Origin of the sequence: Streptomyces luteoverticillatus (assembly GCF_003970715.1) — a bacterium.
Lineage (GTDB): Bacteria > Actinomycetota > Actinomycetes > Streptomycetales > Streptomycetaceae > Streptomyces > Streptomyces abikoensis.
Genome location: NZ_CP034587.1, coordinates 626,767 through 683,155 on the forward strand (window position 1 = coordinate 626,767; position 56,389 = coordinate 683,155).

Annotated in this window: 53 protein-coding genes and 2 pseudogenes (1 of these 55 cut by a window edge); 30 read left to right on the forward strand and 25 right to left on the reverse strand. The window is 70.4% G+C overall.

What is annotated here, in order from left to right:
* Window positions 1–173: 173 nt before the first annotated feature.
* Window positions 174–818 (reverse strand): dihydrofolate reductase family protein, encoded by a 645-nt coding sequence (locus EKH77_RS02395; protein ID WP_126912781.1) that lies wholly within the window; start codon window positions 816–818, stop codon window positions 174–176.
* 666 nt (window positions 819–1,484) lie between these two features.
* On the opposite strand from EKH77_RS02395, the gene EKH77_RS02400 reads away from it, so the two are divergent.
* Window positions 1,485–2,984, forward strand: coding sequence for a peptidoglycan-binding domain-containing protein (locus tag EKH77_RS02400; protein WP_164737703.1), 1,500 nt, complete (start codon window positions 1,485–1,487; stop codon window positions 2,982–2,984).
* Between the two features lie 171 nt (window positions 2,985–3,155).
* A complete protein-coding gene (locus tag EKH77_RS02405) occupies window positions 3,156–3,593 on the forward strand; it encodes a hypothetical protein (RefSeq protein ID WP_126912783.1) in 438 nt (145 codons plus the stop codon).
* Between the two features lie 267 nt (window positions 3,594–3,860).
* Here EKH77_RS02405 and EKH77_RS02410 read toward each other — a convergent pair whose 3' ends face one another.
* Window positions 3,861–4,505, reverse strand: coding sequence for an MBL fold metallo-hydrolase (locus EKH77_RS02410; RefSeq protein ID WP_126912784.1), 645 nt, complete (start codon window positions 4,503–4,505; stop codon window positions 3,861–3,863).
* Window positions 4,506–4,609: 104 nt separating this feature from the next.
* On the opposite strand from EKH77_RS02410, the gene EKH77_RS02415 reads away from it, so the two are divergent.
* On the forward strand, window positions 4,610–5,035 hold the full coding sequence (locus EKH77_RS02415) for a MarR family winged helix-turn-helix transcriptional regulator (protein WP_126912785.1): 426 nt from the start codon (window positions 4,610–4,612) through the stop codon (window positions 5,033–5,035).
* Window positions 5,036–5,071: 36 nt separating this feature from the next.
* Here EKH77_RS02415 and EKH77_RS02420 read toward each other — a convergent pair whose 3' ends face one another.
* A complete protein-coding gene (locus tag EKH77_RS02420; RefSeq protein WP_126912786.1) occupies window positions 5,072–5,713 on the reverse strand; it encodes a hypothetical protein in 642 nt (213 codons plus the stop codon).
* A gap of 182 nt (window positions 5,714–5,895) precedes the next feature.
* On the opposite strand from EKH77_RS02420, the gene EKH77_RS34255 reads away from it, so the two are divergent.
* Window positions 5,896–6,030 carry a hypothetical protein gene (locus EKH77_RS34255; protein WP_276319214.1) on the forward strand — a complete coding sequence of 45 codons (135 nt, stop codon included), beginning with the start codon at window positions 5,896–5,898 and terminating at the stop codon, window positions 6,028–6,030.
* Here the strand turns inward: EKH77_RS34255 and EKH77_RS02425 are convergent.
* Window positions 6,027–6,776 (reverse strand): TetR/AcrR family transcriptional regulator, encoded by a 750-nt coding sequence (locus EKH77_RS02425; protein ID WP_126912787.1) that lies wholly within the window; start codon window positions 6,774–6,776, stop codon window positions 6,027–6,029. The two genes, EKH77_RS34255 and EKH77_RS02425, sit on opposite strands and share 4 nt — an antisense overlap.
* A gap of 48 nt (window positions 6,777–6,824) precedes the next feature.
* Here EKH77_RS02425 and EKH77_RS02430 point away from each other — a divergent pair.
* A pseudogene (locus EKH77_RS02430) lies at window positions 6,825–7,473 on the forward strand (DUF2867 domain-containing protein).
* Between the two features lie 311 nt (window positions 7,474–7,784).
* Here the strand turns inward: EKH77_RS02430 and EKH77_RS33590 are convergent.
* A pseudogene (locus EKH77_RS33590) lies at window positions 7,785–7,949 on the reverse strand (GNAT family N-acetyltransferase); the annotation flags it as partial.
* A 293-nt stretch (window positions 7,950–8,242) separates the two neighbouring features.
* On the opposite strand from EKH77_RS33590, the gene EKH77_RS02440 reads away from it, so the two are divergent.
* The 4 genes from EKH77_RS02440 to EKH77_RS02455 all read left to right on the forward strand — a co-directional run bounded on the left by EKH77_RS02440 (window position 8,243) and on the right by EKH77_RS02455 (window position 13,693).
* Complete coding sequence (locus EKH77_RS02440; protein ID WP_126912788.1) at window positions 8,243–9,388, forward strand: hypothetical protein; 1,146 nt, start codon at window positions 8,243–8,245, stop codon at window positions 9,386–9,388.
* Window positions 9,389–9,558: 170 nt separating this feature from the next.
* Window positions 9,559–10,728: a hypothetical protein gene (locus tag EKH77_RS02445; protein ID WP_126912789.1), complete on the forward strand. Its 1,170-nt coding sequence runs from the start codon at window positions 9,559–9,561 to the stop codon at window positions 10,726–10,728.
* Window positions 10,729–11,195: 467 nt separating this feature from the next.
* The gene (locus EKH77_RS34545) at window positions 11,196–11,675 is read left to right on the forward strand and encodes an ANTAR domain-containing protein (RefSeq protein WP_346429043.1); all 480 of its coding nucleotides are present in this window, start codon (window positions 11,196–11,198) and stop codon (window positions 11,673–11,675) included.
* 65 nt (window positions 11,676–11,740) lie between these two features.
* On the forward strand, window positions 11,741–13,693 hold the full coding sequence (locus tag EKH77_RS02455) for a GAF domain-containing SpoIIE family protein phosphatase (RefSeq protein WP_346429044.1): 1,953 nt from the start codon (window positions 11,741–11,743) through the stop codon (window positions 13,691–13,693).
* A 111-nt stretch (window positions 13,694–13,804) separates the two neighbouring features.
* Here the strand turns inward: EKH77_RS02455 and EKH77_RS02460 are convergent, their stop codons facing one another.
* The 3 genes from EKH77_RS02460 to EKH77_RS02470 all read right to left on the reverse strand — a co-directional run bounded on the left by EKH77_RS02460 (window position 13,805) and on the right by EKH77_RS02470 (window position 18,138).
* Window positions 13,805–14,182, reverse strand: a complete 378-nt coding sequence (locus tag EKH77_RS02460; protein WP_240667185.1) for a hypothetical protein — start codon at window positions 14,180–14,182, stop codon at window positions 13,805–13,807.
* A gap of 201 nt (window positions 14,183–14,383) precedes the next feature.
* Window positions 14,384–16,783 carry a phosphotransferase gene (locus EKH77_RS02465; RefSeq protein WP_126912791.1) on the reverse strand — a complete coding sequence of 800 codons (2,400 nt, stop codon included), beginning with the start codon at window positions 16,781–16,783 and terminating at the stop codon, window positions 14,384–14,386.
* A complete protein-coding gene (locus tag EKH77_RS02470; protein ID WP_346429097.1) occupies window positions 16,780–18,138 on the reverse strand; it encodes an MFS transporter in 1,359 nt (452 codons plus the stop codon). Before EKH77_RS02470 ends, EKH77_RS02465 begins: the two co-directional genes overlap by 4 nt.
* Window positions 18,139–18,276: 138 nt before the next feature.
* Between EKH77_RS02470 and EKH77_RS02475 the strand changes: the two genes are divergently transcribed.
* The gene (locus tag EKH77_RS02475) at window positions 18,277–19,266 is read left to right on the forward strand and encodes a GlxA family transcriptional regulator (RefSeq protein ID WP_126912793.1); all 990 of its coding nucleotides are present in this window, start codon (window positions 18,277–18,279) and stop codon (window positions 19,264–19,266) included.
* An 89-nt stretch (window positions 19,267–19,355) separates the two neighbouring features.
* Complete coding sequence (locus tag EKH77_RS02480; RefSeq protein WP_206279796.1) at window positions 19,356–19,970, forward strand: cysteine hydrolase family protein; 615 nt, start codon at window positions 19,356–19,358, stop codon at window positions 19,968–19,970.
* Here EKH77_RS02480 and EKH77_RS02485 read toward each other — a convergent pair.
* Both EKH77_RS02485 and EKH77_RS02490 read right to left on the reverse strand, forming a co-directional pair.
* Complete coding sequence (locus EKH77_RS02485) at window positions 19,851–21,017, reverse strand: UbiA family prenyltransferase (protein ID WP_126912794.1); 1,167 nt, start codon at window positions 21,015–21,017, stop codon at window positions 19,851–19,853. The two genes, EKH77_RS02480 and EKH77_RS02485, sit on opposite strands and share 120 nt — an antisense overlap.
* 14 nt (window positions 21,018–21,031) lie before the next feature.
* Window positions 21,032–21,238, reverse strand: a complete 207-nt coding sequence (locus tag EKH77_RS02490) for a hypothetical protein (protein WP_126912795.1) — start codon at window positions 21,236–21,238, stop codon at window positions 21,032–21,034.
* A gap of 247 nt (window positions 21,239–21,485) precedes the next feature.
* Here EKH77_RS02490 and EKH77_RS02495 point away from each other — a divergent pair, with 247 nt between their 5' ends.
* On the forward strand, window positions 21,486–23,126 hold the full coding sequence (locus EKH77_RS02495; protein WP_126912796.1) for an alpha/beta hydrolase: 1,641 nt from the start codon (window positions 21,486–21,488) through the stop codon (window positions 23,124–23,126).
* A 114-nt stretch (window positions 23,127–23,240) separates the two neighbouring features.
* On the opposite strand, the gene EKH77_RS02500 is transcribed toward EKH77_RS02495, so the two are convergent.
* The gene (locus tag EKH77_RS02500) at window positions 23,241–23,708 is read right to left on the reverse strand and encodes a hypothetical protein (RefSeq protein WP_397614191.1); all 468 of its coding nucleotides are present in this window, start codon (window positions 23,706–23,708) and stop codon (window positions 23,241–23,243) included.
* A gap of 216 nt (window positions 23,709–23,924) precedes the next feature.
* Here EKH77_RS02500 and EKH77_RS02505 point away from each other — a divergent pair, with 216 nt between their 5' ends.
* From EKH77_RS02505 to EKH77_RS02535, 7 genes are all read left to right on the forward strand, one after another.
* Window positions 23,925–28,121 carry a Pls/PosA family non-ribosomal peptide synthetase gene (locus EKH77_RS02505; protein ID WP_126912797.1) on the forward strand — a complete coding sequence of 1,399 codons (4,197 nt, stop codon included), beginning with the start codon at window positions 23,925–23,927 and terminating at the stop codon, window positions 28,119–28,121.
* A gap of 39 nt (window positions 28,122–28,160) precedes the next feature.
* On the forward strand, window positions 28,161–29,378 hold the full coding sequence (locus EKH77_RS02510) for a PP2C family protein-serine/threonine phosphatase (RefSeq protein WP_126917842.1): 1,218 nt from the start codon (window positions 28,161–28,163) through the stop codon (window positions 29,376–29,378).
* 206 nt (window positions 29,379–29,584) lie between these two features.
* Window positions 29,585–29,926, forward strand: coding sequence for an ArsR/SmtB family transcription factor (locus EKH77_RS02515; RefSeq protein WP_126912798.1), 342 nt, complete (start codon window positions 29,585–29,587; stop codon window positions 29,924–29,926).
* A complete protein-coding gene (locus EKH77_RS02520) occupies window positions 29,923–31,692 on the forward strand; it encodes a SulP family inorganic anion transporter (protein ID WP_126912799.1) in 1,770 nt (589 codons plus the stop codon). Before EKH77_RS02515 ends, EKH77_RS02520 begins: the two co-directional genes overlap by 4 nt.
* Complete coding sequence (locus EKH77_RS02525; RefSeq protein WP_126912800.1) at window positions 31,689–32,135, forward strand: pyridoxamine 5'-phosphate oxidase family protein; 447 nt, start codon at window positions 31,689–31,691, stop codon at window positions 32,133–32,135. The genes EKH77_RS02520 and EKH77_RS02525 overlap by 4 nt, the downstream gene beginning before the upstream one ends.
* Before the next feature lie 76 nt (window positions 32,136–32,211).
* Window positions 32,212–32,613: an STAS domain-containing protein gene (locus EKH77_RS02530; protein WP_126912801.1), complete on the forward strand. Its 402-nt coding sequence runs from the start codon at window positions 32,212–32,214 to the stop codon at window positions 32,611–32,613.
* On the forward strand, window positions 32,610–32,966 hold the full coding sequence (locus EKH77_RS02535) for a zinc ribbon domain-containing protein YjdM (RefSeq protein WP_276319215.1): 357 nt from the start codon (window positions 32,610–32,612) through the stop codon (window positions 32,964–32,966). Before EKH77_RS02530 ends, EKH77_RS02535 begins: the two co-directional genes overlap by 4 nt.
* A gap of 155 nt (window positions 32,967–33,121) precedes the next feature.
* On the opposite strand, the gene EKH77_RS02540 is transcribed toward EKH77_RS02535, so the two are convergent.
* Both EKH77_RS02540 and EKH77_RS02545 read right to left on the reverse strand, forming a co-directional pair.
* A complete protein-coding gene (locus EKH77_RS02540) occupies window positions 33,122–33,505 on the reverse strand; it encodes an ATP-binding protein (RefSeq protein ID WP_126912802.1) in 384 nt (127 codons plus the stop codon).
* A 139-nt stretch (window positions 33,506–33,644) separates the two neighbouring features.
* Entirely contained in the window at window positions 33,645–33,782 is a 138-nt protein-coding gene (locus EKH77_RS02545) for a hypothetical protein (RefSeq protein ID WP_164737705.1), read from the reverse strand.
* A gap of 44 nt (window positions 33,783–33,826) precedes the next feature.
* Here EKH77_RS02545 and EKH77_RS02550 point away from each other — a divergent pair, with 44 nt between their 5' ends.
* Complete coding sequence (locus EKH77_RS02550) at window positions 33,827–34,030, forward strand: hypothetical protein (RefSeq protein ID WP_126912804.1); 204 nt, start codon at window positions 33,827–33,829, stop codon at window positions 34,028–34,030.
* Window positions 34,031–34,093: 63 nt separating this feature from the next.
* Here the strand turns inward: EKH77_RS02550 and EKH77_RS02555 are convergent, their stop codons facing one another.
* The 3 genes from EKH77_RS02555 to EKH77_RS02565 form a co-directional block, all read right to left on the reverse strand.
* Window positions 34,094–34,954, reverse strand: coding sequence for a ribosome-inactivating family protein (locus tag EKH77_RS02555; protein ID WP_126912805.1), 861 nt, complete (start codon window positions 34,952–34,954; stop codon window positions 34,094–34,096).
* Between the two features lie 52 nt (window positions 34,955–35,006).
* Window positions 35,007–35,636 (reverse strand): RICIN domain-containing protein, encoded by a 630-nt coding sequence (locus tag EKH77_RS02560; RefSeq protein ID WP_164737706.1) that lies wholly within the window; start codon window positions 35,634–35,636, stop codon window positions 35,007–35,009.
* A gap of 190 nt (window positions 35,637–35,826) precedes the next feature.
* Window positions 35,827–38,754 (reverse strand): helix-turn-helix domain-containing protein, encoded by a 2,928-nt coding sequence (locus EKH77_RS02565; protein WP_164737707.1) that lies wholly within the window; start codon window positions 38,752–38,754, stop codon window positions 35,827–35,829.
* A 204-nt stretch (window positions 38,755–38,958) separates the two neighbouring features.
* On the opposite strand from EKH77_RS02565, the gene EKH77_RS02570 reads away from it, so the two are divergent.
* The 3 genes from EKH77_RS02570 to EKH77_RS02580 are packed head-to-tail and all read left to right on the forward strand — an operon-like array spanning window position 38,959 to window position 40,199.
* Entirely contained in the window at window positions 38,959–39,633 is a 675-nt protein-coding gene (locus EKH77_RS02570; protein WP_126912808.1) for a class I SAM-dependent methyltransferase, read from the forward strand.
* 57 nt (window positions 39,634–39,690) lie between these two features.
* Window positions 39,691–39,954 (forward strand): hypothetical protein, encoded by a 264-nt coding sequence (locus tag EKH77_RS02575; RefSeq protein ID WP_126912809.1) that lies wholly within the window; start codon window positions 39,691–39,693, stop codon window positions 39,952–39,954.
* The gene (locus EKH77_RS02580) at window positions 39,951–40,199 is read left to right on the forward strand and encodes a hypothetical protein (protein ID WP_126912810.1); all 249 of its coding nucleotides are present in this window, start codon (window positions 39,951–39,953) and stop codon (window positions 40,197–40,199) included. Before EKH77_RS02575 ends, EKH77_RS02580 begins: the two co-directional genes overlap by 4 nt.
* Here the strand turns inward: EKH77_RS02580 and EKH77_RS02585 are convergent.
* Window positions 40,175–41,410 carry a hypothetical protein gene (locus EKH77_RS02585; protein ID WP_126912811.1) on the reverse strand — a complete coding sequence of 412 codons (1,236 nt, stop codon included), beginning with the start codon at window positions 41,408–41,410 and terminating at the stop codon, window positions 40,175–40,177. The genes EKH77_RS02580 and EKH77_RS02585 overlap by 25 nt on opposite strands.
* Before the next feature lie 89 nt (window positions 41,411–41,499).
* On the opposite strand from EKH77_RS02585, the gene EKH77_RS02590 reads away from it, so the two are divergent.
* Window positions 41,500–42,036, forward strand: a complete 537-nt coding sequence (locus tag EKH77_RS02590) for a GNAT family N-acetyltransferase (protein ID WP_126912812.1) — start codon at window positions 41,500–41,502, stop codon at window positions 42,034–42,036.
* A gap of 52 nt (window positions 42,037–42,088) precedes the next feature.
* Here EKH77_RS02590 and EKH77_RS02595 read toward each other — a convergent pair whose 3' ends face one another.
* Window positions 42,089–42,970 (reverse strand): NAD(P)-dependent oxidoreductase, encoded by an 882-nt coding sequence (locus EKH77_RS02595; RefSeq protein WP_126912813.1) that lies wholly within the window; start codon window positions 42,968–42,970, stop codon window positions 42,089–42,091.
* Between the two features lie 133 nt (window positions 42,971–43,103).
* On the opposite strand from EKH77_RS02595, the gene EKH77_RS02600 reads away from it, so the two are divergent.
* Window positions 43,104–43,520 carry a winged helix-turn-helix transcriptional regulator gene (locus EKH77_RS02600; RefSeq protein WP_126912814.1) on the forward strand — a complete coding sequence of 139 codons (417 nt, stop codon included), beginning with the start codon at window positions 43,104–43,106 and terminating at the stop codon, window positions 43,518–43,520.
* 61 nt (window positions 43,521–43,581) lie between these two features.
* The gene (locus EKH77_RS02605) at window positions 43,582–44,559 is read left to right on the forward strand and encodes an asparaginase (protein ID WP_126912815.1); all 978 of its coding nucleotides are present in this window, start codon (window positions 43,582–43,584) and stop codon (window positions 44,557–44,559) included.
* A gap of 49 nt (window positions 44,560–44,608) precedes the next feature.
* On the opposite strand, the gene EKH77_RS02610 is transcribed toward EKH77_RS02605, so the two are convergent.
* Complete coding sequence (locus EKH77_RS02610) at window positions 44,609–45,283, reverse strand: macro domain-containing protein (protein ID WP_240667188.1); 675 nt, start codon at window positions 45,281–45,283, stop codon at window positions 44,609–44,611.
* Between the two features lie 201 nt (window positions 45,284–45,484).
* On the opposite strand from EKH77_RS02610, the gene EKH77_RS02615 reads away from it, so the two are divergent.
* The gene (locus tag EKH77_RS02615) at window positions 45,485–47,125 is read left to right on the forward strand and encodes an ADP-ribosyltransferase domain-containing protein (protein WP_126912817.1); all 1,641 of its coding nucleotides are present in this window, start codon (window positions 45,485–45,487) and stop codon (window positions 47,123–47,125) included.
* 56 nt (window positions 47,126–47,181) lie between these two features.
* On the opposite strand, the gene EKH77_RS02620 is transcribed toward EKH77_RS02615, so the two are convergent.
* The gene (locus tag EKH77_RS02620; protein ID WP_126912818.1) at window positions 47,182–47,889 is read right to left on the reverse strand and encodes a ribonuclease H family protein; all 708 of its coding nucleotides are present in this window, start codon (window positions 47,887–47,889) and stop codon (window positions 47,182–47,184) included.
* A 164-nt stretch (window positions 47,890–48,053) separates the two neighbouring features.
* Here EKH77_RS02620 and EKH77_RS02625 point away from each other — a divergent pair, with 164 nt between their 5' ends.
* Complete coding sequence (locus EKH77_RS02625) at window positions 48,054–49,643, forward strand: FAD-binding oxidoreductase (RefSeq protein WP_126912819.1); 1,590 nt, start codon at window positions 48,054–48,056, stop codon at window positions 49,641–49,643.
* A gap of 64 nt (window positions 49,644–49,707) precedes the next feature.
* Here the strand turns inward: EKH77_RS02625 and EKH77_RS02630 are convergent, their stop codons facing one another.
* Window positions 49,708–50,778, reverse strand: coding sequence for a methyltransferase (locus EKH77_RS02630; protein WP_126912820.1), 1,071 nt, complete (start codon window positions 50,776–50,778; stop codon window positions 49,708–49,710).
* A gap of 176 nt (window positions 50,779–50,954) precedes the next feature.
* Window positions 50,955–51,938 (reverse strand): hypothetical protein, encoded by a 984-nt coding sequence (locus EKH77_RS02635; protein WP_126912821.1) that lies wholly within the window; start codon window positions 51,936–51,938, stop codon window positions 50,955–50,957.
* 196 nt (window positions 51,939–52,134) lie between these two features.
* Between EKH77_RS02635 and EKH77_RS02640 the strand changes: the two genes are divergently transcribed.
* Window positions 52,135–53,004, forward strand: coding sequence for an LLM class flavin-dependent oxidoreductase (locus tag EKH77_RS02640; RefSeq protein ID WP_126912822.1), 870 nt, complete (start codon window positions 52,135–52,137; stop codon window positions 53,002–53,004).
* Window positions 53,005–53,036: 32 nt separating this feature from the next.
* Here EKH77_RS02640 and EKH77_RS02645 read toward each other — a convergent pair whose 3' ends face one another.
* The 3 genes from EKH77_RS02645 to EKH77_RS02655 are packed head-to-tail and all read right to left on the reverse strand — an operon-like array spanning window position 53,037 to window position 56,086.
* Window positions 53,037–53,900 (reverse strand): AurF N-oxygenase family protein, encoded by an 864-nt coding sequence (locus EKH77_RS02645; RefSeq protein WP_164737708.1) that lies wholly within the window; start codon window positions 53,898–53,900, stop codon window positions 53,037–53,039.
* A 42-nt stretch (window positions 53,901–53,942) separates the two neighbouring features.
* Window positions 53,943–54,779, reverse strand: a complete 837-nt coding sequence (locus tag EKH77_RS32870) for an SDR family oxidoreductase (protein WP_164737709.1) — start codon at window positions 54,777–54,779, stop codon at window positions 53,943–53,945.
* Window positions 54,776–56,086 carry a wax ester/triacylglycerol synthase domain-containing protein gene (locus tag EKH77_RS02655; protein ID WP_164737710.1) on the reverse strand — a complete coding sequence of 437 codons (1,311 nt, stop codon included), beginning with the start codon at window positions 56,084–56,086 and terminating at the stop codon, window positions 54,776–54,778. The genes EKH77_RS32870 and EKH77_RS02655 overlap by 4 nt, the downstream gene beginning before the upstream one ends.
* A 91-nt stretch (window positions 56,087–56,177) precedes the next feature.
* Between EKH77_RS02655 and EKH77_RS02660 the strand changes: the two genes are divergently transcribed.
* Window positions 56,178–56,389 carry the 5' end (the start) of an MMPL family transporter gene (locus EKH77_RS02660; protein ID WP_164737711.1) on the forward strand. The gene runs 1,927 nt beyond the window's last position, so 212 of the gene's 2,139 nt are visible here — the first part of the coding sequence; it begins with the start codon at window positions 56,178–56,180; its stop codon lies beyond the right edge, outside the window.

Here is a 56,389-nt window from a genome sequence, read left to right on the forward strand (position 1 = left end):
CCATCACACGGTTGCTCCCGGCCGGAAGCCGTACAGCGAGCCCGCCCACGTCATCCTCGCCGCGGCCAGAGAGCCGCGTCGCTCATGGCCGCGAGACGCCGCAGTCGCCGTGTCGTCACCTCCCACCGGCGCGAGGACGATCAACACCCGGACACACCGGGCGCGGGGTGACCTCAGCGGTCGCGCCCGACACCGCGATCGGGTGCGCTCATGTCCCCCGTCCCGGGAGTGCCGTCGGCCAGCCCGTAGCGCAGATACACGATGCCCTTCGGGCCGGCTACCGGGGGCGCGAGAAGCGTGACGTTGGTGGGCACCGCGCCACCGTCGAACACCTTCTTCCCGACGCCGAGCACGATCGGGTGCAGCCACAGATCGAGACGGTCGAAGAGCTTCTCGCGCAAGAGGGACTGCACGAGGTTCAGGCTCCCGACGACCTTCACGTGCTCGTGCCGGTCACGGATCTCGCGCACCGCGTCGGCGAGGTCCGGGCCGAGTCGCGTGGACCCGGCCCACGAGAGGTCGGGCCTGCCGCGAGAGGCCACGTACTTCGGGACGCGGTTGAAGAGCGTGGCGATCTCGTTGTCCACGCCGCCCTCCTGGTGAGGCCAGTAGGCGGCGAAGATGTCGTACGTCCGCCGGCCGAGCAGGAGGGCGTCCGTGCCCTCGTACGCGGCACCGGCCTGCGCCTCGGTGACCTCGTCCAGCAGAGGCGCCTGCCAGCCGCCGAACGGGAACCCCACCGGGTCTTCGTCAGGGCCGCCGGGCGCCTGCCCGACGAGGTCGAGGGTCGCGAACAACTCGATGTGGATGAGGCCCATGGCTTACTCCTGATGAGTCGGTTACCTCCGTCAAGAGGTAGACCCACCGGTACTCGCGGACTCATCGCCACGCCGGAACCCGACTGCATCCGGTCTTGCTCAAGACAGCGGCGCGCCTTGACCGCTACGGGCGCGTCCCCCGCTCTGGACGTCAGCGGCCGTGAGTGTCCCTCTCCGTCTACTCCGACGCCCAGCTTCGGCACCTACGCACGCGGGACCCCCGGTTTGGAGACTTTCCAGGATTCACACTGCGGGTACGGAGTGACACGAACCGTTACGATTCACCCAGATGGCGCAACTGGGCAGTGTGCCGGGTTCCGCCTCGCCGCACCGTGAGAGGCGAGTGCGGTAAGTGCGGCCAATTCGGATCACACTCCACCCCCGGTCGACCAGGTCAACCACGAGACGAGCTTCCTCGGGGTCCGGCAGGCCCAGGCCGAAGGGCCGGTGGCCGCCTGAGCCGGCCAGGACACAGAGCTGCCGGCCGGTCGGCTCGTTCAGAACCGGGGCGCCGACGGGTTCGTTTCGCTGCTCCGTGAGGAGCTACGACTGTTCATGCAAGTCGGGGCCGCGGATAGACGCTTCACTCGATCGTTTGGGGACCTGACGATTCCTCGGAGATTCCAGGAGTCGACCTCCCCGATTCCCCGATTCCCGGAGGCGGACATGCCACTCAACAGCGCCCGGTTCGCCGGGGTCGACAGGTTGGAACGGTGTCTGGCAGGAGAATTCGCGGCCCGTCTGCACCAGGGCACAACGGGAGACTTCGTCGCTCTTGTGCAGCAGGCACTGATGGACCTCGGCGAATCACTGCCGGCCTTCGGCGCGGACGGGGTGTACGGGCAGGAGACCGTCGCGGCTGTGCTGAGTTACAAGACCGCCCGCGACCTGCGGAGTCCGGACGGGTCGATCGACGGGGTCGTCGGGCCGCTGACGATGGCCGCGCTCGACCAAGAGTGCACGGCACTCGACGAGACCTTCGGTGGGTGTCCGCCGGACTCGGACGGGCCGGTCGTCGATCTCGGCGGCGCCGACGAACAGCTCGTCAACGTGGTACTCGCCCACACAGCGGCCGCTGTCGCTGTGGGCGTCGACGGCGATGGCGCGACCCGCCTGGTGAACTCGGGGGCCGAAGTCCCCACGGACCTGGCGGCCGACCTGGTCGGCGCGGCGGCCCGGATGCTCGGCGACGACGGTGCGGCGGCGTCCGTGGATCTCGTCGATGCGCTCGGCGAGCTGGCGACCCTGTTCACCAATGCCGGGGAGATGGAGAACGCCAAGGCGGTGACCGACGGGGCGCAATGGCCGCCGACGGTGGATCCGGGGCCGGCGCTTGCAGCGCTGATCGTGGAGGAGCTGGCGCAGCACATCATCGGCGGGGCAACGCTGGTACGCGACCACAGCAAGGAATCGGCTCTGATCGAGGCGGTTCAGCACGCCAATCTGGGACGGATATCCCTCGCGCCGGCTCCTACCACGGCACCGGACGGTTCCATCCACATGCCGAACGCGCACGCGAAGTTCACCATTCCGTCCACGGTCGCCGGGGTCGAATTCAAGTTCACGCACGGCGGCGACAAGCGACTGCCGAGTTACCATCCGGTCTCGGCGGCGTTGGCCGGGCTCGACATCCGGCACGTGGTCGGCCTGGTCCGCCTTGCGCTGCACCTGTCGTCGACGTGGGGTGTGACCGAGGTACATCATGCCGGGATCAGCGGGGACGCGTCCCGGAACGACTGCCATGGCAACGGCAGAGCGATCGACTTCGTCGGCGTCGTGGGTTCCCGGCTCGGGACGCCATTCCATCTGACAGTCTTCAACGACTGGAAGAACCACAGCGTGCCGGATCTGGACGACCCGACCAAGCCCCGCCGACCGGACTGGCCGCCGGTGACACGCCGGCTGGCGTTCCGCCTGCTCAGTCTCCCAGGTGTGGACCCGCTCGCTCGCGACTTCTTCGCCGACCTCTACGCCTGGGTGGCCGGCGAGTACCAGGACAAGACCGAGGGCCCACTTGAGATCGGTCCTCCGTCGGCGATCGGCGGGGCCAGCAGGATCATGACACCCGACCATCCGACCTCCGCGCCCGGCACCCCGAACGGCCGGGAGGCCCACCACTCCCACATGCACTGGCAGGTCGGGCCGACCGGAACGCAGACGCCGTGAAAGCGGTCTGACGCCGAGCTGCGCAACCCGTAGTGGGCGAGAGCCCGCAGCTGAATGAGCTCGGGAAAGGTTTTGGTCACATACGCGCCATGGAAGTGGCGTAACCAGGACTTTACAGGTGAGCGGAGTGGCCGCTGAATCGTCCTTGAAGGGCGGTCCACCGTGGGCGCCATGAGCCACGTGGCAGGCACCGTCCTCGCGACTCGCCTGGAGGCCGCAATGGACTGGCAGCGCCACCGTCGCCTCAACCGTCCCGACCGCCGCAGACGGCCTGCCGCGGTGGCCCTTGCCGCGGCGGCCGCCCTCGCCGCTTCCCTCGTGGGCGTCTGCTCGGGCCCGGCCACCGCGGCAGTCGTTCCCGCCTCGTCTCTGTGCCCCACCGGGAACCTCTGCCTCACGGGGGCCGGAATCGGCATTCCCGAGCCGCTGCCGATACGCGAGTGCAAGGTGGCGGACTTCACCCCGTACTTCGAGGTGAGCGTGGTCGAGAACAACACCGACCACTCCGCACGGATCGTGTACAGGGGCGGATCGCTCATCCTGATGCCCCGAACGGGCATCGACTCCCGACCGCCCCTGGAGATCACCTCTGCCGGGACGCTCTGCTAAGGGGCGGCGAACCAGCCGTACATCAGTGTCCGGTCCGTATCCATCACGCCGCCACCCAGGCCCCGAGCAGAGGGGAACAATATGCGAACGTCACGACGGTTGGTGTCGCTGTGTGCGGCCACGGGGCTGGTAGCCGGCGGATTGTTCGCCACCACGACCGCGTCGGCCGCGGCCAGACGCGATGACGTCTGCCTGCTGGACGTATACCTGCCCCTGGAAGGCGGGGGACGTTCCTGACACTCCTGCCGCAGTCCGCGGCGCGATGCGCTACAGCCGGACGGTGGTGCCGGGCTCGACCCGGCTGATCGGGACACCGGTCAGGCCGTTCTCGCCCAGGAGGTTGGCGGTGAAGGTCTGGCCGAGGTCACTGAGCATGAGTTCGTGGATCTGAATGACGCGCTCGGGCTTGACCGCGCGGACGTAGTCGGCGGCTTCGCCGAGCTTCGTCCACGGCCCGCTGGTCGGCAGCAGCAGGGTACGCACACGGGCGTCGGGCGCGAAGTAGGCGTCGCCGGGGTGGTAGAGGGCTCCGTCGTCGAGGAGGTAGCCGACGTTGTCGGGGCACGGGATGTCGGCGTGGATCGGCGCGTGGCGGTGGCCATGCACGGCGACAGTGACGGAGCCGACGGTGAAGGTGTCGCCCGCGGCGACGGCACGCACACGGCCGTCATGGCCGCCCAGGGCGGCCGCGACGGCGGCCGTGCCGTAGACCCGCAGCTCGGGCCGGGCTTCCAGGGAAGCAGCGACGAGCTCCTCGTCGAAGTGGTCGAAGTGTTCGTGAGTGATCAGGACGGCATGGGCCCGGCCGACGGCCTCCGCCGCGTCCGGTGTGAGAGTGCCGGGGTCGATGAGCAGGCGGGTGCCGTCCTTCTCGATCGTGACGCAGGCATGGGCGTGCTTGGTGAGCTCCACGGTGATTCCTTTTCCCGACCGAACGATTCTCTACAACAAAACTGTACACCTAGGTTCCACAACCTAGGTGTACAGTTCTGCTGGGGTATGAGTAGGCTGATGTCATGGACGACAACCAGCTGGCCGAAGAGCTCCGCCTGGTCATCGGGCGGCTGGTTCGCACGGTGCGCGCCGTCGACACGATGCCTTCGGGCGAGGCCACCGTCCTGGGCTACGTGGACCGCGATGGCCCGCTGACCACCGCCGACGTCGCACACCAGTGGGGTGTCAGCCACCAGTCGGCCGCCAGAGCGGTCAAAGACCTACTCGGTCAGGGCCTTCTGCACGCCGAGGCCCACCCCAGCGACGGGCGCAAGCTCCTGCTCCGCCTCACGCCGGAGGGAAGCGACCGGCTGGCCGAGGAGCGCCGAAGGCGTGCGGACCGGCTCGGCACCGCGATCACCGAGGCCCTCGCCCCCGACGAACGGGAAGCACTTGCGAAGGCACTGTCCCTGCTGTCACGCCTGGACGCACACGTGAAGGTCAAGTAACCCGACCCCGCCTGCGCCACGGTCCACCGATGGGCATCACTCGGTCACTTGCCGACGAGGTCGCAGTTCGCCGGACGGCACCCCGGTGGGGTCGTCGCGCCGGTCCGGGAGCTGCGATATCGCCTCGGCCAGGCCTGCGATCACCGCCTCGCCGACTCCCGTGTCGCCGAAGGCATCCCGCAGGGCGTCCAGGCGCGGCCGAAGCCTGACCGGCTCCAGCGCGAGTCGCTGCCGCGGCACGTCGAATACGGGAACGCACGAAGTCACTGTTCCCGTGGATTCCTCGGCAGCCTCGGCTCCCTCGGATCCCTCGGGCTGGGAACGCGGCGGGGCAGGCGTCGAGGCAGAGGCATGGTACCGGGCCTCCGCCTCGGCCAGGCGCCAGAGACTGTCGAAATGATGGGCCACCGCGTCGACTTGTCCCGAGGAAACATTCCGCACCCGTCCGGCCAGGTAGACGGCCAGCGCGTCCACGACGTCGGGCATCGGCAGTCGCCGGCTCGAGAACGCGTTGTAGATCGTGGTCCGGGAGGCCCCCGGCACATCCTTGAGGCCCTTCACCATCGTCGTCAGCGACGGGCTCTTGGCCACCAGATGGAGCTCGTGCAGCGCGTCGTTCAACGCGCGGTGCATCCAGTGCGGAATATCAGGCTTGCGCAGGCGTCCGGCCCGTCCCATCCGTCCCCCTCCATCCACGCCCGTTCAGCAGCGTTCAACGATGTTCTCACGTGACGCAACCCGCCCTATGGCGTAACGACTTCCTGCCGGCCTCAGCCCCGATCGGACCGATTCCTCAGCCCTGGCCGCTCCCACGCCAGGTCACGAGCACCACGCAGCCGTCGATTCGTGAGGAGCACACCATGAGCAAGAGGCCGACACGGACCCTGCGACGCCTGACCCGAACCGCCGTGTTCAACGTGGTACGCGGAGCCGCGTACGCCTGCGGGGCCGCAGCGGTCACCGGCCTCGGCTGGTGGATCGAAAGGATCTTCTAGCCGTCGGCCCGGCCCTCACTTCCCGGAACGGCCGGTCGGTACCGCACCGCCCTGGCGACTTCAGCCCGCACGTCGCCGGACAGCTTCCGATCGCTGCGCGCCGTGGCCGTGCCGGATTTGCCGGCGGGGATATCCGGTGCGATCACGACCGCGGTGTCCAGGAGACTGTCTCCCGAATCCCGACTGCGGTCGCCGTCGCGGCACAAGTTCGCCGAGTTGGTCAGGCGACGGCTTTGCTTGCCGTTGTCGGCGGCGTGGAGGTGGTTGCCGATGCGCACCGAGACGGCGATCAGGCAGCGGACCTCGACCTCGTCCTCGTCGGGGCAGAGGGAGGAGAAGAGCGAACGCAGATAGCCGATACGGCGGTTGTCCACGCGGCGCAGGCGCTCGGCGACGGCCGCGTCGAGGCGGGCCCACTCGCGGATCGCCAGATCGGCGGTGGTGCCCCGCACCGGCCCATCGGTGGCCTCGGCGACGATGGCGAACAGTCGCTCCAGTCTGGCCCTGGCATCTCCCCCGCCGCTCTCCACCTGCTCGATCACGCTCTCGGCGACCCCGTACTCCCAGGTGTCGAGCATTTCCGCAAGCAGCGCGTCCCGGTTGCGGAAGTACCCGTAGATGCCGCCCTTGCTGACGCCAAGCACCTGCGCCAGCACCTCGACCCGGACTGCTTCCGGGCCACCTGCGACGAGTGCCCGCAAGCCTTCCTCGATCCACTTGCCGCGTGGCGTGCGCGTCGCGCCCATGGCGTGCGCCTCCTCACATCCCCGCCAAGTATGGAGAGGGGCCTGCTCATGCGGCTTCCCCGAACCGCCCACACCGGCCGCCCCTGGCGGATCCATGAGATCACCGGCGACTTCACGGTCGAGGACGTATGGGCACTGCCCACCCCCGGCGGACCCGACGTTCTTGTGTGGCTGGTGCGTCAGATCGCCGAAGGAATCCGTGGCGGGGTGAGCGGAGAGGGTGCCGTCTCCCGCGTGCCTTTTCGCCGTCCGCTGGAAGCACGGGGCGCTGCTCGGCTGGGACAAGCCGGGTACCGGCATCGGCACCCGGCTGCCCTCCCTGCACGACCGCCTCCCGAAGGACCTTCGGGAGGGCCCCCGGGGTCCCGACCTCGGCTCGTCCTCGTTCACCTCCCTCTACCTGAGGGACGACGAGTGGGCCGCTGAGATGGGCAATAGGACCGTGCACGCGCTGATGCACATCGGCTGGGTCCCGGACGCGTCCGGCGGCTGCCGCAACCAGATGGCCGTCCTGGTGAAGCCGAACGGGTTTTTCGGAACCCTCTATACGGCCGTCATCAAACCTTTCCGGTACGTCGGGGTATATCCGGCGCTGGTGCGCTCCATCGCCCGCGAATGGCAGGCGAACGCCGCCAGGCGGGGCGACCGCGAACCGGTCAACGTCCTGCTCGACTTCACCCATCGGGTAGAACTCTGACCGGGAACCGAGAGGCCATCCTCATCCCGAGCCTGATTGACCGATCAGCAGCCGTGTACGGCCAGAACGTCCCTGGCCGAGAAGCCAACGCCGTTTCAGCACCTGACCGCCAGGAAACGTAATTCGGCAACTCACACAGGGCCTGTCCGACGGTTCGTGTGACTGCTTCACGCACACATCGTTCGGGTCGGCGGGACCCGGGGTGATCTCTCGGGCAAAGAGTGGGCGCGATGGGAGCCGCACCCGCCGAAGATCGCGGGGCACCGAAGGCGGTCGGCGCGGTGCCCGGCTTACCGCGGGCGGTGGCCACCCGCAGTGTGGTCTTCGCTGTCGAGCAGATCGAACCTGTCAAGTACCGAGCCGTCCCGCCGACGACGAGCACGTAGTCGTCGCCACGGTCGGAGACCGAGGCGAGCGAAGTAGGTGCGGTTCGCCAGCTCGAAGGCGAGAACCGCCGGGGCGTGGCCGGCATGCAGCCGCTTCGGCTCGGGCGTTGCCCGACTCTGCCCAGATGGTGCGCCGTGGGCACCTGAGTTTCCACCAGCGGCAGACAGCCCCCAAGACCAGGCACATAACGATCTGCGACTGGAGCACTGAGCGGTCATGGCCAGTATGCACTGATCCCGAAAACCCAATGGTTGTTATCCGTCACACGCGCGAGCATCATGTCCGGGCCGATTCTCGTGGCGGCAAAGAAACGACCATGGCCAGCAAAAGCCCCTCATTTGTCCATCACCCCTTCCCGGCGCCTGTCAAAGGGAGTTGCCCCATGCCGTTCATCACGGTTCAGAACCAGCTCTACAACGCACTGGTCGAAGGTCTGGGCCAGTCGAATCAAACCTTCCAGCTCCTCCAGCCGGCGGCCCCGATCACCTCGGACGGCGGGGACAGATTCCTCTGGTCCTTCCTCAACAACATCCCGCCGCTCTCACTGGACCAGAACTACACGCAGAGCGGCGGAAATCAACTCTTCTCCGACTACAAGGGCGTCCTGTCCGCACTGCGGCCGGCGACCAAGGTCGACATCAAGCAGGAGATCGGCCAGGAGAACTTCGAGAACTTCGTGAAATACCTGCAGTCGCTGAAGCCGATACCTCCGGCCAATCAGTTCCCCGACGTATTCTTCAACTGGGCGATGGTGAACGCGCCCGACGTCGCCCAGCAGGGAGCGTCGGCGTACGCGGCGATCATCCTCGACCCGATCGGCGGCGCGCAGCAAGCTCTGATGCCCTACATGCAAAGACCGCCGGCGCCACCGGACTGGGTTCGGGGCTACGACGCCCTGCTGCAGGATCTCTCGCAGGCGCCTCGGCGGGCATTCGAGATGCGCAGCGCCACCACAAGCTCGGACGTGAGCAGGACGTGGAGCTCCGGGCGGCGCTCCGTGCTGTTCGGCCTGTGGAGAAGCAGCGAGAGTACCGAGCGTCTGAGTGAGTACTTCTCGCAGAGCGAGCTCACCGTCAGCGCCTCCTTCGGGCACCTGCTGAACTTCCAGACCAATGCGGGAGCCTGGTACGGCTCGTCCGCGCTCGGCACCGCCTACGCCAAGAAGGGCGACCCGCCGTGGCGTAGCGGCAGCGCGATCACATGGGACAACACATTCGGCGCCTCGGGAAACATCCAGCGGGTCGCGATCAATCTGATGGTGGCCGACACCATGGAAATCACCGTGGCGGCCAAAACTTCGTACAGCCAGCAGGACCAGCAGACCATCCGCGGAAACGCGGGCTTCGGGCTCTGGCCGTTCTACAACGGCCGCGGAGAGTACGGAATGACGACGAACACACAGTTCAGCGGTTCAGGCGGAACCACGATCACCACCGCGTCCGCTCCGGGCGTTCCGGTGGTGATCGGGGTCAACGTCCTGCCGATCGGCCGATTCCTCGGCTACACGCCGGCAGCGCGCGAGCAGTAGCGCCCGGGTCGGCGTCGACGCCGACCCGGGCAGGCCGGTGAGCCGGCGGCCGACCGCCGGCTCACCGGCAGTTCAGAAATGCCCGCAGTTCAGAAATGCCCAGGGAAAAACGACGGAAGGCCGGCGCCATGCCAACCGTGCAGCCTCCGCCCAACCCTCCGCCCAACTCGATGGCCGAGCTCCAGAACCGCTGGTACAACGCCGTATTGCAGAACTTGCCCGCTCCCCCCTCGACCACCCAGCTCGTCCAGCCCGCTCCCCCGGTGGAACTGTCCGACACCGCGCTGTGGACCAGGGGGAACATCGTTCCGCCCGCGTCCCTCACGTTCAACCGTCAACGGGTCGAGAGCACGTCCTTCTTCGACGCGTACACCACCGTGATTCAGAAACTGTCCGTCCCTGAGAGCGCTTTCGTGGCGGCAATCGGTTCGGTCGTCCATCAGGAATGGCTCGTGTACGTCAGAGGGCTGACGCCCCAGCCGGACGAGGACAGGCTGCCCGATGTCTTCTACACCTGGGCCATGACCCACCACCCGGATATCGCCAACGAGGGCGCGTCCGCGCTACGGGATATCGTACGTCTGAGAGCACTGCAGCGGTTTCTCTGCTCGTATCAGGGGCCGCCCCCGAAACCCGCCGAGTATCTCGGCGGCATCAGGGAGCTGCTGAGCGTGCTCAGGAGCTCCTCATCCGCGATGATTTCCTTCGACAGCACGACAACGAGCGGGGATGTTTCCGGCACCTGGACCAGAGGGGTGCACAAGGACTTCTCGGGACTGTGGTCCGGCGCCGATCAGTTCGACACAACGACCGCCAGATTCGCTCGGAGTGTGGTGACGGTCAAGGCCGAACTGGGTGCGTATGCGCTCTGGGCGGTCAATCCTGATCCCCGTTGGTACGATTCGAGTCAACTTCACGTGGCCTACACGAAACAGACGATTCCCCCTTGGGCCTCGAATCCTCGTCTGTACTGGGACATGGCGTTCGGCGAGAAGTCAGGGAGGCTCCAGCGTGCGATCGCCTCGCTGATCGTGGTGGAAAGGCTCAGGAGTGTGGTCACCTCGGATGCCGTCTTCTCCCCCGAGGACCAGCAGGTCGTCAAGGCGAAAGCGGCTGCAGGTCTGTGGCCGTTCTTCGTTCCGGCCGGCGACGGCGTCACCAACAATGCCGACTTCGAAGGTGGAAAGCTGAGACTCGAAACCACCACCTCAACGGACAGACCGCTGGTCATCGGAGCCCATGTACTCCCCATCGCCAGATACCTCGGCGCTTCGAGTACCGCCCCTCGGAGTGCCGAGTCCTCCGCCGAGCGACCCGCCCGGAGACCAGGGCGGCGTTGACGAGCTCGACGCACGCGAGCCACTGGACGCGGATCCTGCCCCTGAACCTCGGCGGTCGGCCTGTGTCGTTCGGGGACTGGCTCGGTCGGAGTTCCACGAATCTGCCCAGGACGACAACGTCCCTCTCCCGAAGTCCCCGGATAGCGGGTAGACAGTGGCGGTAGTTGACGACGGCCGCGCTCGCTGCGGCCAGGTCTCCTCGCGGACGTACCGCTCCTCGGTCGGACGTACCGCTCCTCGGTCCAAGCCCAGAATGCCGTAGGAATCCCGCAGGCCTCAGGCCTCCGCCATCCACAGCGGAAGTCCGTGGCGCGAACGCCTCAGCCGTCCCAGCGCGCGCACGCGAGCAAGGGGACGACAGAGACCCGCCGAAGTGAGCACATACCCGGCCCCCATCCTGCCGCAGGTCCGGCCAAGTCAGAAATCGGTCGGGTCGTCAGGGCGCGGGGTGTGCCATGCTCAAGTGCGTGACGACCGAGTCTGTTCGCGACGAGGACCCCGCCACACCGCCTGCCGTGGTCGCACTGGGCAAAGTGGTGGCCAAGCTACGGGCCGACAACGAGCGGCTGGAGCGCCAGGCGTCCACCACGGCTGTGCTGGAACGCGCCAAGGGCGTGCTGATGGCCCGTTCCGGCTGCTCGGCTCCGGCGGCGTACGAGGAGCTGACCCGGCGTGCGGCGGCCGGCAGCCGTACGTTGACGGAGGAGTGCTGGATAGTCCTCGGCGAGATCCACCAGCGCCCGGCCGTGCCCGCCGCCCGGGAGGGCCAGCGGCCGCCCGATACGACCGACGTGCCCGGCGACGGTTCGGTGTTCGCCCCCGCCGCCCATCACACCCGGCACACAGGCACCGACGTCCCGAACCCGCCGTCCCAGCCGAATCCGTCGAAGCCACCGAACCAGTCAATTCCGTCGAACCCCCGGAGACGATCACACTCGGCGCTCTGAGCGAGGCCCTCGCCGACGTCACCGACCCTCATGACCTGGCCTGGCGACTCCTGGACCACCTGGCCGTGGCTCCGGTACAAGCCGACGCCGTGATGCTTTACACCCGTACCGGTGACAACGCCCTGGAGCTGACCGGGCACGCCGGTGTCGGGGCCACCGTGGCCGCCCAATGGCGGCATGTGCCGCCCGTCGCCGGGGTCGCCGCCCTGGAGGTGATCCGGCGCGGCGAGCCGGTGTGGCTGGAGGACGCCCAACACGACATAGGGCATTATCACTTGATCGGGGAGCCCTCCCGGTGGCCCACCCGCGCCTGGCTCCCGGTGGTCACCGGTGGCACCATCACCGCGGCCCTGGGCGTACTGCGCACCACGGACGCACCGTTCGAACCGGCGGCACGCGAACTGCTCCAGCAAGTCGCTCCGCTGTGCGCGGGAAACCTGAGCATGACCGGCGCGTCCCGCGCACGGCCCGCCGACCGCACCGCGCAGCGGGTCCAGGCAGTCTTCGACGCGCTCCCCGGGGCGGCTGTACTGCTCACCCCCCTGCGGTCGGCGGCCGGCCAGGTCGAGGACTTCCGCGTCGATGCCGCCGCCCCGGACTCGGTCGACGTCGCCGGGCGGCACGGCCGGCAGCTCGTAGGGGCGCGCGTGCTGGAGTGCTACCCGACCATCGCCGGTTCCCCGGTCTGGAACGGCTATCTGGAGACCCTGCGCACCGGCGCGGTCTTCGAGACCGACTCCTTCCCCTACCAAGAGGTGGCGGCCGGAGTCCGGCAGCACTCCACCTACAAGCTGCGGGCCGCCAAGCTGGACGACCGGCTGGTGATCACCTGGGCCTGCGAGGACGAGGCCGACCGCCAGCGGCGACTGCTGGCCGACCTCCAGCGGGTCGGCAACCTCGGCTGGGCGGACTGGAACCTGGCCGCCGACACCATCACCTGGTCACCCCAGGTCTACGACATCCTCGACCGGGACCGGTCACTGGGCCCGATGCCGCTGGAGGAACTGCCCAGCCGTCTGCTGCCCGAGGACCTGCCCGCCTTCGCCTGGGAGCTCCAGGAACTCCTCGGCCGGGGAACTCCCCTCGACCATCCGTTCCGGATCAGGACGGCCGCCGGGGTGCGGCATCTGAGGATGGTCGCCGAAACGGTGCCGGACGCCGACGGCACCCCGGTGGAGATCCACGGCTTCGTACAGGACCTCACCGCCCGGCGCCGCGCCGAGCTGGCCCTGACCGAGTCCCGGCAGGCCGTCCAGGCCCAGCGCAACGTGCTGGAGGCGGAACGGACCGTCGCCGCCCGCCTGCAGCACGCGCTGCTGCCACTGCCCGGGCAGTCGCTGAACCTGGCGGACCTGCGGGTGGACGTGGCCTATCTGCCCTCGCACGACGACCTCAATGTGGGCGGCGACTGGTACAGCGCCCTGGAAATGCCGGACGGCAGCGTGCTGTTCGCCGTCGGCGACGTCGCCGGGCACGGCATCGACGCGGTGGCCACCATGGCGCAGCTGCGCTTCACCGCCAAGGGCATGGTCTTCACCGGTTCCTCGCTGACCGGCGCACTTCACCGGCTCAACACCCTGTTGCTGCACGCCCACGACGGGCACCACTCCACCGCCACCATGGTGCTCGGCCGCTACGACCCCACCCGCCGCTGCCTGGCCTGGGCGCAGGCCGGCCATCCGCCGCCCCTGCTGGTACGGCAGGGCAAGACGGAGTTCCTCGCCCCGCCCGAGGGCATGCTGCTGGGCGCCACGCCACAGCCGCACTACGGCGAGGCCGAGTGCCGCATCGAGCCCGGCGACCACCTGCTGCTGTACACGGACGGACTGATCGAGCGCCCCCGTGAGCACCTGGACGAGGGCTTCGACCGCTTCGCCGAGGCGGCCCGGCGCGAGCTCGGGGAAGCGGACGCCGGATCGCTCCAGCCACTGCTGGACCGGCTGCTTTCGGGCGAACAACGCGATGACGTCTGCCTGTTGGACGTACACCTGCCCCTGGAAGGCGGGGGACGTTCCTGACACTCCTGCCACGGTCCGAGGCGCGATGCGCCTGTCCGGCCCCACCCGAACGCACGCAGGGCGGGACCGGACAGGCGTCTCGACACAACGGCTGACGCCTGTCAGCGCGCCTTACTTCTCTTCGGCGACGCAGGTGGTGTGGTTGAGGACACCGATGGTGTCGGTCCCGCAGTTGTTGCTGAACCCGGAGGCGTTGCGGGAGTCGATGTTGGAGAGCAGACCACCGCTCGGGCCGGTCACCTGACGGTCGTTGCCGTGGCCCTTGTGGGAGTCGCGCCGGGTGACACAGGTACGGTCGTTCAGCAGGCCCACCCTGCTGGCGCCGCACAGGTTGGAGTGCGCCGAGGCGTTCCTGCTTCCGATGCTGGACAGCAGACCGCCCGGCCCCGCGTCGATCGTGTCAGCACTCGCGGCCACGATGCTCGCGGGGGAGGCCAGGACCGCCAGGGCCATGCCGGACAGAACCGCGAATCGCTTCAGTGAATCCACTGGTCCGCCTTTTCCTTGGTTTTTCCGATGATGAGACACAGGTAGGCGACAAACGCGGCCGACGCGCCCTGTGGCATTCCCGTCGACGCTCACCCGGTTGGTCTAACGGAATAGCTCGCCCGAGGTTACGATCGGACGAGCCCATATCGATCCCATATCGAGACCGTATCCGGCGGAAGAAAGTCGTCACCCGGACCGGGGTCAACCCCCGTCCACGGTCTCCGCCAGATCGATCAGCGCCCAGAGATTCCGCCACCACTGCTCGAGAAAGCCGTAATGGCGAACCGTGTGCGCCACGAAGTAGAGCCCGAAGCGGTTGACCGCCAGGTCCTTGAGGGCGAGGCGGTACCCCAATTCCCACCGGTCCTTGTCGATGACTGCCCCGGTGTGGGTCTCGAGCGATGTGCGGTGGACTTCCGAGAGCTCCTGGACCACCGCCGCGTCGATGTCGGCGGGCTCCAGGGCGGTGCAGAGCAGTTCCGCCAGGTCGTGCTGCGGAATGTGGAGAGTGGCGAGCTCCCAGTCGTACGCGCAGAGCCTGCCGTCCGCCCGGACGGCGAGGTTACGGGGATTGAAGTCGTTGTGCACGAGCGTTCGCGGCATGGCCTCGATCCGGGGCCACCAGCGGTCGATGGTCCCGATGCAGTCGAGAAGCCGGTCGTGATGGCGACCGCTGACGATCTCGGGGAACTCCTGCGCCGAATGGTCGGCCAGGGCCAGCCACAAGTCCCTCATCTCCACCATGTCCGGGGCATTGGGAACATGGCCGATCCACGGCATCCGGCGGAGCGCCGATTCCTTTCCGTACCAGACGGAGTGGAGTTGCCCGAGGTCACGGAGGGCGATGGTCAAATGCCGGCGCGACCAGCCGCGCCCCCGGTCCGACGTGTCCATCAGCTCCATGTCGCGAAGGCACTCCATCACGATGACGTAAGCCTCCCGCCGGTCATCACGATGGATTCGGTACTGCTTCGGCACGAGGCTGGTGAAGCGGGTGTCGGTCTGCTCGTACAGGGCCAGTTCGCGCACATCGCATCCCACGAATCCGAGACGCCGGTCGAACGCGCGGTAGTGGGCCGCCACCGGGCCGCCGCACAGAGCGGCGGCCAGCCCGGCCATCTTGATGACCTCCCGGTCGGTGGGCTTGACCTTGACCATGACGTCGAGCTTGTCCGCCACGTCGTCACGCTCGACCCTCAGCTGCATCGGAAAGAGGCCGACATCCTTCTTCACCGTCCGCGACGTCAGCTCCGAAAGGACGCTGGGGCCCATGGGAATGCGCACCGCTTCGACACCTGTGACCTTGACGCCCGGCATCCCGGAGTCGCCCAGCGCAGATTCGAAGAACGTGGCGTCCAGCTCGTCGAGTCGGAACCGGCGGACCGGCCGGTTGCGGCCGAGGCGTTCATGGGCGCTGGCGAACTGGCCGGAGGCGGCGGCCGAGACCGTCGAGAGATCGAGGGCCAGGGCGAAACCGGCGATGATCTCCGCCAGCCGGGCCGCGCTCCCCCGGCCCGTGCACCCCATCGCCTCCAGAAGTTCGTGTTGCGCGGGGAGGTGAGTGCCGCCCCCGACCGTGCCGATGGCCAGCCCGGGGAGGGTGATGCTCGCGTAGACGCCTTCCGGCCTCCGCTCGAGGACGAACTGGCTCAGGCTCGACTCGTGAACGCAGGCGATGTCCTGCCCCGTCGCGGTGAACAACGCCGCCACCATATTGGCGGTGTTCGCGTTGGAGCCCAGTACTCCGCTGTGCACGGCCCCGGCCGCGATGTGCTGGTAGCCCCTGACCAATTCGTCGGGCGTGGTCTTCAGGACCCGCTCGACGATTCCTCCGGGCAGGAGGCAGTCGGCGGATACTCTGATTCCGCGGCCCTCCGCCATGGCCTGGGACGACGCCTTCTTGTCGCCCGAGGTGTTTCCCTCGACGATGAAGGATTCGAGCTCTTCGGGCCCGATCAGATGAGACCGGTCCAGGATCCACTGACAAGCGTGCCACGTACAGGCCGTGGTCATGTTCTGCCCGGCCGCGTCCCCGGTGGTGTACCGGAATTTCAGATGAACGGTCCTCCCCACCACCAAGGGCTGGACCGAGAGCAGCCGGGCATGGTCGGAGACCTGCCCAACGGCCGTGCGGAGCGCCTCCAGGTGCTGGGGAATCACCGAGGCGAAACGGCTCGCGGCCGACAGCCGGGAAAAAGCGAAGACGGGTGCCCGGGTCATCGTCTGCGAGAGGACGCGAGTGCTGACACCACCTGCCATGGTGACGGCAAGGGCGCCCCGCGTCGCCGAGGAGACCAGGGCGCCTTCCGTGGTCGCCATAGGGGCATGGACCTCGCCTTGGACGTTCTCCCCGTGGATCAGCAAGGGACCTGCGACGCCCACCGGGATTTCGACAGTGCCGACGAAACCCTCGATGTTTCCCGTCAGTTTGCCGGCGTCGAGCTGTGTGTGCTGCAAGGAGTCGAGCTCCAGCCGGGTCGTGGAACGGAACCAGGCCAGCCGCTGAAGGCGCGCCGACTCCGTGTAGATCCCTCTGGCGGGAACGTACCGCCCGGCGGGACGGGGCGGACGGGGCCGGCCCGGATTCTCTCCAGGGTTCATGAGACATCGCTTTCGTCATGCGGGCACGTGTGTGACCGAGGGGATTCTTCGAGGACAGCGGCGGCGGCCCGAGGGACGTCGGAAGGCACACTGGAAGGCGAGCCGGGAGGCGAGTCAGGAAGCGAGTCGCGGAGCGAGGACAAGCGCAGGACCAGGAACGGGACGGCCAGGGTGACGGCGCCGAGAGCCAGGCCGTCCCACAGCCCATACCAGCTCCCGACGGCGCCGGCGAGAAGGGCGGCCACCGGCTGGGAGCCGTAGACGACCCACCGGCTCGTGGCGAGCATGCGGCCCTGCAACGCGGGGTCGCAGGCGGCCTGCCGTACGGTGCGCTGGGTGGAACCCTGGGCGACGGCACACCCCACCTGAACGAACATCCCCACGCCCACGGCCACCTGCCAGAAGCGGCCCGGCGTGGCGAGCAGGAGCGGGGCCACCGTGAACGGCGCCAGGGCCAGCGCGACGAGCATGACGCGCACCGGGCCGTACCGCGCGACCAACGGGCGGACGACGAGCGCACCGCAGAACCCACCGAGCGCGCCCACGCTCAGCGTCGTGCCCAACGCCGCACTCGAGTAGTGCAGCCGACGCAGCAGGTAGACGGGCCACAGCGTGGTGAGAAAGGCCATGACGGCGACGTACGCGGTGGCGGCGAGCACCAACGGCCGGATCGTGGGATGGGACCACACATAGCGCAACCCCTCCGCGATCTCTCCCCGGAAAGTCGTCTTCCGGCCCGGCCGTGCCACATCCGGTTCGTGGGTGCGGATACGCCCGAGGAGCACAGCGCAGACCAGGTAGGAGATGACATCGAGGCACACGGCATGGGCGGCGCCGAGGGCGGTGACCACGACAGCCCCGAGCTGGGAGCCCGCGCTGTCGGCCAGGGAGTTGATCCCCCCGAGCTTGGAGTTCGCCTCCATCAGCCGGGAGCGGGGCAACAGCGACGGGAGAAGGCTGATGCGCGCTGTGGAGCCGAACACCTCGGCGACCGAGCCCACCAGTGCCACCCCGTACAGCAGCCCCAGGGACAGCCGGCCCATGGCGTCGGCGAGTGGGATGACGAGGAAGGCGGCACCACCTGCGAGCGCCGCGCCCACCATCACCGGACGCTTGCGGTGCCGGTCCGCGAGCGCCCCGGCGGGGAGCGACACCAGCAGGGGCGGGCACTTCTGGGCGAACGAGAGCAGCGCGGCCTGCCAGACGGAGACGTGCAGCTCGACCACCGCGACCAACGGCAACGCCACCTGTGTGACCCCGCTGCCCACGAGGTCGACGGCGTTCGCGAGCCAGTACCGGAAGAAGCATCCGTGCCGCCAGAGACTGCCTTCCGACCGTCGTAACGTCATACCCATCACAACGATCAGCTCGGGAAAGGGTGCGGAGGCCACTGCCACCCGACCGACCCTGACTGCCCCGCGCCGCCCCGGGTGTCCGGATGTGACAGAACCACGTCATTGCGGCCATGCCCGTGACGGCCGGACCATAGGGGCATGCACCAGACGCACCACCGCGTTGTGATCGCGGTCTTTCCCGACGTCGATCTCCTCGACGTCACCGGCCCGGCCGAGGTGTTCGCGCTGGCCAACCGGGAAGGCGGCGGCCTCGCCGCCTACGAGGTCCGCCTGGCCGGTCCCGGGCGGGCGGGCCAGGCCGTGGCGACCTCGGCGGGTATGCGCCTGGTGACCGACATGGGTCTGGGGGACGTGGGTACGGCGGTCGACACGCTGCTCGTCCCCGGCGCGGTCGACCAGGGGCCCGACGGCCCCCGCGCCCGGATCGACGACGACATCGTGGACTGGATCCGGGCCACCGCCCCGCACGCACGGCGCGTCGCCTCGGTGTGCGTGGGCGCGCACCTGCTGGCCGCGGCCGGCGTGCTGGACGGCAAGCGGGCGACCACTCACTGGTCCACCGCCGCCCAACTGGCCGCCGATCACCCTCGGGTGGAGGTCGACGCGGACCCGATCTTCATCCGCTCCGGGCGGGTGTGGACCGGTGCGGGCATCAGTGCCTGCCTGGACCTGGCGCTGGCCCTCGTCGCGGAGGACCACGGCGAGGACCTGGCCCTGGCAGTCGCCCGGCACCTGGTCGTCTACCTCAAACGCCCCGGTGGCCAGAGCCAGTTCAGCGTGCCGATCAGCCGCCCGGCCTCGTCCCGCAGGGACATCGACGAGTTGCGCCGGTACATCGGCGAGCACCTCGGCGAGGACTTGTCGGCGGCCGCTCTGGCGGCACGGATGTGTTTGAGCGAACGGCATTTCTCCCGCGTGTTCACCCAGGAGACCGGCGCCACCCCCGCCGCCTACGTCGAAGCCGCACGGGTCGAGGCCGCCCGCCGGCTGCTGGAGACCACCGACCAGCCCTTGGAGCAGGTCGCCCGTACCTGCGGTCTGCGGTCGCCGGAGACCCTGCACCGGGCGTTCCGCCGGCAGATCAGCACCACCCCGGCCGCGTACCGCCGCCGCTTCCGCACCGCCTGACCACCACCTGCCCGCCCCCGCGTCACGACGGCGGGCCCACGCACCTCGGTGCGCCCTATTTCCGCCCAATTGAGAGGAATGACCTCACCATGTCCACACCCATCTCCGCATCGACGAGCCTGCGTGACGTGATCGGCCTCGACAGCCGACTGCCGCTCCTCAAGGACACCACGGTCATCCTGATCGACTTTCAGAACACCTACCGCGCCGGCGTCATGGCCCTGGACGGCGTCGAGGAGGCCCTGGCCGCCGGTGCCCGGCTGCTGAGCGCCGCCCGCGCCCAGGGGGTACCGGTGGTGCACGTGGTCAACGACGGCGGCCCGGGGACCCCGTACGACATCCGGGCCGACATCGGCGCGATCAGCGACGAGGTCGCCCCGATCGAGGGGGAACCGGTGGTGGTCAAACAGTTCCCCAACGCCTTCCACACCACCGACCTGGACGCCACGCTGCGCGCGCTGGGCGCCGGCCCCGATGTGGTGCTGGCCGGTTTCATGACTCACATGTGCGTCACGTTCACCGCCCAGGGCGCCTTCAACCTCGGCTACCGCCCCACGGTCGTCGCCGAGGCCACCGCGACCCGGTCACTGACGGCCCCGGACGGCGCCACGGTGCCCGCGGCGGTCCTCCAGAACTCGGCTCTGACGACCATCAGCGACCTCTTCGGGCCGGTCGCCCTCCACGTGAACGACCTCACGCCCTGAAATCCCGGGCCGGCGTCGCGCACCTCGCGACGCGGTTGTCTCCTCCTGCAGGGAGGCGACGGTGAGACCGGTTGTCGGGCCGTGCCGCAGCATGCCAATGGCCTGAGCGAGCGTGAGCGCCAGCAGCGCGCCCATGACCGTCGACCGCGCGAGCGCACCCCATCCGGCCTGGTCCGTCGCCAGGTGTGCCAGCTGCAGGATCAGCATCCCCCGGCCGATGGCCGCCGCGCCGGTGATGAGCGCCTCCTCCCGCCGGTGCCCGACCTCGCCCGCCAGGACGCGAAGGATCATCAGGGCGAGAACGAGGCAGAGGAGGTAGGAGCATACGAGCGCCGGTGTGCGCCGAGGTGTCGCGGCCAGGATGACGAAGCTGCCGATCGTCCAGGCGCAGGCACTGAAGAGGCAGGTCGTGCGTCGTCCGTGCCGGACCAGGAACGTCCGCTTGCCGAAAAGGGCGTCGCCACGCACATCACGGAAATCCTTGAGCAGGATCCGGCCGACGAAGCCGATGTAGAGCCCGAGGAGCATCAGCAGGTCGCGCGGGTGGACGGCGGAACGGGCCGCGGTGAGGGCGAGCAGGTACGGCAGCGCGACGTAGCAGGCCGGCAGCGCCAGGGCCGCTACGGCTCCCCGGTCGGCGAGGCGGATCGGGCGCAGCGAGTACCCGGCGCTCACCGCGAGCGCGGCGAGCATCAGCAGTCCGGGGCGGGGTCCGAGCACGAACGCCGAGCCGAGTGCGACGGTGGCGGACACCACGGCCGTGACGACGAGTTCCCGGCTGCCGGCGGCGGCGGTGACCAGCGGCCGGTTCCGGTCACCAGGAAGGTTGACCTGGTCGATGGCCCGGTCGGACAGGTCGTTGACACAGACCGAGCAGAGCAGGAAGGCCATGACCGGGATGAGGCACCCTGCCAGGAGCAGGCGATCCTCCGCGTGTCCGGCCTGGGCGAGGCCGAGCGCGACGTAGAGGGCGAAGAGCACGGCGACGGCGGGACGGCTGAGTATGACCAGCACACGGATGCGGTCGGCTATCTGTCGATCGAGCATTTGCGCGGCCGCCCTCACTTGTTCGGGAACAACTGGATCGAGCCGGTCGCGAGCAGCACCATCACTCCGAGGACCCCCAGGCCGCCGAGTATCAGGACGGCGGCGAGCGCGCAGCCGAGAACCATGGCGATCTTCGCCAGGAGCGACCGCTCCCCGGTGGCGGGGACATGCGACGTGGGCGGATGCGACGGGTAAGGCGGCGGCGAGGAAGGATCCTGCACGAGCTCTCCCCTTTCTCTTCCGGACTTGGCGGACTTGTTTGACAGACTTGACGGACCGTCAGTCAGTGTCCACTCGACGTCGCCTCAGCACCTGAGTATTCGTACTCAGAAAGCTCGCGTCGGCTTCCGGGGGTATTCCGTCGGGCTTCCGCCGGGCTTCCGCCGGGCTTCCGCACGCCGGGGGCGCATTCGGCCCGCCCGGAACGTGCTCCGGCGGGCCGGGCCCGTACGCACTACCGTCGGCGGCATGACACGCTACTCGCGTGGCCGGGCAGTCGCCGCCGCGCTCGCCACGGTCCTCGCCCTGATCGCCGCGCCGAGAACGGCCGTTGCCGCCCCGGCCGCCCAACCGCTGAGCTGGGGCAGCTGTGTGCGCGGCCCCGACGACAGCGCGGGCAGGGAACTGGAGGCGGCGGGCGCCCGGTGCGCGCGGTTGGCCGTCCCGCTGGACCACACGCGCCCCGGTGGCCGGACCGTGACCGTCGCCCTCGCCCGGATCCCGGCGGCGGACACGGCCCACCGCATCGGCACCCTGGTGGTCAACGAAGGCGGCCCCGGGGATCCCGTCATCGACTTCCTCCCCGCCCGTCGCACGGCGTTGGGCGCCACCGGCGCCCGTTTCGATCTGGTGGGTGTCGATCCGCGGTTCACCGGCCGGAGCACCCCGCTGGACTGCGGCTGGGAAACCGGCAGCTACTTCCGGTCGGCCGGCCACGACCGCGCCGGCTTCCGCCGCACGGCCGCCTTCGAGCAGGACCTCGCGCGACGCTGCCGCACCCGCGCCGACGCCCGGGACCTGCTGCCCCACGCGTCGACCCGAAACGTCGCCCGTGATCTGGAGCTGGTCCGCGCGGCCCTGGGCGAGCAGCGCCTTTCGTACCTGGGGATCTCCTACGGAACGTACCTGGGCGAGGTGTACACGGCGATGTTCCCCGGCCGCACCGACCGGATGGTCCTGGACGGCGTCCACGAACCGGGCCACCTCGCCCCCTGGCCCGAGTACGGCACCGAAAGCGCCAACGAGGCGGCGCTGCGGCACTGGGCCGCTTGGGCCGCCGCCCGGAACGGCACGTACGGGCTGGGGGCGAGCGCCGACGACGTACTCGCCACCGTCGCCGGGATCGCCGGGGCGTCCGCCCACCGGCCGCTGCGTGTCGGTGACTACCTGCTGGACGAACACGTGGTGCCCGTCCTCTTCTACGGGGTGCTCGGTGCCGACACCGAGGCGACCGACGCACAGATCGCGGTGATGACCGGCACCCTCAAGAAAGCCGCCACGGAGGGGCGGGCCGAACCCGATCCCGCGCTCGCCGAGTTGCTGCCCTCCCTGCTGTCCGCCCAGAGTTCGGCGTACGCCAGCGCGCAGACGGCGTTCCTGTGCGCCGACACACCGGGACCGCACGATGCGGAAGTGTTCTGGCACGCGGTGCAACGTTCACGGCACAGGCATCCTCTGTTCGGCCCGCTGCTCAACAACACCACCCCGTGCGCCTTCTGGGACCCGCCCCGCGAGGGGCCCACCACCGTCGACGGCGACACCCCCGCGCTGATGCTCAACGCCACCGGCGACCCCCGAGTGCCGTACAACGAGGCTCAGGCCATGCACACGCGATGGCCCTCGTCCCGGATGATCACGGTGACGGACTCGTTCCGTCACGCGGTCTACGGCACCGATTACGGCAACGCCTGCGTGAACGACGCCGTCAACGCCTACCTCGCGAGCGGCAACCTCCCACCGACCGACCTGAAGTGCACCGCCGGCCGTCCGGACCGCGTGGACTCCATGCGCACCACTTCGGCGGACGTCGTCCGACCCACCATCGTCAACGGGACCGAGCTCGGGCATCTCGACGGACTGCGGGAATGGCTCCGGCTCCCCCACCGGTGAAACGGCTCCTTCCGGCCGAGCGCGGTCGATCAGCATGTGGTTCGGGCCCGGAGCGCCGTAGCGGCCGAGGCGGCCGCCGTAGGCCACCGCGCCCGGGGCCGTCCGGCCGGGTCGTCAGTACCGCACCGCCCTGACGACTTCGGCCCGCACATCGCCGGACAGCTTCCGTGTGCTGCGCGCCGTGGCCGTGCCGGTCTTGCCGGCGGGGACATCCGGTACGGTCACGACCGCGGTGTCCAGGAGGTTGCCCCCCGGGTCCGTGAAATTGACCTGGACGGCGAACGACTTGGCCGAGCCGGCCGTGTTGGTGGGGGTGAGCCGGGCCGTGGCGTGTCCTTCGCCATCGGTGGTCACGTTCCCGAGTTTCACGTCGCCTTTGACGTCGACCCCACCCTTGATCCCGTCCAGTTTCCGCCTCGCCTCCGCGCTGGCCGACGCGAGGGCACCGGAAGCCTCCGAGGCGAGGGACGACACCGCCGCCGAAGCCTGGGAGGCGACGGAGGCCGCCTTGCTCCCCGTGCCGGACGGGCCGCTCGAACCGTTGGAGCAGCCGGCACCCGTGAAGGTGACGAGTCCGGCCAATGCCACGCCCGTCGCGCGGCGAGTCCAGCGTCGAATCACTTCTCCTCCAGGGGGCGTCCTCGGCGGTTCGCTCTCCAGTCAAGGGCCCGTCGCCCGCCTACGCACGCCGAGAGGTCGGAACGGATGGCGCCGGGCAGTGGGGCTGGGGGTGGGCGTGGGCATGGGGCGGTAAAATGTACGTGCCACCAATACCCGCGCGAAGCTGCGTGGCGAATCATGACCCCGGATGACGAGCGGAGAGAAAGAGAGACCCCCGGGCGGGAGCCGACGTGGCAGTGGGTGCCACGGTCGTCGAGCCGGCCGGACGGGTTGCTGACCTGCGCCGGGGACGGCGGATCGGCCCGGTGGCGGGACGGTGAACGGCTGGAGCGTCTGTTCGAGGAACGGTGCGATCGGCTACGGGCCCAGGGCCGGGAGAACCGGCTCGCGGTGGACGCCGACGGTGTCACACTCACCTACGCGCAGCTCGACGACAGGGCGAATCAGCTCGCCCGCTTTCTGCTGGACCGGGGCATCCGCCCCGGCGACCGGATCGGGCTGCTGCTCGACGACCCGGTGGACGCCTACGTCGGGATGCTGGGCGTACTGAAGGCACACGCGGCCTACGTACCGTTGGACCCCGGATTCCCGGCGGACCGGCTGTCGTACATCGTCTCCGACGCCGCCGTGCGCACGGTCCTGACGCTCTCCAGGCTCGGCGACCGGGCGGCCCACCTCGCCGACGGGGACGGGGACGGTACAGAGCTGCTGTACCTGGACCGGGTGCGGGCCCAGATAGCCCAGCGGCCCACCCGACGCCTCGACAACGCCACCGCCACCACCCCCGGCCGGCAGACCGACGACCTCTGCTACGTCATCTACACCTCGGGTTCCACCGGCCGCCCCAAGGGCGTGGCCATCGGTCACCCGGCCATCTGCAACTTCGTGCGCGTGGCGGCGGAGGTCTACGGCCTCACCTCCGAGGACCGGGTGTACCAGGGGATGACCCTCGCCTTCGACTTCTCCGTCGAGGAGACATGGGTGCCCTGGATGGCCGGTGCCACGCTGGTACCCCGGCCGGCCGGGCCCGGTCTGGTCGGGGCCGAGCTGGACGCCTTCCTGCGGGACCGGCACGTCACCGCGCTGTGCTGCGTCCCGACCCTGCTGGCCACGCTGGACGCGGACCTGTCCGAGCTGCGGTTCCTGCTGGTCTCCGGGGAGTCGTGCCCCCAGGACCTCATCCGCCGCTGGCACCGGCCCGGCCGGCGGTTCCTCAATGTGTACGGCCCGACCGAGGCGACCGTCACCGCGACCTGGACCCTGCTGGACCCGGACCGCCCGGTGACGATCGGCGTCCCGCTGCCGACCTACGCGGTGGCCCTGCTCGACCCCAAGGGGAACACCGCCCTGCCACCCGGATCGATGGGCGAGATCGCCATCGCCGGCATGGGGCTCGCCAACGGCTACCTCAACAGGCCGGACCTGACCGAACGCGCCTTCGTCCCGGACTTCCTCGGCGTTCCCGGCAACCCCTCCGGCAGGATCTACCGCACCGGGGACCTGGGCAGGATCAACGATCGCGGCGAGATCGAACATCACGGCCGCATCGACACCCAGGTCAAGATCCGCGGCTACCGTGTGGAACTGACCGAGATCGAATCGGTGTTGCTCCACGTCCCCGGAATCGCCCAGGCCGTGGTGACCCGGCACGAGGCCGCCCCGGGGGCCGTGGAGCTGTGCGCCTTCTACACCACCCGCGAAGACGCCGTCGTGGACCCCGATCACGTCGTCGTACAGCTGCGGGAGCAGTTGCCGGGATACATGGTCCCCGCCTACCTGGAACCCATACCGTCGATACCGGTACTGCCCAGCGGCAAGGCCGACCGCGACCGTCTGCCCGCGCCGGCCGGACCGCGCCGGCTCGCGGCAGGGCGCGGGTTCACGGCACCGAGGACCGGCACCGAACAGGCGCTGGCCGAGCTGCTGGCCCGTACCCTGCGGGTCGAACGGGTCTCCGTGGACAGCCACTTCTTCGACGAACTCGGCGCCAACTCCCTGCTGATGGCGCACTTCAACGCTGCCGTCCGCGACTTCCCGGGCCTGCCCGGCGTGTCGATGAAGGACGTCTACCTGCACCCCACCGTACGCGCCCTCGCGACGGCCCTGGACGGTACCGCACCGGCCGTACCGGACGACCACACACCGGCGCGCCCCCCGGCACCGGAAGCGGCTCCGGCACCGGAACCGGGGCCCATGGTGAGCACCCCTCGGTACGCCCTGTGCACGGCAGCGCAACTCCTCATGTTCCTCGCCTACATATCCCTCGCCTCGATGGCACTGGACGCCGGGACCGCCTGGGTGAGGCAGGCAGACGGGTGGCCCGGCGTCTGCGGGCGCGCGATCGTCCTCGGTGCCGCTGCGCTGGGCGGGACGGGCCTGCTGCCGATCGCCGCGAAGTGGGCGCTCGTCGGCCGGTGGTCGGCGCGCCGTATCCCCCTGTGGAGCATGACCTACGTCCGCTTCTGGTGCGTCAAGACCCTCGTCACCACCAATCCGCTCGCCCTGCTGTCCGTCGGTACGCCGTTGTACACGCTGTACCTTAGGGCGCTGGGTGCCAGGATCGGACCCCGCGCCCTGATCCTCACCATCCGGGTACCGGTGTGCACCGACCTGCTCAGCGTCGGAGCCGACAGCGTCATCCGCAAGGACACCTATCTCAACGGCTATCGGGCCCACGACGGGGTCATCGAGACCGGCCGCGTCACCATCGGCGACCGTGCCTTCGTCGGCGAGCTCAGCACCCTCGACATCGACGTGCGCCTCGGGCACGCCGCCCAGCTCGGCCACGCCTCGTCGCTGCACTCCGGCCAGTCCGTGCCCGACGGGCAGTGCTGGCACGGCTCACCGGCCGTGCCGGCGCCGGCCGGCTGCCAGTACCTCACGGTCCCGCCGGCCCGGTGCGGCAATGTGCGCCGCGTCTGGCACAGCGTCGTCTGGCTGCTGGCCGTGGTGGCCACCGCCGGGGTGGGCGGCACCGCCGTCGCCGCGCTGCTGGTGTCCCGGCCCTCCCCGCTGGCCGACGCGGTCGCCGGGGCGGCCGGTCCGGACAGCTTGACGTACTACGCCGACGGCCTGTGGCTCGCCGCCGCCGGGGTGCTCGGCCTGGCCGTCCTCGGACCGGTCCTGATCGCGGCCCTGTCGCGGCTGCTGGGCCACCTGGTCAGGCCGAACGCGGTGTACCCGCTCTACGGTGCGCGGTTCGCCCTGCAGCGCGCCACCGCCCGCGTCTCCAACATCCGCTTCTACAACGCCCTGTTCGGCGACAGCTCGGCCGTCGTGCACTATCTGTGCGCCATCGGCTACCGACTGAGACCGTTCGAGCAGACCGGGTCCAACTTCGGCATGGTCGTCAAGCACGAAGTCCCCACCCTCAGCCACGTGGGCACCGGGACGATGGTCTCGGACGGGCTGTCCCTCATGAACGCCGAATTCTCCAGCACGTCCTTCCGCGCCGTCCCGGCCGTCATCGGCCGGAACAACTTCCTGGGCAACAACATCGCCTTCCCCGCCGACGGCAGGACCGGCGACGGCTGTCTGCTGGCGACCAAGACCATGATCCCGGTCAGTGGCGCGGTCAAACAGAACACCGGGCTGCTCGGCTCGCCGCCCTTCGAGATCCCGCGCTCGGTCGAACGCGACCGCCTCTTCGACCACGCGGGCACGGGGCGGCCCGGGCGCCGCAGCGGGCTCGCGGCCAAGAACCGGCACAACGCCGTCACCATCGTCCTGTTCCTGGCCGTCCGGATTCTGTACGTCTTCGGCCTGGTGCTGATCGCCATGCTCCCCTGGGGAGACGGGAACGTGGCGCACTGGCTGGGCACGGCCTGCTCCGCCGTGCTCGGACTCGCGTTCACCGTGGGCTGGTTCGTCGTGGTCGAACGGGCGGTGGTGGGCCCGCACGGACTGCGGCCACGGTTCTGCTCCATCTACGACAAGGACTTCTGGCGACACGAGCGGTACTGGAAGGTACCGTCCATGGCCTACCTCGCCGTCTTCAACGGAACCCCGCTCAAGCCTGCCGTCTGGAGGCTCCTCGGCGTCCGCATGGGCCACCGGGTCTTCGACGACGGTTGCGGCATCATCGAGCGCACCCTCACCCGGGTCGGCGACAACTGCGCCCTCAACGCGGGCAGCACTCTCCAGGCTCATTCCCTGGAGGACGGTGTCTTCAAGTCCGGCCCCATCGCGATCGGCGACGACTGCACCATCGGCACCAACGCGTTCGTCCACTACGGCGTCGTCATCGACGACACCGCACACATCGACGCCGACTCCTTCCTGATGAAAGGTGAACACGTTCCGGCTCGTACGCGCTGGCGGGGGAACCCCGCCGCCGAGACATCGGAGGAGCTCAACGCATCGCGCCCGACGTGAGAGTGGCCGGGATCGGTGTGAGACTGGGAACGGAAGGTGGTGATCCCAGTGCCGGACCCACCGCACGTTTCCGCTGGTCCCCGCGTCGCCATCGACGAGAACCGACTGGAAGAGCTGATCACCGAAGCACAGACGGCACTGCCGTTCGAGCTGCCCGACCTGGCGAACCGGTGCGCCGCGGCCCTCGGCCTGGGCACCGCGCTGATCTACCTCGTCGACCTGCAGCAACAGCTGCTCGTCCCGCTCGACGAGGCCCTGGAGCCACTGCCGGTGGACCGTTCGCCGGCCGGCTGGGCGTACCGCACGGTCACCCCGCGTGTGGTCGACGCCGGCAACGACATGATCGCCTGGATGCCCCTGATCGACGGCGCTGAGCGGCTGGGCGTGCTGGCGGTACGGACCGCCGTGCTCGACGGGGTGCGGATGCGCCGCAGCCGGATGCTGGCCCATCTGTTCGCCATGCTGATCACCTCCAAGCGCGCCTACAGCGACTGGCTCGCCGCCCGCGCCCGCATCACACCCATGCGGTTGCCCGCCGAGATGTTGCGGGCCTTCCTGCCGTCCCACACCATCGGCAGCCGCAGGTGCGTGTCGACCGCCGTCCTGGAACCGGCGTACGAAATCGCCGGCGATGCCTTCGACCACTCGGTGGTGAAGGACGTACTGCACACCATGATCATCGACTCCATGGGACACGACGTGTCCGCCGGCCTGACCACGTCGGTCGCCATGGCGGCGGCGCGCAACGCCCGCCGCGGCGGTGGCGACCTGGCCGACATCGTCGGCTCCGTCGACCAGGCGCTCGCCCAGTGGCTGCCCGACCATTTCTGCACCGGTGTGCTGTGCCACCTCGACGCGGCGACCGGGGTGCTGCGCTGGGTCAACTGCGGTCACCCGCCGCCGCTGCTGATCCGTGCCGAGCGGGTGCTCGAGGGGGCGATGGACAGCCCCCCGCAGCCGCCGATCGGCCTGGCCGGCCAACTCGCCCCGGCGACCCGGCACGTTCACGAGACGACACTGGAGCCCGGCGACTGCGTCCTGCTCTACACCGACGGCGTCGTGGAAGCCCGCGACGACGACGGCGCGGAGTTCGGCCTCGCCCGGTTCACCGACTTCATCATCCGCTCCTCCGCGGCCGGCCAGCGCCCGGCCGAGGTGCTGCGGCTGCTCATCCACGCCATCCTCGACTACCAGCGCAACCAGCTACGGGACGACGCGACCATCCTGCTCTTCGAGTGGCGCCCGCAGTACCAGTGACCCCGCGGCATCCGTGACACGGGGCGGTACCTGTGACACGGACAGTACCTGTGACACGGGCACACAAATTGCAAAGTTCTTCAATTCGCTACATGATGTATTGGTCGTGCCCGCATGAGCCGTGAGCGCGGCCACTGGACGACAGGCCCCGGCCGGCGGGACCGGCCGCCAGGAGGCCGTGCGACAGACAGAGATCGAGGGTTTTGGTGTCGGTTCCGCTGTATCAGGCGAAGGCGGAGTTCTTCCGGATGCTGGGGCATCCGGTCCGGATCAGGGTGCTGGAGCTGCTCCAGGACGGGCCCACACCGGTGCGTGATCTGCTCGCCGCGATGGAGATCGAGCCGTCCGCGCTTTCTCAGCAGCTGGCGGTGCTGCGCCGCTCGGGGATCGTGACGGCCACGCGGACCGGCTCGACCGTCGTCTACGAGCTCGCGGGCGGGGACGTGGCCGAGCTGATGCGCGCGGCCCGGCGGATCCTCACGCAGGTGCTCGACGGGCAGAACGAGCTCCTGGAGGAGCTGCGGGAATCCGGGGGCGGCACTCAGTGAGCACGACGGCTGTCCGGGCGTGGTCACGGGTGCGTTCCCTGCTGCCCGGCCGCGACGATCTCGTAGCGGCGCGCCGTGACCCCAGGCGTGATCTGCTGGCGGGTCTGACCGTGGCGATCGTGGCGCTGCCGCTCGCGCTGGGCTTCGGTGTCTCCTCCGGTCTGGGAGCCGAGGCCGGGCTGGCCACCGCTGTCGTCGCCGGCGCGGTGGCCGCGGTGTTCGGCGGCTCGAACCTTCAGGTGTCCGGGCCGACGGGTGCGATGACGGTGGTCCTGGTGCCGATCTTCGCCCGGTACGGTGCCGGCGGTGTCCTGGCGGTCGGGCTGATCGCCGGCCTGATGCTGATCGCTCTCGCGCTCGCTCGCGCGGGGCGGTACATGAGCTACGTTCCGGCCCCGGTGGTGGAGGGCTTCACGCTCGGTATCGCCGGTGTGATCGGGTTGCAGCAGGTGCCGGGTGCGCTGGGAGTGCCCAAGCCGGAGGGCGACAAGGTCCTGGTGGTGACCTGGCGGGCGGTCGAGTCGTTCGTACGGACGCCGAACTGGACGGCCGTCGCGCTCGCGGCCACCGTGGCCGCGGTCATGCTGCTGGGAGCTCGCTGGAAGCCGACGGTTCCGTTCTCGATCGTCGCGGTGATCGGGGCGACCGTGGCGGCCCAGGTCTTCCACCTGGACGCGGCCAAGCCGATCGGTGCCCTGCCCGCGGGGCTGCCCGCCCCCTCGCTGTCCTTCCTCGACCCGGGCGCGCTGGGATCGCTGCTGGCCCCGGCGGTCGCGGTGGCGGCACTGGCGGCACTCGAGTCGCTGCTGTCCGCTTCCGTGGCGGACGGGATGACCGTGGGGCAGAAGCACGACCCGGACCGGGAGCTGTTCGGCCAGGGCCTGGCGAACATCGCGGCCCCGCTCTTCGGCGGCGTTCCCGCCACCGGCGCGATAGCCCGTACCGCCGTCAACGTCCGCACCGGCGCGGGCTCCCGGCTCGCGGCGCTCACGCACGCGGCCGTGCTCGCGGTCATCGTCTTCGCCGCCGCCCCGCTCGTGGCCCGCATCCCGCTGGCCGCCCTGGCCGGGGTGCTGATCGCGACGGCGATCCGGATGGTCGAGGTCGGCTCGCTGCGGGCGATGGCCCGCGCCACCCGCTCCGACGCGCTCGTCCTCGTCCTGACCGCCGCCGCGACCCTGGCCCTGGACCTGGTTTACGCGGTCCTCATCGGCCTGGCCGTCGCGGGCGCGCTCGCGCTGCGGGCGGTCGCCAAGCAGGCCCGCCTCGACCAGGTGCCCCTCACGGCGGATCCGTCCGGTGACCACAGCGCCGAGGAGCACGCCCTGCTCGCGGAGCACATCGTGGCCTACCGCATCGACGGACCGCTGTTCTTCGCCGCCGCGCACCGCTTCCTGCTGGAGCTCACCGAGGTCGCCGACGTACGCGTGGTCATCCTGCGCATGTCCCGCATATCCACCGTCGACGCCACCGGCGCCCTGGTCCTCAAGGACGCCGTGGCCAAGCTGCGACGGCGCGGCGTCACCGTGCTGGCCTCCGGCATACGGCCCGGACAGCGCCAGGTTCTCGACTCCGTCGGCGCCCTGGACCTCCTGCGGCACGACGGCCGCGAATTCGCCACCACCCCCGAGGCCATCGCCGCCGCCCGCGCCCTCCTTCAAGGCGCCGGAGTGCTGACCGTCCCCGCGCGGCCGGCCACCGTCGCCCCACAGTCGGCCACCGTCCCCGCGCAGCCCGCCGCCGTCACCGAGGAGCCCGCCCCATGACCACCTCCCCCACGCCTCGCCGCATGGTCGACGTGTCCGGTGAGGAAGCCTGGTACCTGCTCGGCGGCGCCACCCAGGGGCGGATGATGTACGAGCAGCGTGATGTCATCGCGGTGCGGCCCGCCTCCCATGTCCTGGAGTACGGGCGCCTGGTCCTCCGCACACCGGTTCCCGGCGCCGCCCTGCGCGGCCGGGTCGGCGTCACCTACCACTGCGACCACATCCATCCCCATGCCGGCACCGGCTGGGCGGTGACCGCCACCGGGCCGGCCGAGCTCATCACCGACCCGGACGAGGCGGCGCACTACCGGCGCACCCTGCCCGGCTGGGCCCACGGCCCCCACGACGCCCTCCTGCGCATCCACCCGCAGACGGTCACCGCTTTCCGCTTCGCCCATGGCGCCGGAGCCACCGGCGGTACGGGCAGGCCCACAGCCTCGTGATCCGGTTCCCCCCTGTCCATCCAGCCTGTGCGGACCCGAACGGGCCGGGCACCGGCACACGTTCGCGAGGAGCGACATGACGATCGAGTGGCACTACACCGACCATGGCCGACTGGGCGTCATGTCGGTATCCGGCTACCTCGGAGCGCACGCCGTGCCGCGTTTCGGCGGTGCCATCGGCTGGGCCTTCGCACGCGGCACCGGTCCTCTCATCCTGGACCTGACGGCTCTCAAGGGCTGGTCCGTCGAAGGTCAGCGCGCCATCGCGGACGCGGCCGCCCGACTCGCGGCCCACGGCCGGGCTCTGGAACTCGCCGCAATTCCGGCCGACGGCTCCGTAGTCCCCCACGCCGCACAGCAGCCCGTCCCGGTCCACCCCGACCTGGACACCGCGCTGGCCGCCCACCACGCCGTGACGGACCAGCCGGTCCGGCAATGGCGCACCGACACCCCCAACCGAAATACGATTTCCAGGTGAGTGAGAACATGCTGCCGCCCTGCCCCGAATGCTCGAGTGCGTACACCTACGAAATGGGCGCACTCCTGGTCTGCCCTGAATGCGGGCACGAATGGTCACCCGCGTCCGCGGAATCCGCCGGCGCCGCCGAGGGCGGGGTGATCAAGGATGCGGTCGGCAATGTCCTGGCCGACGGCGACACGGTCACCGTCATCAAGTCCCTGAAGGTCAAGGGTCATCCGACCGGAATCAAGGCGGGCACCAAGGTGCGCAACATCCGCCTCGTGGAAGGCGTGGCGGGTCACGACATCGACTGCAAGATCGAGGGATTCGGGCCCATGCAGCTCAAGTCCGGCGTGGTCAAGAAAGCCTGAACCGGCCGGTGACCGCCCGGGGCGACGCCCCGGGCGGTTTCGTATGCGGCAAATCAATTACGAAAGGCCATTCCCGCTCGCGGGACCCTCGCTCCCGGGGCCGGAATCGGACGGCTGGGGCGTGGGCCGGCATGCTTTCAGGAGCCGGCGGGCTTTCAGAAAGGGCCCACGCCGTCAGGGATCACGAACCGGGCCAGCACCACCTTGCCGCTCCCGCGCACGGCGGGCTCGGCACTGAGCGCGCCGTCGTAGGCGCGGGCCAGGTCGGCGACGGTCCGCAAGCCCCTCCCCATCATGTGCGGGGACAGATCGGGCAGCCGGGGATCGGCGTCCGCGACACCGACCACGAGCTGCCCGGCCCCTACGGCAAGGGTCACGTCCACCGTCGGGGAACGATCGGCCGCGTGCCGGACGGCATTGGCCACCAGCTCGCTCACCACCAGCAGCACCGTGCCGCCGAAGGCCGACTCCGGGTCGAGCCGGTACTCGGACAACGCCGCGGTCGCGTCGTACCGGGCCGTCCGCACCGCCTCCGGCATCGAAGGCACCGTCAGCACTCGGCGCCACACCGGCGAGGACTCCCTCGGCGCGCACACCGCCACCGGGGCGTGCCTGCGGCGCCGCCTCACCGCGCCGCCTTCGCCTCGAGCAGTTCTTCGAGGAGAACCGCCGTCCGCTTCACTGCCCGTTCTCCATGCCCAGCCCGTGCTCACGGGCTATGCGCAGGGCGTCTTCCAGCTCGTCGGCCGCGACCGACATCCCGTACGCGTCACCGGCCTCGAGCGCCGCGTCGAGGGCGGCTTGTGCCCGGCTCACTCGCTCCCGCGCCGCCTCGGCGAACCCGCCCCCTCGGTCCGACCGTGCCGACGACGCCCGAGGCAGTCGTCGTCAGTGAGCTGAGGCGCGGGCCCGGGCTCCCCAAGAACGGCCACGTCGGCGAATTCACCGCGCTTGAGGAGCCGTCCGGGAAGTGCACGCTCTGGTTCTGCGTCAGCGACCCCGGCCAAGGGTCGGCGCGCTGGGCCCAGGTGCTGCTGGGGCCGACGTTCGACGGACGGGTCTGAGCTCGAACGGATGAACAAGGCCGCCGCCTCGTACAAGGCGGCGGCCCTCCGGCGGCCGGGTCGTTACTGCTTGACCACCGCGAGGTATTCCTGGGCCGAGTCGAGGGTCGCGATGTGCTTGCCATCGATGGCGTGGGGATCCACGGGCAGGTTCTTGAGCTTCTTGATGGCCCAAGTGGAGAAGGGCGCCCAGTCGTTCTCCAGGTCGACCAGCAGGTCGCGCTGGGCGACGGCTCCGTTGGCCCAGCCGGCTGCCACCAACGTGTCGATCTTGTTGAAGCGGGCGGCTTCGTTGATCTCCTGGACGAGGACGAGGAGCGCCTTGGCGGCTTCCCCGCCCTTGGCCGGAGTGGTCGCCAGGTTGATGACACTCTGCTTGGTGCTCTCCTTGCCGAGAGCGACATTAAGGCGTTTGGCCTTGCCGGGCGCGCGGCCTTCGAGAGTGCCGTAGTTCCCGTCGTAGTCGAGCCGGTCCTGCGTCGTGTTCGGCTTCGGCGTGTAGACGGGGTTGGTATTGCCTTCCTTGAGGGAGTGGAAGGTGTTGTCGCTCTCGGTGTACCAGCCCACGGTGTACAGGTCGCCGGAGCGGACGACGAGGTCCACGGAGCCCTTGGCCGTGCTCAGGCGTACCGGGAAGAGGTCGGTGGCCTGCGGGTTGGTCTTGTACATCTTGTCCTTGAAGATCTGCCCGTTGGTGGCTCTCAAGCGCAGGCTCTGGACGAAATTGCGGTAGTCCTTGGCACTGGCCTTCTCGACGTCCAGAACCGGGTTGGGATAGGCGGCGACCTGGGCGGCCGGGGGCGCCAGGACTGCCGGTCCGGCCGGCCCGGGGGCCGCGAAGGCGGCTCCGGTGGTCATGACGGCGGCGGCCACGGTCGTGGCGGCGAGGGCGGCGGCGTTCAGGGGACGGTGCGACTCACGCATGATGAACTCCTGCGGGACAATTCTGAGCGGAGATTTCCAGGGGGACCAGGCGTCAGCTGGTGCACTCGTACATGGCCGCCTGTGTACCGGGCGAGGTGCTCCAGCCCGGCATGTCGAGACACATCCACGTCGGGGCGCCGCTGGGCGTGTTGGCGCTGATCCACCAGCCCTGGTCGGCCGTGATGTTGTCCGTGTCCCACCACTTCTGGTTACCGCCGCCCAAACAGTCCCACTGGACGATCTTGGCGCCCCTGGTCGCCCTGCCGCCGTCGATGCTCAGGCATTTGTTGGAGTTCGCGTTCCGGAGCATGATGTACGACCCGTTGTCCGTCACCTGGGACTTCCACAGATTCTCGGAGGCAGTGCCGCATTCGCCCTGGACGACCGGGGCCCCGTTGTCGGTCGAGCCGCCCTTCACCTTCAGGCACAGATCACTGTGGGCGTTGGCGATCTCGTACTTGTCGCCCTTCTTGCGCAGCTTCCACATCTGGTTCGCCTGCAACCCGGCCAGCTGCTGGGCCCGGTCGGCCTTCGGCTGTGCCTGCTGCGTCACGCCCGGGGCCGGCGTGGCAGGGCTCGCCCCGGCGGCGCCGGCGGGCAGGGCGAGTCCCGCGGTGATGCCCGTGGCGGCGAACAGCGTGGCCAGGGAGTTCCGGACGGTCCTGCGCGTGGTCGGCCTCATGATGGTTACCCCTCTTCCGCGAGCGCTCGGCGGCTCGCACGTGTCCGGTGGGAAACGCCGGGTCCCGCACCCGGACCACGGCCGGTGCGGGTGGTCCTGCCGGTGCTGCCCGGCGCGGTTCCCACGATGCCCGGCGGCCGGGCGGCCGGGCATCGTGGAAGACCACGAACACAGCGGACGCGACGTCGGATCAGGCAAGCGCGGTCATGTCCCGTGCGGCCGAGGGGTTCCCTGTGCCCGCCCCGCCCAGACAGGACGCGAGCTGGGTGCGGCGCGTCACGCCCAGCTTCCGGTACGCGTTGGTGAGGTGGGTCTCCACCGTGCGGCGGGCCAGATGGAGCGCCGCACCGATCTCGGCGTTCGTCTGCCCCATGGCCGCGAGCTCGACGATGCGCCGTTCCGCGACGGTGAGCGCGGCGCTGCCCATCGCGACGCGGTGGGTCCTACGGGCACCCCCGGTGCGCAGAGCGCTCTCGGTGGCACGGACCAGGCGTCCGGCGACCGGAGCGGAGTCGGGGTCGGGGTCGGGGTCGGGTTCCGAACCGAGGGTGGATTCGGGGGTGGAGTCGGGAGTGGAGTCGGGGGCCAGGAGCCGTAGCGCCAGGGTGTGGGCCTCGTGCAGATCGTCCCGGCCCTTGCGGCCGTTCCCGGCGCCGATCCGCGCCTGTCCCAGGTCGAGCAGCGTTTCGATGAGTTCCACGGGTGCCGGGGCCTGCCTCAGCACGGCAACCGCCTCGTGCAACGAGTCCAGCCCGCGACGGCCGCCCACCGCCGCGCCGTGGGCCCGCAGCGCCCGGCCGACCGCACGGGGAGTCCCCCAGGTCCGCGCGTGGCGCAGTTCCTCCTCGGCGAGGTCCAGGGCCCGCGCCGGCTGTCCGAGTCTGACGAGGGCGAGGGCCGCGCCGGACCGCCACGGCGTGGCCACAGGGCTGACGAAGTCGCGGGCGCTCTGGCCACGGCCGCAGGACAGATAGTCGTCGAGGGCGGCCTGCCAGCTCCCCTCGGCCATATGCATATGAGCCCTGGCGTGGCGCAGCTCGTTCCACTCCCAGGAACTGTCGGCGCTCGCGCTCACCTCGTCGAGAGTTGCCACCAGCCGCCGGGCGTGGGCACGGTGGCCGAGCTCGTGGTGGGCGAGCGCCACCATGGACACCAGGTGGGGCATGCGGAGCCCCTGCGCGGTGCGGGCGTCCAGGAGCGGGGCGTTCTCGGCGATGACCCGCCGGAAGTCGCCGACCCACAGGGCCGCCTCGGCCCGCACGCTGATCAGGCACTGCTGACCGATGTCCGTCAGGTCCGGGAGCGCGGGCGGCGCGGGAAGGCACTCGTCGGCGAGCGCGCGTGCCTCGTCCAGCCGGTCGGCCCACTGCAGCAGGGTGGCCGCGCTGCCCAGCCAGCCGGTGCGGAGCCGGGGGTCCACCGGTGCCTTCAGCCGTGGCAGCACACGGGTCATGGCCTCGGCCGCCGACAGCCCGCCGGCCCCGGCCTCGTACTCGGTGACCAGGCCGCAGGCGAGCGGCTCTACGGTGGCGGGGGCTGTCGCCGCCAGCTCCCGCATGCGGGCGACGGCGTTGCGCCAGGCGATCGCGTCATGGGAGGCCATGAGGGCGGCGGTGGTCTGCAGCACGCGGACGAGCTCGTCGTCCTCCACGGCACTGCCCACTTGGCGCATGACGTGCATGGCGGTGTCCGTACGGCCCCGGGCGACGAGCGCCGCGCCGAGGGCGGGCGCGACGGCCGCGCGTTGGTGGCCGTCCGCGTGGAGCTCCAGGGCCGCGCGCAGTCTGCGGATGCAGGCGTCGGCGCTGTGGGGCAGCTCCAGGGCGGCGAGGCGCAGGGCGAGTCCGGCGCGCCGGGCGGGGGCGAGCGGGGCGGTGAGGGCATGGCGGAGGAGGCTGGTGGCCTCGTCGGTGCGGCCGTCGCGGACGGCGTCCTCGGCCGCGTCCTCCAGGGACTGCGTCATCCACTCCTCACCGGGCCGGTCGGTGTGGAGGTCCGCACGGGGCTCTGTGTGGAGCTCTGTGTGGAGCTCTATGTGGAGGAGATGCGCGGCGACATGGGCGGCGGGCGCGCCCTGTTCGTCGAGCAGCCGGGCGATACGGCGGCGCAGCGCGTCCAGTTCGGCGGGTTCGGCGGCCGCGAGGGCGGCTTCGCGTGCCAGGGGGTGGGAGAAGAGACGGCCGAGGCCGAGCGCGTCCGCAGGCGCGTCCGCAGGGGCGTTGTGCCCGTCGGGCCCGAGGTCGGCGGCCTCGTGGAGCAGCCTTCCACCGAGCGGCGCGGGACCGTCCCCAGCGACGGCCATCGCCAGCGACAGGCGGCGCGACCGTGGGGTGGCGCGGGTTCGTAACCAGTGACCGATCACGTCCCGGTAGCGGCGTCCGGCCAGGTCGGACAGCCGGCCGGGCGGCGGCCCCTCACGGAGGTCGGCGAGGAGGGCGTGCACCAGTGCGGGATTGCCGGCGCACGCCCGGACGCACAGCTCGGCCCGGTCGGCGTCCTGCTTCCGGGTACGCGTCGGGCCGGCGAGCGCGAGGCGGGCGACGGCCGCGGGGCCGAGCGGGCGGAGCGTCACGGACGTACCCGTCGCGCCGGGCAGCGCGGTGTTGTCCTTCTCAGGGTATTCGGTGAGGCACTCGGTGAGGAGCAACAGCACGGGCAGGCCCGCGAGCCGCCGGGCCAGGTAGCCGATCCAGCGGCGTGACACCGCGTCGGCGTCGTGCAGATCGTCGACGGCCACGAGCACGGGGCGCCGGGCGGCGGTGCGGGCCAGGGAGGCCACGAGACAGTGGAAGGTCTGCTGTTCCTCGGCAGCCGGCGGGTCCGCGAACGGGATGTCTTCGCCATCGACTTCGGCCCCGGCCCCGGCCTCGGCCTCGGCAAAGATCAGGCGCACGAGGCCGAAGGGGAACGCCGACTCCTCCGGCGAGCAACGCGCGTGCAGGACGCGCATGCCGCCCACCGTCGCCTCCCGCCGCGCCACTTCCTCCAGCAGGGCGGTGCGGCCCAGGCCCGTCGTCGCACGGAACAGCAGCCAGCGCCCGTTGCCGGACCGTGCGGCCTCGGCGGCCCTCGCCGCCTCCGCCAACGCCTCGTCGCGTTCGAGAAGCACGTTCCTCACGCTCAACCCTTCACCTCGGTCCGTCCGTACGACGTCGTTCGACGTGCCCCCCTGATGAATGATGGACGGGTCCGATGACCGGGAAGGATGCGTTCTGGTCACCCTTGCACGGGAAATGTGCGATTCCGGCCACGCTGACATGGTCTTTTGCACGGCGGCCGGTGGACAGGGCCCAGGAGGTAGGCCATAGGGTGCTCGCTCGTGATGGAACCTTCCCCTACCCCTTCCCTTTCCCCGTACCTCCGTACGACAGCGGACGCGTACGACGCCGTCGCCGTCCGCTACGCCGAATTCGTCCGTGGTTCGCTCGACGCTCTTCCGCTGGACCGTGCGGTGCTCGCCGCGTTCGCCGAGCTCACGCTGACCTCCGGGGACGGTCCCGGGGCCGGTGCCGGTCCCGTCGCCGAGCTGGGGTGCGGCCCGGGGCACATGACGGCGCATCTGCGCGACCTGGGACTGGACGCCTTCGGCATCGACCTCTCGCCCGTGATGATCGATCTCGCCCGTGAGGCACACCCGGACCTGCGGTTCGAGGTGGGTTCCATGGACGCCCTGGACCTGGCCGACGGCGAGCTGAGCGGCATCCTCTCCTGGTACTCGGTCATCCACACCCCGCCCCAGGAAATCCCCTCGTACTTCGCGGAGTTCCAGCGGGTGCTCGCACCCGGTGGCCACCTCCTGCTCGCCTTCTTCGAGTCGGAGGGCGGGCCGGTCACAGCGTTCGACCACAAGGTGACGACGGCCTACCGGTGGCCGATCGACGACGTGGCGGGGCTGGCCCGCGAAGCCGGGTTCGTCGAGATCGGCCGGATGCTTCGTGAACCGCGCCAGGACGAGCGGTACCGGCGAGGTCATCTGCTGATGCGCAAGGGCGAGTAACGGCCTCGGGACCCGCTTTATGCTCTCGGACACCTATTCACACTGAGCGGGGGCACAGTGGCTGAGGGGGCACAAGCGGGCGACGTCGTCGGAGGCCGCTGCCAGTTGGTGCAGTCGACCGCCTCGGGCGGCATGGGACGCGTCTGGAAGGCGCACGACGCCCGCCTCCAGACCGAAGTGGCGGTCAAGGAGCGGAAGACGAGCAGCGACCTGTTCTCCCTCGGGGTGACGCTGTACGAGGCGGTGGAGGGCGTGTCGCCGTGCCTGCGTGACTCCTGGTTGGCCTCCGCGCACCCGCCTCCGCCCCCACGCTACGGGTGAACGCCGGGACGCTGGGCGCCACGTCCCGCGTGCTGTGGCTCGAGGCCCGTCGCCCCGTGCACCTCAGCGTCCACCGGGAGGGTGGTGAGGTGGTCCTGACGGGCGACGGGGTGGTGCGGCGCCCACACGAGGTGCGCGCCACGCCGGTCCGCACGCTGTCCCTCGGCACACCGGCTGCCTGCCCGTACCGGACGGAAACGATCTGGATCGCCGTGGGTGCCTATGTGTGCGCCGAACCGAGGTGACAAGCACGGCGGGTGAAGACCGTGATGGTGAGGGAGACTGCGGCCAGAACGGAGATCGTGGTGCCGGGGGTGAGGTACTGGGCGACACCGCCGGCGATCGCGGCTCCGATGCCCTGCCATGTCATCCGGCCGGCGGACTCGACGCCTTGGACCTGACCGCGGACCGGATCGGCCGTCGACGCGAGAAGCTGCTCCTGGAGCGGCAGAGTGGCGGCGAACCCGGCACTGGCGACGAACACCGTGGCCGTCGCCACCAGCACGGGCGGGTGGACGGCGAACACCAAGTAGGGGGCGGCGAGCAGCAGCCGCAGGGCGAACGCCCAGCGGCGTCGCTGGTCGGCGGTGAGCAGCCGCCCGACGGTCAGGTCCCCGAGGAGCATGCCGGCCGAACCGGCGCCTAGGAGGACACTGGCGAGTTCCGGGTCGTAGGAGATGAACAAGGCCTCGCAGCCGACGATCAGGCCGTTGGGAACCCACAGGTTCAGCAGCAGTGCCCTTCGGCCGGGGCGGGAGAAGAGTGCGATGTTCGCTGTCCAGGTCTCTCGCAGTCCGGAGCGACGGGTCAGACGGATCGAGCGTTCCCGGATGGTCGCCCACACGAGGACCAACCCGATACCGGTCAGAGCGGCGGCGACGATGAACACTTCTCTCGGACTCAGGTGCCGCAGCAATACGGCGCCGACGGCGTAGCCGAGGACTGCCATGCCACCCGAGGTGATGTTCATCAGCGAACGTGCCGGCGCGTAGGCGGAGTCCGGTATCACCTCGACGAGCAACCCCATCCGCGTGCCGGTCGCCAGGGACTGGAAGAAACCCACCACCAGGAGCAGCCCGAACCGGGCGGCCAACGGCAGCCCCGGAACCGCCTGCGCGGCGACCGCCGCGAACGAGACGCATTGGAGCGCGAGGAGGGTGCGGCGGGGACGGCTCCCGTCCGCGACCGACATCAGTGTCAGCGCCCCGAGGACCGTGGCGAAGGTGGCGCCGTACATGCTCACGGCCGTCAGGAACGGGGACTGTGTCTGGCGGTCGACCAATGTGCCGAGCGCGAAGCCCGACAAGGTGCCGGCGGCGACAGTGAGTGTGAAGCCGGCGTACAAGCCGGCGAACTCGCGGTTGCGCAGGAGGGCGCGGTAGCCGACGACAGTAGGTGCGGTGGATGTGGGTGTGGATGTGGATGTGGATGTGGATCTGCATGTGTCAGTAGGCATGAAAAAAGCCTCCGGACGCACCCATTGGGGCGCCGAAGGCCAACACGCTCATTCTAGCAGCCGACGCCGCGACTGCTTAAGATTCCGCCGTGAACGACAGCACACATGACATACGGATCAGACCAGGCGGCCTGGCCGACGCACCGGCCGTTCTGGACATGCTCGACGCCGCGGTGGCCTGGATGAACGGTCGCGGCAACACCGAGCAGTGGGGCACGACGCCGTATTCGCGGAAGCCCGGCGGTGTGGCGAGGGTGGAGCGATACATGACCGAGAACGTCCCCTACATCGCGGAACTGGGCGGCAACGGAACACCCGTCGGAGCCATGGTGCTGGACTCCGGGCCCAGCCCGCAGATGCCGATCGCCCCGGCCGGGGAACCCGAGCGGTACGTCCGGCTGCTGGTCTCCGACCGGCGGTACGCCGGTCTGGGCATCGGGGCGGCGCTGCTGGCCCACGCCGTCGAGGAGACCCGGCGGGCCGGTGTGGAGCTGCTGCGGGTCGACTGCTGGGCGGGCGGCGGGGGCGAGCTGGTCGCGTTCTACGAGCGCAACGGGTTCGCCCCCACCGACCGGTTCCTGGCCGACTCCTGGCCGGGGCAGGTGCTGGCCCGACGGGTCGGCTGACGGCACGGCGCGGATCGGATCGGATCGGCTTGGCGCCGAGGCGGCGCCCCTGCTACTCCGGCTTCCGGAGCGTCTCGACGAGTGCCGAGATGCTGTGGTCACGGTGGCCGTCGGCGACGGCACGTTCGAGCAGCGCGTGCATCGGCAGGTGCCAGGACACATCGATGCCGGCCTCCCGGCCGAGCTGGGGAACATTGGCGATGCCCTGGTGAAATATCCCGACCGTCGCGCGCGGTCGGGTGTAGTCGCCGCTGTCGATCTCCTCGGCGATGGCCGGCAGTTCGGAGGCGATCATCTCCAGCCACTTGACGGTATAACGCACCAGGGTGCCGGCCGTCAGGCCGCGTGCGGTGACCAGCGCGGCGCCCTGGAAGAAGCCGAGGAGGGCGGGCAGCAGGAGCCCGCCCACGGCCTGCTCGTAGAGCGCGGCCAGGTCCGGCTCGTCACCGAGGTGGACGGTGTCCCCGCCCAGCACCCGCAGTGTCCGCTCGTACGTGTCGAACACGCCCTTGTCGCCGCCGTAGTACAGGAGGGTGCCGGGTGCGCCGACGGCTGTGGGAACGTTCTTGACCGCGCCGTCCAGGAACCGCGCTCCTCGCGCCTCCGCCCAGCCGGCCATCCGACGGGCGCCTTCCGGTGTCCCGGTGTTGAGGGTGACCAACGCGCGCCCGACAAGGGTGGCGGAGGCCGGTTCCAGGGCCTCGCGGGTGGCGTCGTACGTGGTCAGGCAGGTGATGACCAGCGGGCCGGCGGCCACCGCCTCCTCCACCGTGCCGGCGTGGCGCGCTCCCTTGGCGACGAGTGGCACGGCCTTCTCCGCGCTCCGGTTCCACACGGTCGTCGGGTGCCCCGCCCCGACGAACGCCTCCGCCAGCGCGGTGCCCATAGCCCCCAACCCGATCACGGTCACCGGCGTGCGGTCGTTTGCAGGCATGCTCAACTCCAGTCGGAACACGGGTGGTTTCGGCCCTTCGGCCGTTGACGCTCCATGCTCCGGCTCAAGCGGACATTTCCTCAAGTACCGACTATTTTGGCGGGTACTTACCTTTGGATCAGTGGGAGTACTGATGAAGAAACGAACCTTCACCTGCGGGTTCGACGCCGCCCTCGCCGTCGTCGGCGGCAAGTGGAAGATGCTGATCCTGTGGGCACTCCACACCGATGGACCACTGCGCTTCGGAGAGCTGCGGCGTGCGGTCGACGGCATCAGCGAGCGTGTCCTGATCAGCCAGCTGAAGGAGATGGAAGCGAGCCAGTTAGTTCATCGCGAGGAGTTCCACCAGGTGCCACCGAAGGTGGAGTACTCCCTGACCGAGTTCGGCGCGTCGCTTCTCGGCGCCCTCATGCCGCTGGGCGAGTGGGGATCGGCCAACATGGAGCGCATCACCTCGCTCACCTCGCCCGAACCCGCGAACGGCCCGGTTCAGGCCCGTAGGGCCAGTGCGACGCCGTCCCCAAGTGCAAGTGTTCGTACCGGGATGTAGGTTGGGGGCGTCCGGCGGGGCTTCGCCCGGCGGTGGTGACACGGGGCGAGGGGGGCAGGCCTTGGGCGTCGTACTGTTGGCACTCGGGGGCACCATTTCGGTGCCGGGCCGGGGGCGGGGAGCGCGGCTGAGCGGGGCCGAGATCACCGCGGCCGTACCAGGCCTGACGGAGCTGGGCGTCCCCCTGGACGTGCGGGACGTGCAGGCCGTGCCCGGCGGAAGCCTCACCTTCGCGCAGTTCCTGGACGTCGTCGCCATCGCCTCGCGAGCCGTGGCCGAGGGCGCGGACGGCGTGGTCGTCACCCAGGGCACCGACTCCCTGGAGGAGACGGCGTTCCTGGCCGACCTGGTGTGGCCGCACGAGGCGCCGTTCGTGCTGACCGGTGCGATGCGGCAGCCGGCCATGGCGGGGGCGGACGGACCGGCCAACGTCCTCGCCGCCGTACGCGTCGCCACGGCCCCCGAGGCGCGCGGCGCGGGTGCGCTGGTCGTCCTCAACGACGAGGTGCACGCGGCGCGATGGGTGCGCAAGACGCACAGCACGAGCACCGCGACCTTCGCCTCGCCGAACACCGGCCCACTCGGGCACATCGTCGAGGGCCGGGTACGGATGCTCCTCATCCCGCCCCGGCACGAACCGCTGCCCGCCGGGCCCGACCGGAAGCGGCTCGAGGACGCCCGCGTCGCTTTGCACGTGGTCACCCTGGACGACGACGGCGACCGGCTCCAGGGGCTGGAGGCCACCCACAGGGGCCTGGTCGTCGCCGGGTTCGGCGTCGGCCACGTGCCGGGCGCGCTCGCGCCCCGGCTCGGCGCCCTGGCCGAGCACATGCCGGTCGTACTGACCTCGCGCACCGGGAGCGGTCCGGTCCTGCGGCACACCTACAGCGCGCCCGGTTCGGAGACGGACCTGCGGCGCCGCGGACTGATCGACAGCGGCTTCCTCGACCCGTACAAGGCCCGGGTACTGCTCCGGCTGCTACTGGCGGCCGGAGCCGGGCGCGACGACATCGCGGAAGCGTTCGCCCTACGGGGCTGAGGTGTCCGGCCGAGGTGTCCGGCCGAGGTCGGCTACGGAAGCGCCTCGGTCAGCCACGGGAGCGGCGGCTCCGGGGCGGCGGCGTGATGCGTACGCGCTCCTCGACGGGGGCGTTCTCGATGTCGTCGAGCTGCGCGACGATCGTGCTCCGCAGGTCGTCGTAGTCCTCGAACCGGTAGTCGTGGAACAGCGTGTGGCCCGTCCACATCAGATTCGCGCACACCCGGGCCGGCACCCGGCCGGTGTGGGCGCCCATGCCGACCAGTGCCACCGACTCGATGCTGCCCGGCGCCTTCGCGTTCTGCTGGTGTATCGCCTGGAACGCGGCGGCGCACGCCAGGGCCACGTTCAGGGTCTCGCTCACATTCTGTGCGGAGTGCTCCATCGTCGGCGTCGAGATGAGGAACTTCGGGTGGACCGCCCCGGACGGCACGCACACCGCGCTGCCCACCGGCAGGCTCCCCGCGAACCGGTCGCGGATCGCCCGCTGCACGCGCAGCTGGATGCCCGCTCCGAGGTGCCGCTTGATGGCCGCGTCGACCCCGCCGTCCATCCGGCCCCGGGAGTTCGTCGGAGTCACCCAGGCATCGACCTTCTCGTCCAGGATCGAGCCCTTGCGGATCTCGATCCCGGGGGTGTCGGCGAACGCCGCCCGCCAGGCCTCCACCACCGACGCGTTGATGTCGGTGAGCACCACCTTCAACGGCGACTGCGTACGGTCCATGCTCATGCTCCACTCCGATCGGAAGACGGCCCTCGGCGATGCGGCCCTCGGTCGTTCACGACGCTACCGCGCCCCACTGACAAGCCCGTTCCGGCCCGGCGCCGTTGTCGGACCCCCTCGGTATAACAGTGGCGTCCCGCACAGCTGTGGGGTCCGCCGGCCAATCCGACGGGCTCCCACGAAGACCGGAGTCCCCGCACCATGAGCGACGCCCAGACCCCCGCCACGCCCGCCACGCCCGCCACCCCCGACCCGAACGACCCGCTGGCCCTCGCCGAGCTCTTCGAAGGCGGCGGGGAACCGTGGCTTCCACTGCTGAAGCCGGTGATCGAGGCGCAGCCGGACGCGGCCGCCTTCATCGGCACGGGACGTGGCCCGGAGGTCGTCCCCGTCCGTGAGCTGACCTTCCAGGCGCTCAAGCCCAACCCGCCGCACAAGTGGAAGGTCGTCGTCTTCGGCCAGAACCCTTACCCGCGGCCGGAGAGCGCCACCGGCATCGCCATGTTCGACAACACCTTCCACGACTGGAAGGACAGTCAGTTCGGACGGGTCGTCAGCATCCGCTGCATCATCAAGGCGGCGGCGATGTGGAAGTACGGCATACCCAAGAAGACGCCGATCGCCGACGTGCGCGCGCTGCTGAAGAAGCAGGACACCGTCCAGCCGCCGGAGTGGTTCCAGGCGATGCTCACCCAGGGTGTGCTGCTGCTGAACGCGGCACTCACCGCCAGCAGTGCCGAGGCGCGGGGAGCGGACCGGCACACCGTGTTCTGGCGTCCGGTCGCCGAGCGGATCGTCGAGGAGATCCTCAAGGCCAAGCAGAACGCCGACGAGGAGGACCGCGGTGTCGTCTTCGCGTGGTGGGGCGCGCACGCGCGCAACCTGAAGAAGATCGTCCTCAGGCTCCAGGAGAAGTACCCCGACGTCGAGGTCCGGCACATCGACCACGCCAATCCCGCCGCACAGGGCGACATCTTCTGCGAAGGCGACCATTTCGGCGTGGTGAACGACGCCCTCGCGTCGCTGGGCATGGATCAGATCGACTGGTTGCCGAGCAAGGGGTGGAACGACGCCTCGTCGGAGGCCGGCGGGGCGGACGGCGGCGTCGCCGAACGCATGGGGGCGTTCATCGCGTCCACCATGGAGCTGCACCAGCTGTATCTGGAGCGGCTCGCAGGCGTCAAGGACGAGGGTCTGGCCCTCCCCGCGATCACCGGTGTCTTCGACACCCCGCTGATGGAGTTCCGGGACGCCGTCGCGCCGGTCGCCGAGCTGCTGTCCGGCCTCGGCCAGCATGTCGATCTGTCGCACGACTTCGGCAAGAGGCGGGCGGACGAGGCGGCCGGTGCCGGCGGTCTGTCCGCCGACGCGATCGCCGCGCTCTACCTCTACACCTGCGAGTCCGCGTTCTACCGGGAGATCAACGCCATTCTGCGCGCCCCGGACCGGAGCAGGATCGTCCCCTACCTCCCGTACTTGCGGCTGCTGTTCTCTGCGGTGTCGGGGCTTCCCGCCCGCACGGAACCGCTGTGGCGCGGGGTGTCGCTGGACCTGCGCGCGCAGTACCCGGTCGGCCGGACCGTCACGTGGTGGGGCGTCTCGTCGTGCACGTCCAAGCTCGGCGTGGCCCGGGCGTTCCTCGGCAGCAGGGGCAAGCGGACGCTCTTCGAGGTGACGCCCGCCCGGGCCGTGGGCATCCAGAACTTCTCCGCGTTCACGGGCGAGGAGGAGTTCATCCTCGCGCCGGGAACGCAGCTCAAGGTGACGGACGTGAAGGCGGAGCGCGGCGGCCTGTGCACCGTGAGGCTGACCGAGCTGGAGGAGCAGACCCTCGTGTCCTGAGCGAAGTGTTCCGACCGGGAGCCGGCTCCGTCAGCTCCTGACCGGGGCCGGCTCCGTCAGCCGGTCGTGGCCGTGGCGCAGGCGAGGTGGCCCCAGCCGTCGGGGTTCTTCGCGATCGTCTCGCCCTTCGCGTACGGCTTTCCGCAGCGGCAGCGCCCGGGGAACCTCGCCTTGAGCGACCCCCTCGCCCGGCCGCTCGACGGGCGCCCCGCCCCCGGCTCCGAGGCGGCGGGCTTCCGGGCGCGGCCGCCGCCGGCCCGGGGCGCGGCCCCGGCCTCCGGCTCCGGAAGGTCGGAGCCGAGGGAGGTGCCCGCCTCCCGCTGGGTGCGGGCGGTATGGCTGGCGGCCGCGTCGGCGGCGGCGTTGAGGGGGTCGCCGTCCACCTGGTGGGCCGGTACGTACACGAACTCGACGGCGCGGCCGGTCAGCAGCTCGTCGATCCGCATCACGAGCCCCTGGTTGGCCACCGGGGTGCCGGAGGCCGTCTTCCACCCCTTCCGCTTCCAGCCGGGCAGCCATGTCGTCACGGCCTTCATCGCGTACTGGGAGTCCATCCGCACCTGCAGGGGGACGGCCGGGTCGGTGGACTCCAGCAGCTCCTGGAGCGCGGTGAGTTCGGCGACGTTGTTCGTCGCGGTGCCCAGCGGTCCGGCCTGCCAGCGGCGCACCTCGCCGGTGGCGTCCCCGATGACCCATGCCCAGGCGGCGGGCCCGGGGTTGCCCTTCGACGCGCCGTCGCACGCGGCGGTGATCTGTTCGTGCATCCCACCATGGTGCCAGCACTTCGGCATCAGTCGCTCACGGCCGGAACCACCCGCCCCCACCGACCCATCTGTTTGATCAACGGGGACTCGGTAAAGCGCATCAGCGCACACGCACGCGCGCGGACACATGCGCACGCACACGCACCAAAGGGGCAGGGATCGGCATGGCCATCAGCAGGCGCACACTCCTGACAGCGGCGGGCACGGGGCTGGCGGCGACCGCCGCATGGGGCGCCACGACGACGACCGGCACGGCGAGGGCCGACACCAAGAGGGCCGCCGACGCGTGGGGCGCGTCCAAAGCGGCCAAGGTCGCGGAGAGCGACTGGACCGCCCTCGGCAAGGGCCTCGCCGGCGGCCTCGTACGCCCCGGCGACGCCGACTACACCGCCGCCCGTCAGCTCTACAACACGCGCTTCGACGCGCTGCGCCCGGCCGCGATCGCCTACGTCGCCGGCACCCCGGACATCACCGAGGCCCTGGCCTTCGCCCGTCGTTTCTCCATACCCGTCTCCATCCGCAACGGCGGCCACAGCTACGCGGGCTGGTCGAGCGGCAACGGCCGGCTCGTCATCGACGTCTCGCGGCTCAGGAGCGTCCGCACGCCGTCCGCGTCCAGTGCCGTCATCGGCGCCGGCGCCAAACTCATCGACGTGTACACGAGCCTGGCCGCGCACGGCGTGACCATCCCGGCGGGTTCCTGCCCCACCGTCGGGGTCTCCGGGCTCACCCTGGGCGGCGGGCACGGCGTCCTCTCCCGCGCCTACGGTCTCACCTGCGACAACCTCACCGGCGCCACGATCGTCACCGCCGACGGCAAGACCCTCGACTGCGACGCCACCCGCGACGCCGACCTGTTCTGGGCCCTGCGCGGCGCGGGCAACGGCAACTTCGGCGTCGTCACCGAGCTCCGCTTCCGCACCCACGCCGTCGGCGAGGGAGTGACGGGATACGTCTCCTTCCCCTGGTCCAAGGCCGCGGCGGTCGTGCGGGCGTGGCAGGAGTGGGGACCGGGCCGGCCGGACGAGATCTGGTCCGCCTGCGACCTGTCGGTCGCGGCGGGCGGCACCCCCCACATATCCGTCGCCGCGTTCTCGATCGGCTCGTACGGGGACCTGGAGAACGCCTACGACGAGCTGATCGGCAAGGTGGCCTCGGCGAGCGGCGGCAGCGACGGCATCGGGACCGTCAGCCTGCGCCGTCACACCTACCTCGACACGGTCCGCCGCTACGCCGGTTGCGGCGACACGACCACCGAGCAGTGCCACCTCCCGGGCACCACTCCGGGCCGCGAGTCCTCCGGGAAGCTGGAGCGCGAGACGTACGCGGCGCGCTCGGACTTCTTCGACCGCTCGCTGGACGACGCGGGCGTCCGCACGCTGCTCGACCAGCTGGAACGCTTCGGGCGCGGGGTCAAGGGCGGCGGCGCCTCGGTGCAGCTGACGGCCCTGGGCGGCGCGGTCAACCGCGTCAAGCCGCTGGACACGGCCTTCGTGCACCGGAGCTCGCGCGTGCTGGCCCAGTACCTGACGTCGTGGGCGGCGGGCGGGCCGGGCACCGCGCAGACCGCCTGGCTGGACGGGACGCGCACGGCGATGGGCCGCCACGCCTCGGGCGCCGCCTACCAGAACTACACGGACGCCGGCCTGACGGACTGGCGCAGGGCCTACTACGGGGACGCGGCGGATCGGCTGGCGGAGCTCAAGCGGCGGTACGACCCGAAGCGCGTCTTCGACTTCCCCCAGGCGCTCTGACGCACGGGCGCGCCGACCGGTCCCCGCAGGCGTACGCGCGGCGGGGCCCGGCCGGCGCGGCACATCAGGCCACCGGGGCCACCGGGGCCGCCTCGACGATCGACACGGCCGACCCTGTCGGCACGACGCGGACCAGCCGCAGCCCCGCCTCGGTGAACAGCCGGCGGAAGTCCTCCTCACCGCGCTCCCGGCCGTTCAGCGCGGTCATCATCAGGACGTCGAGGACCTTCCCGGGGTGCGGTGTGTTGTCCTGCGGGATGACGCAGTCGACGGCGAGGAGACGGCTGTCGGCGCTCATGCCGGCGCGGCACGCGCGCAGGATGCGGACGCACTCCTCGTCGGACCAGTCGTGCAGGATCCGCTTGAGGAGGTAGACGTCGGCTCCGGCCGGGACGGACGTGAAGAAGTCACCGGGCCGGACCTCCCAGCGTCCGGTCAGCTCGGGCACGTCGAGCGAGTGACCGCGCAGCACCGCGTCCCGGTCGTAGAGGACGCCCGTGAGCCCGGGGTTGCGCGCCAGCGTCCGGCCGAGCAGCCCGCCGCGCCCGCCGCCGACGTCCACGACCGTGCCCTTCGCCGGGAAGGAGTACGCGGCGGCGACCGCGTCGTCCTCGCCGGCGGAGACGTTGGCCATGCCCCGGTCGAACGCCTCGCCCGCGCCGGGCTCGCGGGACAGGTACTCGAAGAAGGGGGCGCCGTAGATCTCGTCGAAGACGGAGCGTCCGGTGCGCACGGCGTCCTCCAGCCGCGTGGCGGGCCGCACGAAGGACTCGTCCGTGGCCAGGAGAACGGCCTCGCGCAACGACGACGGGGTGTCGGAGCGCAGGCGTTCGGCCAGGGGCGTGAGGTGGAAGGCGCCCTTGTCGTCCTCGTGGAAGACGTCCCTGGTGGCGAGGAGCCGCAGTATCCGGCGCAGGTGTCCTTCGGAGGCGCCGGTCAGCGCGGCGAGCTCGTCCGCGCCGCGGGGACCGTCGGCGAGGTGGTCGGCCACACCGAGCCGCGCGGCCGTGCGCAGCGCGGCGGAGTGCAGATAGCTCAGCGCGTAGTCGGTGAGGTGCGCGGCGAGCGGATCGATGGCGGAGAGGGAATCAGGAGCGGAGGGGGCGGAAGGGGCGGAGGGGGCGGTGTGGTCCATCGGGGCTGCCTCCATAGCGGTTCCGAAGTGCCGGCCGTCCGGCATATGCCGGGCTGTACGACTCCACGATGGCCGCGCCGCCCGGCCGGCCGCCAGGGCATCTCACGCCACTTCGTGCCCCTTTCAACGACGAGGGCCGGACCCCCACCACGGCCGCCCGGGCGGTCGCGCTCGGTTCAGACGAGCCTGATACCCATGGTCCACGCCCAGGTGATGCCCGTGCCGGGCTCGGCGTGGTCCTTCGCGCGGACGCTGAAGGTCTGATAGCCGGAGTTGTCGATCGACGGATCCAGACTCCACAGCGCACAGCCCTGGCCGTCGGAGGCGACCCTGCCACCGCCGCCGGTCATCACGAACCCCGGCTCCACACGGGCTGTTGACGACGGATGGTTCGACCGCTGCGACGCGGCGGGCCGCGAGACGTACGGGTCGATCGTGCCCACGGGGAGGTTCCTCTTGATGCCGATGGCCCAGGACTGGACGGTTCCCGGGGACGCGTGCAAGTGATCCTTCGAGCTCGCCGTCCACTCCACGGGACCCGAGGGGTAGGAGCCGGTGGCCAGTTGCCCCCAGCCGTTCCAGAAGGTCCGGAACCCGCCGCCGAGCAATACGTCGGTGTTGGAGTCCAGGTGCGACGCGGCGGACGGGGTCGAACCGTACGCCCGGCCCTCGTCGTGGTAGACCAGGTAGTTCTTCAGCTCGTCCCGGGTCATGCCGGCGATCTTCAGTCCGATGACATACGTGGTGAGTTGGTACTCCTGCTTTATCGCGTGGTCCTTCGCGCTGACGATCCACCCCGTCCGCGAGTCGTTCGGGTAGGACGCGGTCAGCAGGGCGCCCGCCGGGTATTCGACGGCGGTGGCGCCGCCGCCGATGGCGACCATGGCGTCGTCGCCGACCGTGATCTCCTGGTCCGTCCAGATCTCGCGGGCGTCGGAGCTGGTGTTCCGGAACACCGTGACCGTCACCCGGCCCGAAGCGTCGTGCGCGGTGTACAACTGCGACCCGCCGGCACTCGCCGTCGGGGCCGACGGCGCCGCCGCCACGGCCGTGGACGGCGTGAACCGTGCCGGGGTGAGCACAAGCCCGACCGCCGCCGCCAGCACCACTATCCAGGATCTTCGCGCAGATCTTGATCCCATGCCCGTGTTCATCCTCATCTCTGAGTCCGTATCTCTGGGGCCGTATCTCTGGGGCCGTCGATGTGTCCGTTGATGCGAGGGTGATGCGAGAGTCGATACGAGGTACGCCCGGGATACCTGCCCACGGCCCACTCGACGAACGCCGGGCAGTCGCCGAACGGCTGGAATTACGTCGACCGTTGCGGGGAGACCCGGGCCGGGCCACGATGCCAGGATGCGGTTCTCGGTGAACGTACCCAACTTCGGCGACTTCTCCGACGCCAGGAACGTGGCGGCCCTGGCCGTGGCCGCCGAGGAGGCGGGGTGGGACGCCCTGTTCCTGTGGGACCACGTCGTCCACCGGAAGGACTCCCCTCGCCCCGTCGGTGACCCGTGGATGCTGCTCACGGCGGCCGCGCTGGCCACCACGCGCATCGGGCTGGGCACGCTGGTCACGCCCGTGCCCCGGCGGCGGCCGCACCAGCTGGCGCGGCAGGTGGCGACACTGGACCGGATCAGCGGCGGCCGGGTGGTCTTCGCGGCGGGCCTGGGCGGGCCGGTCGAGGACGAGTACGGCAGCTTCGGCGAGCCCACGGACGAAGTCCTGCTCGCCGAGCGCCTGGACGAGGGGCTGGGCCTCCTGGAGGCGTACTGGACCGGCGAGCCGGTCACCCACCACGGCCGCCACTTCCACGCGGAGGACGTGGCACTGCTGCCCCCGCCCGTGCAGCGCCCGCGCCCACCCGTGTGGATCGCCGGCTTCTGGCCGCACCGCAGGCCCATGCGGCGCGCGGCCCGCTGGGACGGCGCGGTGCCCCTGTTCGAGTCGGCGGGGCACGGCAGCGCCCCTCCGGTGGACGAGCTGCGCGACCTGGTGGCCTACGTCCGCCGCCACCGGCCCGGCGACCGCCGCGACGCGCCCTTCGAGGTGGTCGTCGGAGGCGTCTCCCCCGGGCAGGACGCGGCCGCCGCGCGGGACGTCGTCGGGCCCCTACGCGACGCGGGCGCCACGTGGTGGGACGAACGGCTCCCCCTCCGCGACCCGCGCCTCTCCCACCTCGGGACGGTCCTCCGCCGCGCCGAACAGGGACCGCCCCGGCTCTGACCCGGCGGCGGCGTGCGCGGCGGCGGCCGGTCTCAGCGCATCAGGCCGGCGCGGCGCCACCAGTGGTGCTGGGCCGGGGTGATCATTCCGACGTCCTGGAGGAAGGCGACCAGCTTCGCGCCGGAGCGCAGCCGGAACTCCTTGTGGTGGGGGTTCCGGCCGGCCTCGCGCCGGGCCTGGACGGGATCGAGGCCGACCCTGGCGTAGAGGCTGGGATCGAGGAGGCCCGGAATGATCAGGCTCGCGGCGCACCCGGTGAGTTCTCGGTGGAAGGCGAGGCGTCGCCGCGAGGCCCTGCGTACGGCATCGCGCAGTTCCGTCCGGGCGAAGCTCACATGACGGGCTTCCTCCGCGACGTGAATGCGGCAGATCTGGCGGACCAGGGGATGGGCGTGTTCGGCGGCGAGGAGCGCGCGCTGGTAATGGTCCAGTACCTCTTCGCCCACCAGTGTGACGGCGAAGGTGGTGAGGTCCTGGAAGAGCGGCTCGCCCAGCGGGAACAGGCGGCGAACGCTCGCGGGCAGAGGATAGACCGGGCAGCCGAGAGCGCTCAGACAACGCCCGAACATCTTCATGTGGCGCGTTTCGTCGCCCAGTTCCGTGAGTGCGTAGTGACCGCGCGGGTCGGTGGGGGCCAGCGACGTCAGGTGCCGGGAGAACATACGCAGGACCAGCAGCTCGACCCAGTACCCCATGCTCATGTAGCTGGCCAGTTCCTGACGGGAGAGTTCGACGCGCTGCCGCGCGTCCAGCCGGTCCCACGTGGCCGTCCCGTACAGCGACACCAGCTCGGGCGGGGCGAACCAGGCGTCGTCCGGTGCGCCGACCTCCCAGTCGACGTCCTTGTCGGGGTCGTAGGAGCGGGTGGCGGAGGCACTGAGCAGGCGTCGCGCCACGTCCGCGGGGCTCCGGGACGGGGAAGGAGCTCGGGTCGTCATCTAGCGCCGACGGCCGTTCAGGCGCAGGGCGGTGCACATCGCGAAGTCCACGGCTGCGGGCGGAATCAGGCGTGCGGCCCGGGCCATCGCCGCTTCGTAACCGACGCCGTAGCGGCGGCGTGGCACGCGGGCGGTCAGAGCCCGGCGGACGGCGCGGGCGACGGTCTCGGGGCCGGGCGGCTTCCGCGCGGTGACGATCCGGCGGGCGCGGTCGTAGGCCGCCTCGTACCGGGAGTCCGGAGGAGCGAGTCGCGCGAGTGCTCCGGAGACCAACGGTGTGTCGACGGTTCCCGGCTCGATGAGCGAGACCCGTACTCCGCTTCCGGCGAGCTCCCTGCGCAGGGTGTCGGTCAGTGCCTCCAGCGCGAACTTGCCGGCGGAGTACCAGCCGTTGAAGGGAACGGCGATCAGTCCCCCGGCGGAGCTCATCTGGATGATGCGGCCCTCGCCTCGCTGCCGCATTCCGGGCAGGACCAGGCGCGTCATGCGGGCGACGCCCAGCAGATTGACCTCCAGCACGGCGCGCGCGTCCGTCTCGGACACGTCCTCGAAGGCGCCGGGATTCACGATGCCCGCGTTGTTGACCAGGGCCCAGGGACCGCCGTCGGTCTGTTCGTCGATCTCGGCGACGGCGTCCTGGCAGGAGCGGGGGTCGGTGACGTCCAGGAGGACCGTGCGCAGGGTGTGGCCGCGTTCGGCCGCCTCGGCGGTGAGTTTCCCGGCCTTCTCCGTGGTCCGGGCGGTGGCGATGACGTGAAAGCCGTGGGCGGCCAGGTCCAGGGCGGTGGCCCGGCCGATGCCGCTGGTGGCTCCGGTGATGACGACTGTCTTCTTCACAGGGCTGATTCCTCGGGTCGGTTGATGAGCGCTGTGCGGAGTTCGGCCAGGGACACCGCGATGAGGCCGGGCAGGCGGCCCGCATCGCCCACGAAGGGCCGCAGAACGCAATGCACGGTGATCTCCGTGGGGCCTACGGTGACGAGAAATCCCGCGGTCTGTTTGGGGAGCCTCGCCGGTACGGCGAGCAGTTCGTCGGCCCCGGCTTCGGCGGGGTCGGCAGCGGGAATGATCGTCACGATGGGCCGTGGTCTCTCCCCGACGAGCACCACATGGGCGAGGAGCCAGCCGAGCAGGTTCGGGGCGCGGTACAGGGTGGCGAGGAGCTTCCGGAAGTCGTTGACGTCCCGGTAGTCGGCCTGCTCGGCGACCTGTCGCAGACGTCGTACCGGCGAGGGTTCGGCGCAGGGCAGGGTCAGGGGCAGCCCCCCGACCCGGTTTCCCAGGCAATGCGTCTCGCGTGGGGCACGCAGGTTCACGGCGAGGTACGCGGGCAGGCCCCGGCGCTGCCGACGGTCGAGGGCGCCGGTCCAGTGCCCCGGTGTCCAGGCCCGTAGCGCCCCGCTGAGCACGGCCAGGCAGATCTGCGCGGTCCCGGCTCCGGTGCGACGGCCGATCTCGTCGAAATCCGAACGGTCCAGGACGGCTGTGTGCCGCTGCCATTCCTCGGAGGCGTCGGGTTCGTCGGCCGGCAGCCAGCGGGCGCCGGGCAGGAAGAAGCGTGGCGTGAGGCGCAGGCCGACGCGCAGGGCACGGCCGGGCAGCTTGCCCTTGGACGGCTGAGCAGGCACGAACGGCAACCGCTCACCGCAGAAGAGGGCTCTCCCCGTCGTCGCGATGGCGATGCCGTCCTGAAGAACGTGGGAGACGCGGTAGGCCAGCAGGTGTTCGTCGGCGCGGTAGCCGCTGATGATCTGCACGCTCCACGGAGGGCGGCCGGGAGGCCAGGGCCGTTCCACCGCTTCCTTCATACACTGCTCGCGAGTCCGGCCGGCCGGGAAGCGGAGTTCTTCGACGTGGTGGCGCAGGTCCACGTCGCAGGGCTCGAAGTACCGGTTCCACCGGCGACCGCCCACGCGGTGGCCGAGCGCGGGAATCCGGTCGGTCACATCGGCCAGCTGGGTGCGGACGTCCTCCGCCGTGGGCGGGCCACCGCGTTTGCGCAACGCGACGAGCGCGTTCCAGTCGCGACTGTCCCGCAGATGGACGGACTTGTCGCCGACGCTGAAGGGCACCGTCCCCTCCGCCGTTCGACGCGTACGTGTGAACATGCCGGGCCGCTTGACGATGACTTGAGCAGTCCTCATGGAACCATGTTCCATCTTGACCGCATTATTCCCTTTTGCGACACAGTGCCCTTGTTTATTGCTATTTGATGATGTGAGGGAGGCGGATGCCGTGGCACGGCTACGGGCCCGCGGGAGCCAGTGGTGCGTACTGGTGTGGGCCGTTCTCGCGCTCGCCGCGGGGCTCGCCGTCCCGGCCGGGCTCGGTCATCTGCGCGGCACCGTACCGGAGTTGCCGGGGAGTTCCTCCGCCCGCGCCGCCGCGCTCGTCGTACGTGGCATGCCGCGGCTCGGCACCGAGCAGCTGGTCCTCGCCTTCGACTC

Bases quoted from the DNA above. Each gene is read 5' to 3' on its own strand.
- EKH77_RS02395 (WP_126912781.1), bottom strand. From the start codon at position 818: ATGGGCCTCATCCACATCGAGTTGTTCGCGACCCTCGACCTCGTCGGG.
- EKH77_RS02400 (WP_164737703.1), top strand. From the start codon at position 1,485: ATGCCACTCAACAGCGCCCGGTTCGCCGGGGTCGACAGGTTGGAACGG.
- EKH77_RS02405 (WP_126912783.1), top strand. From the start codon at position 3,156: ATGAGCCACGTGGCAGGCACCGTCCTCGCGACTCGCCTGGAGGCCGCA.
- EKH77_RS02415 (WP_126912785.1), top strand. From the start codon at position 4,610: ATGGACGACAACCAGCTGGCCGAAGAGCTCCGCCTGGTCATCGGGCGG.
- EKH77_RS02420 (WP_126912786.1), bottom strand. From the start codon at position 5,713: ATGGGACGGGCCGGACGCCTGCGCAAGCCTGATATTCCGCACTGGATG.
- EKH77_RS34255 (WP_276319214.1), top strand. From the start codon at position 5,896: ATGAGCAAGAGGCCGACACGGACCCTGCGACGCCTGACCCGAACCGCC.
- EKH77_RS02425 (WP_126912787.1), bottom strand. From the start codon at position 6,776: ATGGGCGCGACGCGCACGCCACGCGGCAAGTGGATCGAGGAAGGCTTG.
- EKH77_RS02440 (WP_126912788.1), top strand. From the start codon at position 8,243: ATGCCGTTCATCACGGTTCAGAACCAGCTCTACAACGCACTGGTCGAA.
- EKH77_RS02445 (WP_126912789.1), top strand. From the start codon at position 9,559: ATGGCCGAGCTCCAGAACCGCTGGTACAACGCCGTATTGCAGAACTTG.
- EKH77_RS02465 (WP_126912791.1), bottom strand. From the start codon at position 16,783: ATGAACCCTGGAGAGAATCCGGGCCGGCCCCGTCCGCCCCGTCCCGCC.
- EKH77_RS02470 (WP_346429097.1), bottom strand. From the start codon at position 18,138: ATGGGTATGACGTTACGACGGTCGGAAGGCAGTCTCTGGCGGCACGGA.
- EKH77_RS02475 (WP_126912793.1), top strand. From the start codon at position 18,277: ATGCACCAGACGCACCACCGCGTTGTGATCGCGGTCTTTCCCGACGTC.
- EKH77_RS02480 (WP_206279796.1), top strand. From the start codon at position 19,356: ATGTCCACACCCATCTCCGCATCGACGAGCCTGCGTGACGTGATCGGC.
- EKH77_RS02485 (WP_126912794.1), bottom strand. From the start codon at position 21,017: ATGCTCGATCGACAGATAGCCGACCGCATCCGTGTGCTGGTCATACTC.
- EKH77_RS02495 (WP_126912796.1), top strand. From the start codon at position 21,486: ATGACACGCTACTCGCGTGGCCGGGCAGTCGCCGCCGCGCTCGCCACG.
- EKH77_RS02505 (WP_126912797.1), top strand. From the start codon at position 23,925: ATGACCCCGGATGACGAGCGGAGAGAAAGAGAGACCCCCGGGCGGGAG.
- EKH77_RS02525 (WP_126912800.1), top strand. From the start codon at position 31,689: ATGACCACCTCCCCCACGCCTCGCCGCATGGTCGACGTGTCCGGTGAG.
- EKH77_RS02530 (WP_126912801.1), top strand. From the start codon at position 32,212: ATGACGATCGAGTGGCACTACACCGACCATGGCCGACTGGGCGTCATG.
- EKH77_RS02540 (WP_126912802.1), bottom strand. From the start codon at position 33,505: ATGCCGGAGGCGGTGCGGACGGCCCGGTACGACGCGACCGCGGCGTTG.
- EKH77_RS02555 (WP_126912805.1), bottom strand. From the start codon at position 34,954: ATGCGTGAGTCGCACCGTCCCCTGAACGCCGCCGCCCTCGCCGCCACG.
- EKH77_RS02560 (WP_164737706.1), bottom strand. From the start codon at position 35,636: ATGAGGCCGACCACGCGCAGGACCGTCCGGAACTCCCTGGCCACGCTG.
- EKH77_RS02570 (WP_126912808.1), top strand. From the start codon at position 38,959: ATGGAACCTTCCCCTACCCCTTCCCTTTCCCCGTACCTCCGTACGACA.
- EKH77_RS02585 (WP_126912811.1), bottom strand. From the start codon at position 41,410: ATGCCTACTGACACATGCAGATCCACATCCACATCCACATCCACACCC.
- EKH77_RS02595 (WP_126912813.1), bottom strand. From the start codon at position 42,970: ATGCCTGCAAACGACCGCACGCCGGTGACCGTGATCGGGTTGGGGGCT.
- EKH77_RS02600 (WP_126912814.1), top strand. From the start codon at position 43,104: ATGAAGAAACGAACCTTCACCTGCGGGTTCGACGCCGCCCTCGCCGTC.
- EKH77_RS02610 (WP_240667188.1), bottom strand. From the start codon at position 45,283: ATGGACCGTACGCAGTCGCCGTTGAAGGTGGTGCTCACCGACATCAAC.
- EKH77_RS02615 (WP_126912817.1), top strand. From the start codon at position 45,485: ATGAGCGACGCCCAGACCCCCGCCACGCCCGCCACGCCCGCCACCCCC.
- EKH77_RS02620 (WP_126912818.1), bottom strand. From the start codon at position 47,889: ATGCACGAACAGATCACCGCCGCGTGCGACGGCGCGTCGAAGGGCAAC.
- EKH77_RS02625 (WP_126912819.1), top strand. From the start codon at position 48,054: ATGGCCATCAGCAGGCGCACACTCCTGACAGCGGCGGGCACGGGGCTG.
- EKH77_RS02630 (WP_126912820.1), bottom strand. From the start codon at position 50,778: ATGGACCACACCGCCCCCTCCGCCCCTTCCGCCCCCTCCGCTCCTGAT.
- EKH77_RS02635 (WP_126912821.1), bottom strand. From the start codon at position 51,938: ATGAGGATGAACACGGGCATGGGATCAAGATCTGCGCGAAGATCCTGG.
- EKH77_RS02640 (WP_126912822.1), top strand. From the start codon at position 52,135: ATGCGGTTCTCGGTGAACGTACCCAACTTCGGCGACTTCTCCGACGCC.
- EKH77_RS02655 (WP_164737710.1), bottom strand. From the start codon at position 56,086: ATGAGGACTGCTCAAGTCATCGTCAAGCGGCCCGGCATGTTCACACGT.